Below are 57,671 nucleotides of genomic sequence, written 5' to 3'. Positions count from 1 at the left end.
CACAAGTCTGCGCCACACAACGCCAGGCCCGACAGGTTACCACCGCGCATACCGTCCACCGGGTGCTCGGACACCAGTTGCAGCTGCGCTATGCCGGCTGCAACCACGTGGGGACTTGCCAGTGCGCTCAACATCAGCATCGCCAGGGCGAAGCCTGTGCGCATCAGCCCAGAACCTCGGCCAGGTTGCCTTTGGATTCCAGCCAGGCCTTGCGATCCGGGGCACGCTTCTTCGCCAGCAGCATGTCCATCATTTCCGAAGTGCCGGCGAAGTCTTCCAGGGTCAGTTGCACCAGACGCCGAGTGTTGGGGTCCATGGTGGTTTCGCGCAGTTGCGGCGGGTTCATTTCACCCAGGCCCTTGAATCGCGTGACCTGCGGCTTGCCGCGTTTTTTCTCGGCCACCAGGCGATCGAGGATGCCATCGCGCTCGGCTTCGTCCAGGGCGTAGAAAATCTCCTTGCCCAGGTCGATGCGGTACAGCGGCGGCATGGCGACGTAAACGTGACCGGCATCCACCAATGGGCGGAAATGCTGGACGAACAAGGCGCACAACAACGTGGCGATGTGCAGGCCGTCGGAGTCGGCGTCGGCGAGGATGCAGATCTTGCCGTAGCGCAGCTGGCTCATGTCCTCAGCGCCCGGGTCGACACCGATTGCAACAGCGATATTGTGCACTTCCTGGCTGGCAAGCACTTCGCTGCCGTCCACTTCCCAGGTATTGAGGATCTTGCCGCGCAACGGCAGGATCGCCTGGAACTCTTTGTCCCGCGCTTGCTTGGCGGAACCGCCGGCAGAGTCACCCTCCACCAGGAACAGCTCGGAGCGCATCGGGTCTTGCCCGGCGCAGTCGGCCAGTTTGCCGGGCAATGCCGGGCCCTGGGTGATGCGCTTGCGCTCGACTTTTTTGCTGGCCTTCAGGCGCCGACCGGCGTTGTTGATCGCCAGCTCCGCCAGGGCCAGGCCCAGTTCCGGGTGCTCGTTGAGCCACAGGCTGAAGGCGTCCTTGACCACACCGGAGACAAATGCCGCAGCTTCACGGGACGACAGGCGTTCTTTGGTCTGACCGGAGAATTGCGGCTCCTGCATCTTCATCGACAGCACGAACGCGATGCGCTCCCACACGTCTTCCGGCGCCAGTTTCACGCCGCGCGGCAGCAGGCTGCGGTATTCGCAGAACTCGCGCATGGCATCCAGCAAGCCTTGGCGCAAACCGTTGACGTGGGTGCCGCCCTGGGCGGTGGGGATCAGGTTGACGTAGCTTTCCTGCACGCTGTCGCCACCTTCGGGCAACCACAGCAACGCCCAGTCGACGGCTTCCTTGTTACCAGCCAGGCTGCCGCAGAAGGGCTCGTTGGGCAGGCGTTCGAAGTCGCTGACCGAGTCTTCCAGGTAGGAGCGCAGGCCGTCTTCGTAATGCCATTCGACCTTCTCGCCGGTGCCTTTGTCTTCAAAGCTGACCAGCAGGCCCGGGCACAATACGGCCTTGGCCTTGAGCACATGCTTGAGGCGGCTGATGGAGAATTTCGGTGAATCGAAATATTTCGGGTCCGGGGCGAAGTACACGCTGGTGCCGGTGTTGCGCTTGCCAACGGTGCCCACCACTTCCAGGTCGGTGGCTTTATAGCCATCGGCGAAGGTCATCTGGTACTCGTTGCCGTCGCGCTTGACCTTGACCCGCACTTGCGTCGACAGGGCGTTGACCACCGAAATACCTACACCGTGCAAACCGCCGGAGAACTGGTAGTTCTTGTTGGAGAACTTGCCGCCGGCGTGCAGTTTGGTGAGGATCAGCTCGACGCCCGATACGCCTTCTTCCGGGTGAATGTCCACCGGCATGCCGCGACCATCGTCGGACACTTCAAGGGAGTGGTCGGCATGGAGGATGACTTGTACCGACTTGGCGTGCCCGGCCAAGGCTTCGTCGACGCTGTTGTCGATGACTTCCTGGGCAAGGTGGTTCGGCCGACTGGTGTCGGTGTACATGCCGGGGCGTTTGCGCACCGGGTCGAGGCCCGAGAGGACTTCGATGGCGTCGGCGTTATAAGAGCTAGCGCTGGGAGTGGCCATGGGGTCTCGTCGTGAGTCGTTCGATTAAAAAGTGACCTGCGATTTTTTACAGTGACGAAAAATCGAAGGATTGATACTGATCTGCGCCAATGCCGGCAAAACTCAACAAGGCCGGCAACTGCTCGGCGAACCCTTGGTAACCATGGTCGCCCCCTGCCTGGATGCGTAAGGCACAGGCCCGGTAATACGCTTGGGCCAGGCGATAATCCAGGGTTTCATCTCCGGTCTGCAACCACACCTGATAACGCCCGGGATCCTGGGGCGCGGGGACCTCCAGCTCGGCCAGCGCCGCGACGTGATCGTGGGTCAACTCCCAAGTCTCATCGGTGTAGAGGTTCTTCTGGGTGCCCAGGTAACCATCGAACATCCGGTGCGGGCTGACCGCCGGATTGACCAGCAGCGCCTTCAGGCCATAGCGTTCGGCAAGATGGGTTGCATAGTAGCCGCCGAGTGAGCTGCCGACCAGCAGCGGCCGCCCCAGTTGGTCAATGGCCTGCTCCAATTGCAGAATCGCCTGACGCGGGTGGTGGTGCAGCGCCGGAACACGCAGCCGGTCGGACAGGCCAAGCTTGCCCATTACGGTGATCAACTGGCTGGCCTTGTTGGAGGCCGGCGCACTGTTGAAGCCGTGGATATACAGGATCGAAGCGGACATGCCGGGCTCTCCGTGCGTGGGCCAAAAAGGCGCAGTTTACAGGGATCGAGGCTGTGTGTGAGTACACACTCTCTCTGACACCCTCTCCCACATTTGATCAGTGTTTGCAGGTCTTAATAGCCGTTGCTGCCGTAATCGACCGTAAAAGCGAAGCCTTTGACTCGCTCCACCCCCGTTTCCAACCGTCCGTCGGCATGGAGGCGCAGCCAGCGATACCCCGGCGCTTGCTCGCTGACCTTGAATTCTTCACTGCCCGGCGCGAACTGGATGCAGGTGGACGGCGAGGCCAGCAACCGCACGCCGTTGCGCTCGCGATCGATTTCCTGATGCACATGCCCCCACAGTAGCGCCTTGACCTGCGGGAAGCGGTCAAGCACGGCGAACAGCGCCTCGGGATTGCGCAGGCCGATCGGTTCCATCCACGCACACCCGATGGACACCGGATGATGATGCAGGCACACAAGGTGATGGCGGCTCGGCGCTTCGCTCAGGGCCTGGGCGAGCAATTGCAGCTGCGAATCCTGCAGGTAACCGGGCACCGAACCCGGTACGGCGGAATCCAGCAGGGTGATGCGCCAATTGCCCACGTCCACCACAGGTTCGAGCAGGTCGCTCTGCACAGCAGCATGGGCCATAACCTGCGGCTCGTCATGATTGCCTGGGATCCAGCGCGTCGGCGCGCCGATGGGCGCGGTCATGTCACGAAATAGCTGATACGACGCCAACGTGCCGTCCTGGGACAAGTCGCCCGTCGCCAGCACCAGGTCAATACCCGGCTGTTGCTCGTGCACCAGGTCGATCACTCGTTGCAGGCTTTCACGGGTGTTCATGCCCAGCAGCGTGCCGTCCGCTTCGGCAAACAGATGGCTGTCGGACAATTGCACCAACAATGCAGCATCAGGGTTTATGGTGGGTACGCGAGGCAAGGCGCTCTCCCTGGCAATCACAGGCTTGGATAATTTGACGATTATGCTGGGGCAGGACTCAAAGAGGAAACCTGAGAAAACAGGCTCAGTTCACATCTAGCGCACAACTTCAAATTCGTGGCCCAGGGCCAGGCAGTGGCTCAGCCATTCGCCGAGGAACACATTGAGCTGTGCTTTTTCATCCGGCTGATGCATGAACACATTCGGGTAAGGATAGATGCTGCGAAAGCGTCGCGCATGTTCGGCACTGATCACTTCGGCCATACGCGCGTCGTGGTACACCTGCACTTCAAGTTGCGGCACCGGCAGCCAGGGCAGGCTGTGTTCCTGGCGCACGCGCAGGGTGGTGGTGTACGGGCAATTGACGATGACTTCCAGGGTCAGCACGCCGAGCATCTGGTCGCCATGGGTCACGGCGATACGCCGCGCCTCGGGGGCGTGACGCATATCGGGAAGCAGGCGCATCAGCCGCGCATAGTTGGCCTCGCAGGCGGCTTGCAGCCCGATCAGGTCTACTCGATAACGTTCCCGTGCCTTTACTGCCATAACCCCCTCACTTCCGCGCGATTAAGCGCAAGCCATTGCAGGGCGATGATGCTGGCTGCATTGGAAATTTTGCCGTCGCGCACCGCCTGAAAGGCATCTTCGAATGCCCAGACGGTGACGCGGATATCTTCTGCCTCTTCTTCCAATCCATGGATGCCACCAGCGCCCGCGCTGTCGCAACGGCCCAGGTACAGGTGGACAAATTCGGTACTGCCGCCGGGCGACGGGAAGTACTTGGTGATCGGCCACAGCGCGGAGAACGCCAACCCAGCTTCCTCCTCGGCCTCGCGGTGTGCAACCTCCTCCGGTTGCTCGTCCTTGTCAATCAGGCCAGCGACCATTTCTACCAACCAGGGGTTGTCGGCACGCCCCATGGCGCCGACGCGGAACTGTTCGATCAGCACCACCTCGTCACGTTGCGGGTCGTAGGGCAGCACGCATACGGCGTCATGGCGAACGAACACTTCGCGGCTGATCACGCGGCTCATGCCACCGTCGAATTTCTCGTGGCGCAGCTGCACGCGATCGAGCTTGTAGAAGCCCTTGTAGGCATTGTCACGCTGAACAATCTCAATCTTGTTCGGCGTCGACTTCGCGATGTCCGTCATAGTGTCCCTCGTTAAGCTCGTGCAATGGGCGCCATCCTAACGCGCCGATGCCCGTTGATGCAGCCCCTTTCCGGTTGCCGGGACCGGCGGCGGACGTCAAACTCCCCACCATCAGTCTAGTGGCGAACTGACTGCCTTGTTGGCAGTCCAAGCGCTACTCTTTTCGCTTTCCATCGATTTACGAAGGACACACATGTCGCTTTTAAAAATCGCCTCCATGGCCTGTATTGCCTTGACCCTGGGTGCTTGCCAGAGCCTGTTCCAACCCGGCCAGCTCAAGCCGCTGGACGTGACGACCGACAAGTCGGAACAGATCAAACCTGGCTGCAATAGCCCGGACTGCCCCCTGGTGAACATCGATACCGTGCACTTCCCCGCCGACCCGCAACTCGACAGCCTGGTCGAACAGCGCCTGCTGCAGATGACCCGCACCACGCCCGGCGCCAGTGTGCCTGCGACGCTCAATGCTTATCGAGACAAGTTCCTGCGCGAATCGGCAGACCGCCACAGCATGTATTTGCAAGCCAAGGTACGTGAGCAACATGACGCACTGGTGATCGTTGAAGTGTCCAGCTACCTCGACACTGGCGTGGCCCATGGTGAGCCTGGCCGTGGCTTCATCAACTACTCGCGTCTGCTGCACAAGGAACTGAGCCTGGCCGATATGCTGCTGCCGGGCCAGGAGCAGGCATTCTGGAACACCGCGAAAGTTGCGCATAACAGTTGGTTGATCAACACCAAAATGGACCGCGACCCGGAGTTCCTGAAGAACTGGCCTTTCCAGAAAACCCCGAACGTGGCCTTGACCAGTGGTGGTGTCGTGCTCAAGTACAACGTCGCCACCATCGCCCCTTACGCACAGGGGCTGATCGAAATCACCCTCCCCTATACGCGCCTCACCGGCGTGATCAAGCCTGAGCTGATGCCGGCACGCCGTTGATCGGTTGACGCTTCAAGGGTGTTATTGCAGAGGGCGATTGGGTGTTTGTCGGATCGCTATCGCGGGCAAGCCCGACTCCCACAGGGGACCGGCGGTGAACACAAAATCTGTGTACCACTCGGCCAACTGTGGGAGCCGGGCTTGCCCGCGATGACGGCGGTGCAGACACCGCCGCCTAGGGATCAGACCTTCTTGTAGAGCTGACTGCCTTCGCGCTTGAACCGCTCCGCCTGCTCGGCCAAGCCCTTGGCCACGTCCACATCCACCGCTTCAATACGCTGGTTGGCCGCATACTCACGCACTTCGTGAGTCACCTTCATCGAACAGAATTTCGGCCCGCACATGGAGCAGAAATGCGCGACCTTGGCCGACTCCTTCGGCAGCGTCTCGTCGTGGAATGCCCGTGCGGTATCCGGGTCCAGTCCGAGGTTGAACTGGTCTTCCCAGCGGAATTCGAAGCGCGCCTTGCTCAGGGCGTTATCGCGAATCTGCGCGCCAGGGTGGCCTTTGGCAAGGTCGGCCGCGTGGGCCGCAATCTTGTAGGTGATGATCCCGGTCTTCACGTCATCCTTGTTCGGCAGCCCCAAGTGCTCCTTGGGCGTGACGTAGCAGAGCATGGCGCAACCGAACCAGCCGATCATCGCCGCACCGATACCCGAGGTGATGTGGTCGTAGCCCGGCGCAATATCAGTGGTCAGCGGGCCGAGGGTGTAGAACGGCGCCTCGTCGCAGCACTCCAACTGCTTCTCCATGTTCTCTTTGATCAGTTGCATCGGCACATGGCCGGGGCCTTCGATCATGGTTTGCACGTCGTGCTTCCAGGCGATCTTGGTCAACTCGCCCAGAGTCTCCAGCTCACCGAATTGCGCAGCGTCGTTGGCATCGGCCACCGACCCCGGGCGCAGGCCATCCCCCAGGGAGAAGCTGACGTCATAAGCCTTCATGATTTCGCAGATTTCTTCGAAATGCGTGTAGGCGAAGTTTTCCTTGTGGTGGGCCAGGCACCACTTGGCCATGATCGCGCCGCCACGGCTGACAATGCCGGTCACGCGGTTGGCAGTCAGCGGTACGTAACGCAGCAACACGCCGGCGTGGATGGTGAAATAGTCCACACCCTGCTCGGCTTGCTCGATCAGGGTGTCGCGGAACAACTCCCAGGTCAGGTCCTCGGCCACGCCGTCGACTTTTTCCAGGGCCTGGTAGATCGGCACGGTACCAATTGGTACGGGCGAGTTACGGATGATCCATTCGCGGGTTTCGTGAATATGTTTGCCGGTGGACAAGTCCATGATGTTGTCCGAACCCCAGCGGATACCCCAGGTCATTTTCGCCACTTCTTCTTCAATGGACGAACCCAAGGCGCTGTTGCCGATATTGCCGTTGATCTTCACCAGGAAGTTACGGCCGATGATCATCGGTTCCAGCTCGGTGTGGTTGATGTTGGCCGGGATAATTGCGCGGCCGCGGGCGATTTCTTCGCGCACGAATTCAGGCGTGATGATTTTCGGAATGCTGGCACCAAAGCTGTGCCCGGCATGTTGTTGCTTGAGCAGGCCAGCTGCACGTGCTTCTTCGAGCTTCATGTTTTCGCGGATGGCCACGTATTCCATCTCGGGCGTAATGATGCCTTTTCGTGCGTAGTGCATCTGGCTGACGTTGGCGCCGGCCTTGGCCCGACGCGGGTTTTGCAGGTGGGCAAAGCGCAGGTTGGCCAGGTCCGGGTTATCCAGGCGTTCCTGGCCGTATTTGGAACTCAGGCAGGACAACCGCTCGGTATCGCCCCGCTCTTCGATCCACGGCGAGCGCACATCAGCCAGGCCTTTGCGCACATCGATGATGACGTTGGGGTCGGTATAGGGGCCGGAGGTGTCGTAGACCACCACAGGGGCGTTGATTTCGCCGCCAAACTCGGTGGGGGTCACGTCCAGGCTGATTTCCCGCATCGGCACGCGAATATCCGGGCGGGAGCCCTGCACGTAGATTTTCTGCGAGCGGGTAAACGGCTGCACGGAGCCGGAGTCGACCTTGGCCGATTCACTCAGGTGCACGGTATTTTTGGGTTTTGTATTTTTTATCTCAGTGCTCATCACGGGCTCTCCAACTGATCCAGGCGGTGGATGTTTGTCGGAGCGAACCTGTGACGGACGGACGCACTGGAACCAGTGCTGTGCTTGGCGCACGAGGGCTGTTCGATTGTCGAACAACATCCCGGACGAAGCACAAGAGGACTCGCCGGGTGACGAGAAATCTTGTTCCCTACGCAGGCGCTAACCTGATCAGGTTCAACGGGATCCGGTATTTACCGATCTCAGCCTTCCAACAAGGCACCCCGACAAGAACGCGGCCAGTCTAGACCATGGCGTGGGCAAATTGCCAATAGCGGTGCATTCAGCATGATGAATGGCGTGATCGTGGGATTGTTGTGCGCAGGCCCGGCCACTACACTCGGGCACTGCTTCAAGGCTTGACGCCAGGAATGGCCAGCCTTAGCCTTGAGCGCTAAATTATAGTCGTAATATTAAAATTAGGGATCGCCTCATGCTGCGCAAACTCTCACTGGCTGTTGCCGTGTCTTGTGCGACCAACGGACTGGTCTGGGCAGCTGAAGCGCCCTTGTCCACCAACACCGATCTGGTCAGCGTCTATCAGGAAGCGGCGAGCAACAACGCCGACCTGGCCGCTGCCCGTGCGCAGTACGGCGCGCAAAAAGAAGTGGTGCCCCAGGCCCGCGCAGGTTTGCTGCCGAATCTGTCGGCCGGTGCCGACAGCAATAACGTGCGTACCCAGATCGATCAACCGGCCGCCACGGCCAACCGTGACGCCCACTCCTGGCGCGCGACCCTGAGCCAGCCGCTGTTCCGTGCCGACCGCTGGTTCCAGCTGCAAGCCGCGCAAGCGGTCAATGAGCAAGCCTCGCTGCAACTGTCGGCCTCCGAGCAGAACCTGATTTTGCAAAGTGCCGAAAGCTACTTCGCCGTACTGCGCGCCCAGGACAACCTGGCGTCGACCAAAGCCGAAGAAAATGCCTTCAAGCGCCAGCTCGACCAGTCCAACGAACGCTTCGATGTGGGCCTGTCGGACAAGACCGATGTACTGCAATCCCAGGCCAGCTACGATACCGCCCGGGCCAACCGCATCCTGGCCCAGCGTCAGGTGGACGACGCTTTCGAAGCGCTGATTACCCTGACCAACCGCCAATACAACTCGATCCAGGGCATTGTCCATACGCTGCCCGTGCTACCGCCGGCGCCGAACGACGCCAAGGCCTGGGTCGAAACCGCCGGGCGTCAGAACCTCAACCTGCTGGCCAGCAATTACGCAGTAACCGCCGCCGAAGAAACCCTCAGGCAGCGCAAGGCCGGCCACTTGCCGACCCTCGATGCGGTTGCGCAATACGAAAAAGGCGACAACGACGCCCTGGGCTTCAGCAACCCGAATCAGCTGCCTATCCCGTACGGTGGCGATGTGTCGCAACGCACCATCGGCTTGCGGTTGAACATCCCGATCTACAGCGGCGGCCTCACCAGTTCGCAAGTGCGCGAATCCTATTCACGCCTGGACCAGTCCGAGCAACAACGTGAAGGCCTGCGCCGCCAGGTGGTGGAAAACACGCGCAACCTGCACCGCGCAGTGAACACCGACGTGGAACAGGTACAGGCACGCCGCCAGTCGATCATCTCCAACCAGAGCGCGGTGGAAGCCACGGAAATCGGCTATCAGGTGGGCACGCGCAACATCGTCGATGTGCTGGACTCACAGCGCCAGTTGTACGCGTCGGTGCGTAACTACAACAACAGCCGCTACGACTACATCCTCGACAACCTGCGTCTGAAACAGGCCGCCGGCACGCTGAACCCTGGAGACCTGCAAGACCTGGCGCGCTACCTCAAGGCCGACTACAACCCGGACAAGGACTTCCTGCCGCCGGACCTGGCCAAAGCCGCTGCCGAACAGCTCAAGGCCCGCCCCGGCTATTAAGCGCACCCCCGAACCCATGTGGGAGCTGGCTTGCCTGCGATGCAGACACCTCGGTACATCTGGTACACCGAGGTGATGCTATCGCAGGCAAGCCAGCTCCTGCATTGGGTTGGTGTTGTCAGTGTTTGATCAGTCTGTCCAAGCCATCCAGTAAACGCTTTAACGCGCCCTGGTTGGCCTGCATCACCTTGAGCCCCGCCTGCGCCATCTTGCGTGCGTCCTGGGGCAATTCGAACAACTGTCGCACCGCCTCGGCCAGCCCATCGGCATCGTCCACCTCTCGCAACGCCCCGGCATCACGCATCATCGTGCTGATTTCGAGGAAGTTGAACAGGTGCGGCCCCATGATCACCGGCTTACCCAGTGCCGCCGGCTCCAGCGGGTTGTGCCCGCCGGTCGGCACCAGGCTGCCACCCACAAAGGCACTGTCGGCCAGGGCGTAGAGAAACAGCAACTCGCCCATGGTATCGCCGAGCAACACCGAGGTTTGCTCGGTGACCGGTTCGCCGCTGGAGCGACGCACCGTGGCAAACCCTTGCTGCACGCTCAGCTCGAACATCGGGCCAAAGCGCTCCTGGTGGCGCGGCACCAGAATCAGCAACGCATTGGGATAGCTCGCCAGCAATTGGCGATGGGCCGCAAGTACGACTTCATCTTCACCTTCGTGGGTACTGGCCGCGATCCACACTGGCCGGTCGCTGGCGCCCCACTGTTCACGCAGGTCAGCAGCGTGGGCCGTCAACTGGGGGTCGACGGTCAGGTCGAACTTGATCGAGCCAGTCACTTCCACGGTTTCAGGGCGTGCGCCCAGACTGCGAAAGCGTTCGGCCTCGGTTTGCGTCTGCACGGCAAACAGGCTCATTTGCGCCAGCATCGGTGCCGTCAGCTTGGCGAAGCGGGCGTAGCCCTTGGCCGAGCGCGCCGACAACCGTGCATTGGCCAGCGCCACCGGAATACCGCGTTGGGCGCAAGCATGAATATGGTTGGGCCATAGCTCGGTCTCCATGATCACCGCCAGCTTGGGCTGCACACGGTCGAGGAAACGCTTGGCGGCGCACGGCAAGTCGTACGGCAAGTAGCAATGCTGGATGCGCGGCTCATTGGCGAACAACGCCTGGATACGCTCGGAACCGGTGGGCGTCATGCAGGTGACGGTGATCGGCAGTTGTGGATAACGCGCCAACAGCGCGCGAATCATCGGCGCGGCGGCAATGCTTTCGCCCACCGAAACGGCGTGCACCCAGATGCCGCCGGGGCGCATCACCGGCAAGCCACAGGAAAACCGTTCGCCCACGCGCTTGGCATAGGCCGGTGCCTTGCGCGCGCGCAGCCATAAACGTAAGGCCACCAACGGCAGCGCCAGGTAAAACAGACAGCTGTAGAGAGTTCTATTCATGGCGGCGGAGTTTATCGGCTTTTTCAGTCGATCGCCTGCAAGCACTCGGCAAATCGTTTGGCCAGGAAGCGGGCGGCGGGACCCAGGTGTTCATCGCGCCGCCATACCAGCTCCACTACCAGCGCCGGCGGTGTCCATTCGCTGGCTAACTCAACCATCTGTTGCTGGTAGGTCGGGTATTGCACGATGTGCCGAGGCAGCCAGGCCCAGCCCAGACCGCTCATCAGCCATTCGGCCAACACGTAGAAACTGTCGGCGCGCCACACCAGAGGGCTGGCCGCTTCGCTGCCGGGATAGACACTGGTCTGGGTCGACATCAACAACTGTCGATGCTGGGCCAGATGCTGACACGTCACATAGGTTTCGTTGGCCAGCGGATGATTCACCCCGCACACCGTGACCATTTCCACACTGCCCACTACCCGCCGCTCAAGGGCCTCGGGGATTTGGTCGTGGTAGAACAACAATCCCAGATCCGCCTGACGCTCCACCAGCTTGCGCGCCACATCGCCCTGGGCGGCGCTGGACAGTTGCACCTCCAGCAGCGGGTATTGCACCGCCAGCGCCTCCAGGCTATCGAGCACCGGCTGAAACAACATCGCCTCATCCTGGGCCAGGCGCAGGCAGGCTTCCTCGCCGCGGGTCAGGGACAGTGCCCTGCCGTTGAGTCGCTCGCATTGGCGCAGTACTTCACGTGCTTCCTCCAGCAACACGCTGCCGGCTTCGGTCAGGCGTGGCTGGCGGCCGCTGCTGCGCTCGAACAGGCTGACGCCCAGGTCCGCTTCCAGCAGGGCGATGCCATTGCTGACCGCCGATTGCGCCTTGCGCTGCCCGCGCGCCACGGCAGAGAACGAGCGCTGCTCGGCAACGCTGACAAACAGGCGCATCTGTTCCAGATTCCACTGCACGCTCATGGCTTAACCCATCTCCATTCCAGATAGGTAATGACTTTACCCCATCTGGCAAACGACTAGAATACCGACAGATTTTGAAACCACACCGAGGATTACCCCAATGAATGCCGCCTATGCTTACCTGGCCATTGCCATTTGCTCGGAAGTGATCGCCACTGTCTCCATGAAGGCGGTCAAAGGCTTGAGCACACCGATCCCGCTGCTGCTGATGATCGTGGGGTATGGCGTCGCGTTCTGGATGCTCACCCTGGTGGTGCGCACCGTGCCCGTGGGCGTGGCTTACGCGGTCTGGGCCGGGCTGGGGATTGTGATGGTCAGCGTCGCGGCGCTGTTCATCTACGGGCAGAAGCTGGATGTACCGGCGATGCTGGGCATGGGCCTGATTGTGCTGGGCGTGGTGGTGATTCAGCTGTTCTCGAAAACCGTCGGGCACTGACCGTCACTCAACAGCCTGTATACTGCGCCTCTTGTCTTGAACACTGAGGTCGCCGATGCCATCCGTTATTTCCACCGACGTTCTGATTGTCGGCGCCGGGGTTGCCGGCCTCTGGCTCAATGCGCGCCTGCGCCGCCAGGGGTTTTCCACGGTGCTGGTGGAAAGCGCCAGCCTGGGCGGCGGGCAAAGCGTGAAGTCCCAGGGGATCATTCACGGCGGTGCGAAATACGCCCTGCACGGCGCCCTCACCGGCGCCTCCGAAGCCATTGCCGACATGCCGCGCCGCTGGCGTGAAGCCCTGGCGGGTGACGGCGAGCTGGACCTGTCCGGCGTGCGCGTGTTGTCCCAGGCTCATTATCTGTGGTCCCCGGGCACGCTCGCCGGCAACCTCACCAGTTTTTTTGCCAGCAAGGCCGTGCGCGGCCGCGTCGATCAGGTCAAGGGTGAGGAGCTGCCTGCGGCCCTGCAAGACCGCCGCTTCAAGGGCAAGGTCTATCGCCTGGCGGAATTGGTGGTGGACGTGCCGAGCTTGATCGAGCGTCTGGCGCAACTGGCAGGTGACGGCTTGCTTGCGGGCCAGCACATCGAACCGTTGCTGGACGGTAATACGCTGGTGGGCCTGAAGGTCGATGGCCGCGAGATCCGTGCCCAGCGTATCGTGCTGAGCGCCGGCGCCGGCACCGCGGATCTGCTCGCCGCCCTGGGCCAGAGCCAGCCGGCCATGCAAAAACGCCCGCTGCATATGATCATCGCCAAAGGCCCGGGCCTCAAGCCGCTATACGCCCACTGCCTGGGCGGCGGTACCAAGCCACGCATCACCGTCACCACCCACCCGGCCGCCGATGGCAACTGGGTATGGTACCTGGGCGGGGATATCGCCGAGGCCGACGGCGTGGCGCGTACACCTGAAGAACAAATTGCTACCGCACAGAAAGAACTGGCGCAACTGCTGCCCTGGATCGACATGAGCCAGACCCAATGGGCGACCCTGCGGGTAGAGCGCGCCGAGCCGCTGCAATCGGGCCTGAGCCGCCCCGACAACGCGTTTGTGGCCGAGAACGGCCGCCTGCTGGTCGGTTGGCCGACCAAGCTGGCCCTGGCGCCGGACTTCGCCGATCGCGTCCTCCACGCCCTGGAGCGCGACGGCATCCGCCCCGGCGCCAGTACCCCACTGCCCGAGCTGCCAAAACCGTCAATCGGCCAACCCGCCTGGGAGCAACTGTTGCCATGAGCCTGCCAACCCTGCACGACCTGCATCGCCCACTGGGCAACACCGGCCTGCTGGTGTCGCCATTGGGCCTGGGCACCGTCAAGCTGGGCCGCGATCAAGGTGTTAAATACCCCAGCGGCTTTCAGATTCCTGGCGACGACGAGGCGCGAATGCTGCTGCGCCAGGCTCGCGAGCTGGGCATCAACCTGATCGACACCGCGCCCGCCTATGGCATGAGTGAAGAACGCCTGGGCCCGCTGCTGCGTGGCCAGCGCAACGACTGGGTGATTGTCAGCAAGGTCGGCGAAGAGTTTGCCGATGGGGTGTCTCATCACGATTTCAGCGCGGCCCATACGCGGATGTCGATCGAACGCAGCCTGAAACGCCTTGAAACGGATTTTATCGACCTGGTGCTGGTGCACTCCGACGGGAACGACTTGCATATCCTCAACGACTGCGAGGTTTACCAGACCCTGGGCCAACTGAAGCAGGACGGCAAGATTGGCGGTTTCGGCTTCTCCGGCAAAACCGTCGAAGGCGGCATCAAGGCGCTGGAACAGGGCGATTGCGCGATGGTCACCTATAACCTCAATGAACAGTCCGAGAAAGCCGTGATCGATTACGCGACCACCCATGGCAAAGGCATCCTGGTAAAAAAAGCCCTGGCCAGCGGTCATGTGTGCCTGGAGCCAGGAATGGATCCAATTCATGCCAGTTTCCAGCTGTTGTTTGCGCAAACGGGCGTCGCCAGTGCTATTGTCGGGACCATTAATCCGCTGCACCTGGCCCATAACGTGGCAACCGCTGCCCGAGTCATCCGTCAACTCTGATGCCGCCCACGCGGCCGACCCCGTCGCACAAAGGAGCCGACATGCCGCGTACGCTCATAAGAAAGAACCCCAGCAACTTCAAGACACTGCCGCTGCACGTCGAAGCCACCCCCGAAGGCCTGAGCTACCAGAGCGTCGGTATGCCGCTCAACTTCGCCCAAACCCTGCAACGGCGCAAGCCGGTCGAGGTGCCGGACGCCGAACGCTTCGCCCTGGAACTGGCGAACCTCGGCGTTTCTGTGCGCTTGACGTTGCACTGGCAAAACAAGGATTACTGGGTGTTGGTGCGCCAGCGTCGCCAGGACCGCGGCGATGTGGTGCTCAAGCTGATCTCCGGCTACGTCCCGGCCCATGAATTGAACCTGCCGCTGCATACCGCCATACAGGAAATTGCCGAAGAGTGCCTGCTGGAGACGCCTGAAGGCTGGCTCGGCGGGCGCTTCAACGACACCTGGCTACCGGCGCCCTACTCCGCCGCCCTGCATTACCGCGAAGCCCTGCCGTTTCGTCTGAGCCCCTTGTCCGGCGCCGCACGCCCGGTACGCTGCGCCACCACGCAACTGATCGAGCGCCCACGGGCCTACGTGCACCTGCCGACGGCGTCGCTGCAATTGATCTATGACTTGCGCCTGGAAGTGCCAAAGGAAGCCAAGTCCCTCAGCTTGTTCCATGTGGATGAGCGCCTGGAAGGCGACCAACTGGTGGCGCGCCTGGATCGCCAGCGTCCGGACCTGTACCTGATGCCATTGAAAGACGGCGAGCCGTTGGCCGAACTGTATACCGTCAAGAAAGATCAGCTCTACCCGGCCAGCACACGCGGTTTGTACCTGGCGGAAAGCTTTGCCCGGCAAGAGGGCTGGCTGGTGCGCGATGAGCGGATTCGCTGGAAGGATTGGCTGCGCCAGCAAGGCCTCGCAGAACCGGAAAAGGACTCGAAGCTCAAGCGCTTGACCGGCAAGGCGCGGCAGATGCTGCGCAAGATCGTGCCGAAGAAAAACAAACTGTAGGCGCGAGCAAGCGCTGATCAGCTATTGAGCAAGCGCTCCAGCCCAATCTTCAAAGGGGTAGGCTCAGGCAGTGTAAAACTCGCCAGCAATCGCTGATTGTTGGCGCGCGAATGGCGAATATCGCCCGAGCGCGCCGGCCCGTAAGTGACGGTTGGCAACGTGCCCACCACCTCCTCCAGAGCTTGCAATACCTGCTTAAGCGTAGTGGTACGGTTCCAACCTACGTTGATCGCCCCCAACGGAGTATTCGGGGACTCGATAGCCTGCACCAGCACATCGACCAGGTCTTGCACGTACATGAAGTCACGGGTTTGCTCGCCATCGCCAAACACGGTAATCGGCAGGCCCTGCTGAACGCGCTCACTAAAGATGCTGATCACGCCGGAGTACGGCGATGACGGGTCCTGCCGAGGCCCAAATATATTGAAGAAACGGAAGATCACCGGCTCCAGGCCATGCTGGCGGCGGTAGAAGTCAAAGTAATGCTCACCGGCCAGCTTGTCGGACGCGTAGGGCGTCAACGGTGCCTTGACGGTGGCTTCGTCGATCGACGCACCTTCGCCGTTGTTGCCATACACCGCAGCACTCGATGCATACACCACGCGCTTTACACCAGCTTTGCGCATGGCTTCGCAGACATTCAGGGTGCCGACAAAATTGCTCTGGTGCGTGCTGACCGGATCGTCCACTGACGCCTGTACCGAAGCCACCGCAGCCAAGTGCACCACCGCCATCGCACCGACAGCGGCATGCGCCAGCAACGTCGCATTTGCGACATCCCCCTCCAGCAGCTCCACCTGCGGATTGTCCAACGGCAGGTTACCGCGCTTGCCAGTGGACAAATTATCCAGCACACGCACGCGATAGCCCTTGGCTACCAGCGCCTCCACCAGGTGCGAGCCAATGAAGCCCGCGCCGCCAGTGATCAATATCAATGGATCGACTTTAATCATTGTTACGAATTTTCTCGACAATCGCCGTAGTAGAGCTGTTTTCAACCAGCCCCAGCACTTTTACTGTGCCACCGTAGGCACTGACGATATCAGCACCGACCACCTGCTCAACCGTGTAGTCACCGCCCTTGACCAGCACGTCCGGCTTGACCTGGGCCAGCAGGTTTTCCGGGGTGCCCTCGGAGAAGCTGATCACCCAGTCCACTGCGCCCAGACCCGCCAATACCGCCATGCGCCGATCCACACTGTTGATCGGGCGGCCCGGGCCTTTCAAGCGACTGACCGATGCATCATCGTTGACCGCGACGATCAAGCGATCGCCTTGGGCACTCGCCTGCTCCAGGTACGTCACATGCCCGGCGTGCAGAATGTCAAAGCAACCGTTGGTGAACACAATGCTTTCGTTATGGGCCCGGGCATCATCAATCGCCAGCAGCAATTGCTCCAGGCCCAGCACGCCGCGCTCCGAACCTTCGGAGCGCTGGATCGCACGGCGCAATTCCGGTGCGCTGATGGCAGCAGTACCCAGCTTGCCCACCACAATGCCTGCGGCCAGGTTGGCCAGGGCCACGGCGTGGGGCAGCTCCTCACCGGCCGCGATAGACGCCGCCAGGGTGGAAATCACGGTGTCACCGGCACCGGTAACGTCGAACACTTCACGGGCACGCGCCGGCAGGTGCATCGCCGGATGGCCCGGACGCAGCAGGGTCATGCCGTGCTCGCCACGGGTCACCAGCAGGGCGCCCAGATCGAGGTCGGCCATCAGCACCGCGCCCTTGCTCACCAGTTCGTGCTCATCGGCGCAACCGCCGACGATGGTTTCGAACTCACTGAGGTTGGGCGTGAGCAGGCTGGCGCCTCGATAAACCGAGAAGTCCTTGCCCTTGGGATCGGCAAGTACCGGAATGTTGCGAGCCTTGGCGGCCTGGATCAACACCTGGTGATTCTGCAAGGCGCCTTTGCCGTAGTCGGACAACACCAGCACCTTGATACCTTCGAGCAGTGCCTCGACCTGATCGCCAAGGGCCAGGGCGTCGGTGGCGAAGGGTTCTTCGAAATCGATACGCAGCAACTGCTGATGACGGCTCATGACCCGCAGCTTGACGATCGTCGGCTGATGGGCGATGCGCTGGAACAGTGCACGCACGCCAGCCCCCTGCAGGCTGTTGGCCAGGCTTTCGGCAGCTTCGTCGTCGCCGGTCACCCCCACCAGGGAGGCCGGAGCGCCGAGGGCAGCAATATTGAGCGCGACGTTGGCAGCGCCACCTGGGCGGTCTTCGATTTGCTCGACCTTGACGACCGGTACCGGCGCCTCAGGGGAAATCCGTGAGGTACCACCATGCCAGTAACGGTCGAGCATGACATCGCCGACCACCAAGACAGCGGCTTGATTGAATCGCGGCATGGACAACTTCATGGAGCAACCCACATACAAAATGAACAGGGCAGCGATATTAACACAGGGTGAGCGCCGTCTAGTTCGAGAGCTTTAACCGCTGTACATCACGTAGCAAAACTGATCATTTTTTGAGCACGCCCGCCAGAATACGATCCACCGCCTCGGTTATGCCCACCGTATCGGTGTTGATCTCGCAGTCGGCTGCCAGCGGCGCCTCGTAAGGGCTGTCCAGGCCGGTGAACCGCTTGATACGCCCGTCCAGCGCCGCACGGTACAAGCCCTTGGGGTCACGCCGGGCACAAACGGCAAACGGCGTACTGATGTAAATCTCAAAAAACTGCCCAACCCCGAACAACGCCCTGGCCGACGCCCGATCAATGCTGAATGGCGATATGGCCGAGACAATCACTATCAATCCGGCATCCACCATGAGCCGCGCCACTTCGCCAATGCGTCGGATATTTTCTTTGCGCGCCGTATCGCTCATACCAAGGTCACTGCACAAACCGGTACGCAAGTTATCGCCATCGAGCACGAAGGTATGCCGCCCCTGCTCGCTGAGCCGCACTTCAAGGGCATTAGCCAGGGTCGACTTGCCGGACCCGGACAGGCCCGTCAGCCACAGGCAGCACGGTTGTTGATGCTTGAGTGCCGCCCGCGCCTGCACCGATAACGACAAGGCAAAGGGCCGGATGACGGCAGATTCATTGGATAGAGAGTGGTTACTCATAACCCAGGACCTCGTAGTCGCGTATATAGGCACGCCGAACCAGGCGGCGGGTACGCGTGGAGCAAAACGTCTTGACCGGTTCGCTGCGGCGAGCCAGGGACGTATTCAGATGCGGCAAGGATGCGTTCACGCCGAGGCGTTCACACAGGTACTGGAAGTCTAGATCCAATGACTCGTGGCGCCCGAGAAAATCCATGGCCATCAGGCCCATGTGATCGACTAGAAAGTCGGTCTGTGGGGCGAAGTGCAGTTGGCGGCGCAGGTTGTCCGGGTGCAGCCACCCCGCCACGAAATGGTCAAAGTCTCGGTAGCTGGACAACAGCGTCCGAGCTTGCTGATCGCGGCCATCGGTCTGACTGCTGCGCAGATAGGTATAGGCCGAGTAGGCACGCTCCAGCGGATCGCGTACGAAAGCGAACTTGAAACTGCGTTCGCAGTGTTCCGGGAATTGCTGCTGGTACCAGTAATAGGGCAGATGCCCCGGCCAGCGTCCATCCAGAAGCGCGGAGCAGACGCTGCTGCCCGCACATTTGGGCACGTGGATAAATACGCACCTGCGTCGCTCAAAAGCAGGATTGAGCGCGATCGCCCCAGACAGGGATTTGTTCACCGCCTGACGATCTACTACCGACAACCGCCCCATCAGAAACATCCGTTGTTGCTTGGGAAGCAGTTTCCAGAATAGACGTTGCAACATTTCATCACCCACGCAAGAAGGTTGGCCTTCTCGTTCTCATTCGAATCGAGAAGGCCAACATAACAAACGATAGGCAGCGAATTATTTGGCTTTGGTCAAGCCTGTAAGCGGCTGGATACAAACATCGGGGCGTATTGCACGCCCCACAGCATCAGGTAATGTCGTTCTTCACCGGTTCGTCCAGACCCATGGCGTGCAGGCGCGAGTAATAGCCGCCCATGGCCAGCAATTGGACGTGTGTACCACGCTCGACAATCTCGCCGTGGTCCATTACCAGAATCAGGTCAGCTTTCTCGATAGTCGACAAGCGATGCGCGATTACCAGAGTGGTACGGCCCTTCATGACCTTGTCCAGCGCTGCTTGAATATGCCGTTCCGATTCGGTATCCAGTGCAGAAGTCGCCTCATCCAGAATCAATAGTGGCGCATTTTTCAGCAAGGCCCGGGCAATTGCCAGGCGCTGACGCTGCCCACCGGAGAGCAGCACACCGTTTTCACCGACTTCAGTGTCAAGACCATTTGGCAGCTCGGAGATGAAGTCCATGGCGTAGGCATCGGCAGCGGCTTTCTCGATGTCGGCACGCGGAGCGTCGGCAAGGTCCCCGTAGGCAATATTGTTGGCAACGGTGTCATTGAACAGGGTGACATGCTGGGTCACCTGGGCCACATGCCGGCGCAGGTTGCGTAGACGGTAGTCTTCGATTTCTACCTCGTCCAACAGGATTTCTCCGGTTTCGTGGTGATAGAAACGCGGTATCAGACTGGCAAGGGTCGACTTGCCACTGCCCGAGCGTCCAACCAGGGCGACCATCTGACCAGGCGCTGCGCTGAAGGAGATATTCTTGAGCACTTCACGCTCCGCCCCCGGGTAGGTGAAGCTAAGGTTGCGCACGTCCAGGCGGCCGCTGACGCGTTCACGCTCAACCGTCCCAGTGTCCACCTCAGGTTCTTCATCCAGCTGCTCGAAGATACTCTCGGCGCCAGCCACACCCTTCTGGATCGTCGAGCTGACTTCCGACAACTGACGGATCGGCTTGGGCAACAGGCCTGCGGCGGTGATGTAGGCTACCAGGTCACCGGCCGTGGCATCGCCACGCAGCAACAGCACCAGGAACATCAGCACGGCCATGGCGGTGTAGATCACCAGTTGCAGCATCGGCGTATAGACCGCGCCGGTCTTGTTCATGCGCAGCTGCTTGTCGGTATTGCCTTGGCTGGCAGCGGCAAAGCGGCGCTGCTCATAACCTTCGCCACCGAAGCTGCGTACCACGCGGTAGCCCTGGATGGTTTCCGAGGCCACATGGGTAACGTCGCCCATGGCCACCTGGATCTTCTTGCTCTGCTTGCGGAATTTCTTACTGGTGCTACCCACCATGATCGCGATCAACGGAAGGATCGCCAGCATCACCAAGGTGAGTTTCCAGTTCATCCACAACAGGTAGCCGAACAGGAATACCACCGTCAGACCCTCACGGATCACAACCTTGATTGCATCCGTGGCCGCGCCGGTGACCATGGTCACGTTGAAGGTAATACGGGAAATCAAATGCCCCGAGTTATGGGAGTCGAAGTAGCGGTTAGGCAGGACCAGCAGTTTATTGAACAGCTGGACGCGCAGGTCATGCACCAGCCCCAGGGAAACCTTGGCCAGGTAGTAGTTGCCCAGGAAGGACCCCAGCCCTTGCCACGCAGCGATCAGAATGATCAGCAACGGCACGGCCATCAACAGCTTCAAATCCTTGAAGAACGGGACCTGGGGCAGGAACACCACGTCCGGGTTACTCAAGCCGTCCACGAAGTATTTGAGAATTCCGGCGAGCATCGGCTGGGTGGACGCGAAGATCACGAAGCCCACAATACTCAGCAGAAACATGCCAACGTAGGGTTTCACATAGCCCAGCAGCCTGAGATAAATTTTCAGGCTGGACTCTTGGTCCGCTTTGGGCGGTGCGTCACTCATGGTCAAGCTCACTGATCGGGTAGGACGCGAACTTTATCACAAGCATCGGGCTTGGCCCGAGCCCAGACCAAAACACTGGCCAGTGCGACCGGCAACCAGGAGATGAACCACTCGGCCCGCGGCGTGCCTGTCAGGCTGGCAGCGTCGAACTGCATGGCCAGGAACGAAAACACCCACATCCCGATGATTCCCTTGCCGTAGAGGGTGTCGCGCGCCTTCCAGGCTTGCCACAGCACACCGAACCACAAGCCGCACCACAGCAACAGGCCGGGCAGGCCCAACTCGATTGCCACGTGACTGAACAAGTTGTGGGTGTGATCGAAATAGAGGTTATCGGCAAATACCTTGTAACCGCCCCCCAACCCCAGGCCGGTCCACGGATGCTCGGAAATCATCTGCAGCGCCGCCATGAAGATTTGTGGCCGGTAAGAAACACCACGGGCCAGCATCAGCGATTGCATGGCAAAAAATACCGCCACCGCCACTATGACCGCGCCGATCGCAACGACCACAGTGCGCCGATCACGGTACCAGGCCGGCATTGCCACAACAGTGAGCAATAATGCCAGCGCGGCACCGCGACTCTGGCTCAACACCACGAACAGCCCCAGGAGCGCGATGGACAGTACCCACATCATCTGCATCCAGCGGCCACGAGGGAGCCAGTGCAGCAGCCATATGGCAGCCAGACCAATGACATAGGCACCCAGGATCGGGTGGGACAATTGGCCCAGACCTTCGAGGCGCGAGGACCAGGCATTGTGCTCAAAGCCATAAAACTTGACGATTGCCACCAGCGACGACAATGCCAGACCAAAACCGCCCCACTGCATCACACGAATAACGCGCTCGGCCTGGCCGCACGCGAACACCGGGAAAAACAACAGGAACACACCGATATACAGCAAGCGCTTGGCCTCGCGCGAAGGGTCTTCGGCGCTGGTCCACAACAGGCTGATCAAGCCCCAGACGGCCAGCAGGCCCACCATCAGGCACAACCAGCGTTGGGCATGCCATACGGCCTTAAGCTGCTCACGCGCGGACCAGGCAAACACCATCGCCGGCAGCCAGAGAAAAAGCGTCAGCCCTTGTTGATAAATCTTGTTGGTCGGCGCGAAGGCAATTGCCAGCAAAAACCACAGCAAACCCAGAATCATCCACCCCTGCGCCCAACGACTTGCTTGCATCACCCGCTCCTGAATCCGTTTAACCTGCCAGGCCGGCATGGTTAAAATCCAAAACTTTCGGCATTATTGCCGATCACTGTGCCCCGCTATTCCCACAAGGCTTTCCAACGATGCAATGTTCAAGGCTTCCCCAAGCCGATTTAAATTCGATGGTTGAAGGCGCCAAAATCCTGGAACAGGACAGCTACGGCCCCAAAGTCTACCTGCTGGCCGACGGAAACATCCTTAAACTGTTTCGCCGCAAACGTCTGCTTTCTTCCGCACTGTTTCGCCCCTACTCCAAACGATTCATCGATAACGTCGCGCAACTGCAACAGCGCGGGATTCCAACCTTGACCGTACTGGCGTTCTTCCAACTGTCCACGCCCGGAATGACGGCAGTGCTGTACCGCCCGTTGCCGGGGGAAACACTGCGCCAGATTTCCAGCCAGGAAGGCTTTGACTGGCACGCGAACCTCGACCCACTGGTAGCACTTATTCGTCGCCTGCATGGCGCGGGGATCTACTTCCGCTCCCTGCACCTAGGCAATATCGTCGTCACACCGGACAACGAGATGGGGCTGATCGACGTGGCGGATATGCGTTTTTTGCGCGCACCACTGAACCCGGAGCTCGCACGGCGCAACCTGCAACATTTCGCACGCTATATTGCGCGCGAGAAGCTGAACGAACGCTTTCCAATGCAAGCATTGGAGCAAGCGCTGCTAGCGGCATGAGAACAACCGCTCTGTGGTCTGCTTGAAGTCATCCCAGGCTTGTTCAGGTGCCAGCACCCGCGACTGAGTCTCGACCACCGCGTCGCAGGACGTCGCGAACGCGCGCTCCATCAGCTCGCCCCAGGCAACTGGATCATCGACGGGTGCGTACCAGCCTGCGTCACCCAGTTGCTCGCGGAAGACTGCAAGGTCACTGGTCAGCACGGGAACGCCAGCCATTACCGCCTCTTGCAGGATCAGCCCCAGCCCCTCTTCCGAGGACGGAATCGCCACCCAGTCAAACGCACGGTAGAGGGTCGCCGCCTCAGGCAAATGCCCCGGAAGAGATACCCGGCCCTGTAAACCGAGCTGCTCGATACGCGCCTCTAGCGCTTCCCGTGCGCGCCCTTCGCCGATGATCACCAAGCGGGCGTCCGGTTTATCGGCCGAGACGCTAGCGAAACTCTCCAGCAAACAAGCAAACCCCTTGCCGTCCACCAACCGACCTACCGCACCCAGCACCGGCGAGTCACTCACAGACAACCCCAGACGGGTGCGAGCCTGTTCACGGGGCAGCGCCGCAGCACGGAAAACGGCAGGGTCGAAGGCGCTGCGCAGCACCGCCACCGGCCGTTGCAAATAACACTCGAGAGTGCCGGCAAGGGTTTGCGATACCGCGGTCAACGTGAGTTGCGACGCGGGGAACTGCGCAATCAGCTTTTTATCAACGCTGCGCAAACGTGTGGTGCCATGAAAAATCACGACTGCGCGCACATGTGGCAAGCGCTTGAGCACGGGTAGAAGCACTCGTGCGACACCAATCCCATCAAGGAGCACAACTTGCAAATCCTCTGGCAAGGCTTTTTGAAAGCGCGCGCGCATCCAAGGCATCAGCAGCTTCCATAAATGCCGCCCCTTTAGCCGTGCAGAGGACAGATCCCACTCTACGGGCTGCTCAGTCAGGCAATCATTCCTGATCGCACGCCCCTGCAGCAGCCAGGTATGCACAGATACAGATTTGTCGGCGTGGGACAGTATTTGCTGATGTACTTTCTGCACCGAGGCAAATGCAGTACCACCGGCCCACATGATGTTGAGAATACTCATCGAGAAAACCTTGTGCGGCGTGCGTACGGCGATTCGTAATTACTGATGGATCAACCAACCGATGCCGAGCCCAAGGACCAGCATCGCCGCGAGTTTGATTCGCTCCCTTCGCTTGCGTCGCGCTTTCGTTACGCGCTCTTCTGACGTCGACACGTGCAAGCCGAAACCGGTATGAAGGACCGCATCACCTTCCAAAGTCACGGCACCCAGGTTCAACTGCGCGTAACGCTTGGAGAGCCCCTTCTCGCCCTGGAACCCTGCAAACGGCGCGCACAAACGGTATTCCTTTATCCGCCGCAGGCCAGGGTTAAGCGAAAAACCCTGCCACTCCGGCTTGTCGGACAGCAACGGATAACACGGTACACCGCCGATCACCTCACGCGGCCCCAGATGGATATAGGGACTGTGCACTTGCAAGTCGTACACGTAGTTACGCAACCAAACCTGAAGGATATCCGGGCGCTGCTGCAACACTGTCTTGGAATCCTCGATAAACCCCGGTCGATAAAAGGCCCAATCGTCCTCGCAGTGGAATATGTAAGGAGTCTTGACCGACTGGTAGGCCAGATCTATGGATGCCAGCTGTCCAAGCTTTGGTCGGTTGACGAAAAAAACACAGTGGTCATGCCAGTGCTCCGGGATCGCCAGGCGAACAGCGTCATCGCCGGAGTCCTCGGTAATAATGACCTCACGGATATCCGCCGTATTGAACTGGTCGAAGCTCTCGAGCGTGTGCTTCAACAGATCGAAGCGGCCGCAGCTAGTCACGACAAGCGTTATGTCACTTTGATCAGAGAATTGCATCAAAACCTCAAAAGTATCGTGTAACCATCATTTACAGCCACCTGGCATCGGTCAAATACCCAGCTTCAGGCGCAGTCTTTCCAGCAAACTCATGGGAGCCTGCGGCCGCAGGGGTGGTTCAAGCGCTTCCACAATCCGCTGGCCTATACGTGCAAAACTGAACTCGCTGACAGCCAGCGCTTGGCCGCTGCGGGCAATGTCTGCGGCCAATTGAGGATCGGCCCGCAAGGTCGCCAGCTTTTCCTGCAACTGTGGAATATTTTTGTAGAACACGACATTGACCATATCCTCGAAGCCCAGCGCAGCGTTTTCCCCTGCGCCCTGATCAAAAGCCAACAGCACGCACCCGCAGGCCATAGCCTCGAAGTTCTTGATCATATACTCGCCCATGCCCACATCGGCACTGACGAAAAACCGGATGCGGTTGAGCGTCGCGCAATATTCCTCACCGGACTTCGTGCGCGTCACCACCAAAGGCTCAACCTTTGCCAGTTCATCGAGCAGCGCCTTGCGGCCACTATAAGCCACACTGTTGGTACTACCGACAAACGCAAGTTCGATATCACGCTCGCGATCCTGTGGCTGCAGCAGTGCCTGGTCGTAGCCCTTGGGCACGAATACTGCGTCAAAGCCTTCGGCGCGCAGGCGCTCGGTAACCATATAACCGGAGCTGATGACTCGCGCCCACGGCAAACGGCGGTAGTGTGTGCTGAACTTGCCGGTGTATTTGCAGGGAATATAGTTCTGGTAAGCGTCGTGTTCGAGAATCACCAGGTTCGGGATCGTGCGAATAAAGCCGGCCTGACGGATTTCCTGCTTGAAGCGCAGGAAGAACACAATACGGTCATAGCGGCTCACATCGACTTCACGCCGAAAGTAACCACGCAGATTGCGCTGCTCATCACTGCTCAACCAGCGGGTATCACACTCGCAGTGCTGGGCGATGCCTTCATACAAGCGATCCAGAATCGCACGCTGCTCTTTCTGCACCAGAAACAAAACTTTCATGACTTTCCCTTTCACAAACGCCAGAACAACTCATGCCGTCGTACGGCCTTGCGGAAAAATTCGTTATCACCATAGGGGGACGGCGCCCGACCGGCCAATGCACGCTGCAGCCAACGCCGCAAACGACGCTTGAACGGCGCTGGGGGTTGCAGGTCATGCATCATGCCGAGCGCCATAGCCTTGTCGCGCTGTTGCGCCAATGACAACGGCAAGCTGAACGGGCTCAGCTCAAGCGTGTCATCGAACTGCGGCGGCAAGGCGATGCCAGTGCTGGTGTCGCCCATCGGCCAACGATCATTGTCATGCAGATGGTTGGCGTAACCCAATATCGTCGCGGGCTGCCATTCCAGTCCCGCCAGGGCCTCAATCACTGCCTGCTGAGCGCAGATGTGATCAGGGTGGGGGTCGAGAACGGGATGAGGCAGCACAATCACCTCGGGCCGTGCCGTCAGCAGTAGCTGACGCAGATCGGCCAACAGGTTATTCCAGCTTGGCAAACCATCCCGATCGGCCGGCAACGGAAAAGGGTTGAACTGGCGAAACAGACGAATATCCTTGAGATCGGCTTCTCGGGAGGCGACCGCCTGATCGGGTGTGGCACGCATCGCCGACAGCTGCAGGCAGAAATACCCCAACTGCACGCACTGCGCCTGCGGCACCCCGGCCCAACGCGGTACAGCAATGCTGTCCCAGGCACGCAGGCGACCTTTGAGCCTTGAGGCTTCGACCGGGTCCATGCCCATGTCGCGATAGTGCTCGGCTTCGATTTCTCCGGCGGTGATGGTTACGATCCACGGCGCTCGCGCCTGACTGTAAAGACCGAACGCGGCCAGCTCGGCATCGTCGGCATGGGGTGCGATAACCATCACGCGCTGCGCCAAGTAATCCGGCTGGTTCCAGGCCCACAGCCTGGGTGGCCCCTGCACGTCGCAGAACCGTCCGCGCAGTCTCAGTTCACCCGCCATCAAGGCAGGTGCCAAGCCACTGAGGTTGAGGTAACGCATGCCGTTCACACCACGCTCGAAGGCTTGGCGATCCGGGCTTTCGCCGCCGGATATTGCTACGACAGGATCAAAAAAACGCCCCAACCAGCTACTCTTGATCTTAACGGCCAATACCAGGGTCGCATCGGCCGCCAAGCGCTGATCCGTCAGCAGCCGCCCACCTTCCAAGCGAATCCCCGCTACTTCGGCATCCGTCGCAAATCTGTAGCGATAATCTTCATCGGGCGCATAAAACAGATGGTCGGCAAACCACGCCTCATGCGCGACCCAAGCCAGCACGCCGAGTACAAAGGGCAGCCACCACGCAACCCAGACGCCGATCACAATAAGCAACAGCAGGCCAATCAACAGACCAACGCGTTTGTTGCGACGATGGCGCTTGAGCAATTGTTGTTTGCGGCTCATACGCTCAGCACCGGTACAGGATTGCACCAACGGTCCTTGTATTCACGGTCGGCGCGCCCGAAGGAAAACCGTAGCGGCTTACCGACCTCGCGCGCTTGCTCCCAGGCGCTCTGGGTATTGAGGAAGCTCAACACGCTGCCCGGGCTGAATGAGCGGGTTTGGGGATCCACTCCACCGTTGACGTACTCCACGCTGATCCATTCCGGCGACTCGACCCGGTACACCAGTTGCACGGCGATAGGTGCATCGTTGAGGAAAATCACCGAGCCGATCAGCCACTCACGCAGCAGCCCGATCACCTCAGCCATGTGCTCGGCCCCCGTGGCGACGAAGCCCCAGCGGCGCAAGAACAGATCGCAATAGATCGCCGCCAGTTCAGCGGCGGTAAACTCGCTCACCGGCCGTACCACACCACCGGCGTCCTCCAGCAAGCGCAGTTCGCGGCGTTGGTTGTAGCGAAATTTCTTCGACAGTTCTTCCGGAGTACGTGCCATAGCCAATTGCTCGGCCTGAGGCTTGAGACCGCTGAAACGGCCTTCGTTCAAGATCGACAGGTAGCGTGCACGGTGACGCAACGGCGCCTCGGCATTGGCGGCAGCTGGCAGGATCAGCTCGGCATTCCCCAAGTCAAACAGGCCTTTCTTGCCAGCTTGCTTGAGTACGTTCTTGGACAACGCCAGGTCGCGCCCCCAGGTAGCGATGCATGCCTGCCGCTCACCGCCCTGCTCCCAGGCCAGATAGCGCACCGGAATATCAGCCAGCCCGGCCAGGCGCTCGATCACCTGTGGATGGGTGGCGACGCTGCCGCCAAAACGCTGCCAGGCTTCGTCATAGGCAGGTGCGTCGACGACTGACCAGCCCCGCTCGCGCCAGCCTTGGAATCGATTGAGCATCAAACCCCCGCGGTCAGTTCAATAACGTGCGGCAGTTGCCAGAAGGTATCGCGTACCGCCTGATCCGAGAAACATGTACGCAGGCGCTCCAACATCATCTCGGCACACTGGCGTTGTTGATGCTGATCCATCGCCGCCAGGTGTCGCAACCCTTGGGCGAGGTGTTCAGCGTCACTGAAGGGGAACAGGATACCCACTCCTTCGACCACTTCCCGCGCGCCACCACAGGACGTGGCAAGCAACGGCACGCCGGCTGCCATGGCTTCAAGCAGCACCATGCCAAACGGTTCATGGTCGGAGCTCAGGGCAAACACATCAAATGCCCGAAAATAGCGGCGCGCATCCGGCACCTGGCCTAGAAACAGCACCTGATCGGCAATCCCCAATTCCCGCGCCTGGGCTTTCAGATCTTGTTCCAGGCGCCCGGTACCGAGGATCGCCAGGCGACTCTCGACCGGCAAGTGCGGCAGCGCCAGAGCGAAACCCTTAAGCAGAGTGGCCTGGTCTTTGTCCGGGTGCAGTCGGCCAACATTGCCAACCACCCAGTCATCCGGCGACAAGCCCAAGGCATCGCGCGCCTCTAACGCAGGCACCTGAATAGCCTGCAACGCGTCGACTTCAATGCGGTTATACAAGGTCTGAATACGCGCTGCGGGCCAGGCCGGCAGGCAGCGGCGCATGTCATCACGCACAGCGTCAGAAACCCCCAGCAGGCTCAGGCGCTTGCGGAAAATCCCGGCAAACAGCCTGCGGCTGCCGCGCTGGTAATCACCAAAGGCGTGATGTACCCCGATCACCGGCAGCCGTGTGCCAAGCAAAGCGATATAGATCGGCTTGAACCGGTGAGCGATACAGAAACTGAAGTTGCGCGATGCGGCGATTTTGCGCAGTTCGCGGATAGCGCCCAGCTTCAGCCCACGAATGGCCTTGGAGCTGAACTCCATGAACAACACTTCATCAGACGCACAACCAGCGGCCACTTGCGGGTTGGCGACCCCAGTGAGAAACACCGTGGTCACCTTATAACCTGTGCCTGCAAACAAACTGGCGTACTGCCTGGCACAGTCCAGGAAAGGCCCGTCATAGCCGTGGCAGAACTGCAGGATGTGGCGTTCAGCCGAGCGCGTCATAAGGGTCCACGCCGTCCTTGACGACCAAAATGTCTTCCATGATCAGGTATTGCAGGTCCGAGCCGAAGAACATGTTCAGCGCATCGGTGGGCGAGCAGATCATCGCTTCGCCGCGACGGTTGAGCGAGGTGTTCAGGGACACGCCGTTGCCGGTCAGCACTTCCAGCTCTTTCATCATGTCGTAGTAGCGTGGGTTGTATTCGCGCTTGAGTACCTGGGCGCGGGAAGTCCCATCTTCATGCACCACTTCCGGCACGCGGGTCTTCCACTCTTGCGACACTTCAAAGGTGAAGGTCATGAACGGCGCCGGGTGATCGACCTTGATCATCTGCGGGGCCACGGTGTCGAGCATCGACGGGCAGAAAGGCCTCCAGCGCTCGCGGAACTTGATCTGGTGGTTGATGCGGTCAGCCACGCCGGTGGCGCTTGGGCAACCGATGATCGAACGACCGCCCAAGGCACGCGGGCCAAACTCCATGCGGCCCTGGAACCAGGCCACCGGGTTGCCGTCGACCATGATCCTGGCGATGCGCTTGGGCATGTTCTCGATCTTGCGCCAGTTCGGCTTGCTCTCGTGCTTGGCGCACGCGGCAATCACGTCTTCGTTGCTGTAGGACGGGCCGAGATAGACGTGTTCCATCTTCTCGACCGGTACGCCACGGGCATGGGACACGTAGGCCGCCGCACCGACGGCGGTGCCGGCATCGCCGGAAGCCGGTTGCACGAACAGTTCCTTGACGTCGTCACGGGCGATGATTTTCTGGTTCAGCTTGACGTTCAGCGCACAGCCGCCGGCGAAGGCCAGCTTGCCGGTGTCCTTGAGGATGTCGCCCAGATAATGGTCGATCATCTGCAGGGCCAGCTTCTCGAACAGCGCCTGCATACTGGCGGCGTAATGGATGTACGGCTCGTCGGCAATGTCGCCTTCGCGCTTGGGGCCCAACCACTCGATCAGTTTTGGCGAGAAGTAGAAACCCTTGCCCTTCTCTTTGTAGCGGCGCAGGCCAATGACGTTGGCGTAGTCGGTGTTGATCACCAGCTCGCCGTTTTCAAAGGAGGCCAGGCGCGAGAAGTCGTATTTGCTGGCATCGCCGTACGGCGCCATGCCCATGACCTTGAACTCACCGTCGAGCATCTCGAAACCGAGGAACTCGGTGATCGCACCGTACAGGCCCCCTAGAGAGTCCGGATCGTAGAATTCCTTGATCTTGTGGATCTTGCCGTTTTCGCCGTAGCCAAAGAAGGTAGTGGCGTACTCGCCCTTGCCGTCAATGCCCAGGATCGCGGTTTTTTCCTGGAAGCCCGAGCAGTGGTAGGCGCTGGAAGCGTGAGCCAAGTGGTGTTCAACCGGTTCGATCTTGATTTTCTTCGGATCGAAGCCCAGTTGCTCCAGGCACCAGACGATCTTGTTGCGATAGCGCTTGTAACGACGGTTGCCCATCAGGATCGCGTCGAGGGCGCGGTCCGGGGCGTACCAGTAGCGCTTGGCGTAGTGCCAGCGTGCCTCGCCGAACAAGCTGATCGGGGCGAATGGGATCGCCACCACGTCAACGTCCGAAGGCTTGATGCCAGCCTGCTCCAGGCAGAACTTCGCCGACTCGTAGGGCATGCGGTTCTTTGCATGTTTGTCGCGTACGAAGCGCTCTTCTTCGGCGGCCGCGATCAGCTTGCCGTCGATATACAGGGCTGCGGAAGGATCATGGCTAAGGGCGCCGGACAGGCCAAGAATCGTCAATGCCACTGGGGTCTAGCCTCTTTTAGTCTGCATACAGGCGCATCGCGCCTGAAAAAAGTGTGCCTCTCGCCTGGGCGAGAAACAGCTAAAGGGCGGGATTATAGCTTAAAAGCAGTAGGAAGCTGTTAGCGCAGCTCGATGCTGCCATCGGCGCTTTGGCGGTAGATCGTATAGGGCAAGACGAGCGTGTCCAGGACGGCGGAAACCGGCGCATCCAGAATGACCCAGGGAATGCCGTTCAAGGAGAGCCCACTCGCAGAGTTTGGCGGCCCATGCAAGACACACAGGTCATAAACCAGGCCGCTATAAACTCGCGGAACAGACTTGCAGTAGGTTTTCGTCCTGTTGAGTTCCAGAACAGTGACATCATCGCCACGCAGCACCGTGGTCCCAGTGCCGCAGCTGCCCATGGCCAACGATACTCCCAGCAATACCAGCAACCGCAGAACAGGCATCCACATAGTTAATTCTTCTTGTTGTTAAAGACCGAAAACCTAGCACCACAGAAACCGGGATTCAGCTTGCACAGTCGACGCTAACCGTAGGAAGCGTCCTAATGCGCCCAGCGGTAAGGAGTTCGGCAAAACAGAGGGCGAGTCGTTAAACTTGTAGCATTTGCGTGCCCTCACTTGCGTGCGCTACCCACTCGGCCTTTTCATGACTCCTTCTGCCCCTACCTGCCTGGCCTTACTGCTGGGCCTGTGCAACAACGCCCAGGCCGACAATGCGCCCCTGATGCTGGACCCCAGCGTGGTCACCGGTTCGCGCAGCGCCAGCCCGACGTTCGACCTGCCCTATTCAGTGGACGGCATCAACCGCGAACAGATCAGCGACGGCCAACTGGGCATCAACGCCTCCGAAGCGCTGTCCCGCGTGCCCGGCCTGGTGGTGCAAAACCGCCAGAACTATGCACAGGACTTGCAGATCTCGTCCCGCGGCTTCGGCGCCCGTTCGGCGTTTGGCGTACGGGGTATCAAGCTGATCGCCGATGGCATCCCCGCCAGCACCCCGGATGGTCAGGGCCAGGCTGCAACCTTCAACCTCGACACCGCCGAGCGCATCGAAGTGCTGCGCGGCCCGGCAGCAACGCTGTATGGCAGTAACGCCGGCGGCGTTATCCAAATGTTCTCCCGCGACGGCGAAGGCCCGCCGCGTGTCGGCGCCGAAACTCTGGTGGGCAGCGACGGCCTGAACAAGAACCACCTCACTGCTGAAGGCGCGGCCAACGGTGCCGGGTTCGTGCTCGATGCCTCGCGCATGGACACCAATGGCTACCGCGACCACAGCAGCGCCCGGCGCGACCAGACTTTCGCCAAGCTCAACGTCGAGCCGGATGACGACAGCAAGCTGGCGTTGATCTACAGCAGCCTGGAGCAGAACGGTACGCAGGATCCGCTGGGGCAAAAATGGGAAGCATACAAGGCAGACCCGCGCTCGGTAGACACGGCGGCTTTGCAATACAACACGCGTAAAAGTATCGATCATCAACAATTGGGGATGAATTACGAGCGGTATTTCGGTGGTGCAACCTTGCAGGTCAACGCCTATACAGGGCGACGTAGCGTGATTCAGTATCTATCAATTAGACAAGGAACACCGCCTAACGAGCGCGGCGGTGGCGTAGTGCAATTCGACCGCAAGTTCTACGGCGGCAGCGTGCGCTGGATGCAGCCGATCGACAGTGCGCCCGGCGACTTGATGATCATCACCGGCCTGGACTTCGACCAAAGCGAAGACAGCCGTCACGGCTATCAGAACTACAACGGCAACACCCTCGGCGTGAAAGGCCAGCTACGCCGCGACGAAATCGACACGGCTCGTAGCCTCGATCCGTATATCCAGGCCAACTGGGCCCTCGACCGCTGGACTCTGCAAGCCGGTATCCGGCACAGCACCATGCAAATGGACGTCGATGATCAATTCCTGAGCAATGGCGACGCCAGCGGCAACAAGACCTACCAGAAAAATACGCCTTCGATGAGCGTGATGTATGCGTTCACGCCCGATCTGCGCGGCTACATCAGCGCAGGCAAGGGCTTTGAAACCCCGACCCAGGCCGAGCTGGCCTATGCACCGGGCAACGTCGAGGGCTTTAACTTCGGTTTGAAGCCGTCTGAAAGTACTCAGTATGAAATAGGTGTGAAGGCGCAACTGAACAACACGCGGATAAATGCCGCAGTGTTTCAGATCACCACCGAAAATGAACTTGTGATCAACAAATCAGATGAAGGCCGCACCAGCTACCAGAACGCCGGTCGCACCTTGCGTCGCGGCTTCGAACTGGGTATGGAAAGCCAGCTGAGCGAGCACTGGAGTACCAGCCTCGCCTATACCCGACTGCAAGCAACCTACGACAGTGATTTCACCAGCGGCACCAACACCATCGACAAGGGTAACTACCTGCCCGGCGTGCCACAAACCACTCTGTTCGCCGAACTGAACTGGAAACCACGGGACTGGGTCAGTACCGCCATCGAAGGCCTGTACCGCAGCAAAGTCTATGTCGAAGACACCAACAGCCAACACGCCGCACCGGGCTACAGCGTATTCAACTGGCGGGCACGGTTTGAGCAGAAGGTCGAACACTGGACCTTTCACCAGACCTTGCGCCTGGATAACCTGCTGGATCGCCAATATGTGGGGTCAGTGATCGTGGGTGACAGCAACAGGCGTTACTACGAAGCAGCCCCGGGGCGCTCGTGGTATGCAGGCGCCGGGGCTGAATATCAATTCTAATGTAGGAGCGAGCTTGCTCGCGAAAAACGTCAACGATAACGCGTGCATCCTGAATAAACGCAGCATCTATGGTTTTTTCGCGAGCAAGCTCGCTCCTACAGGGCATTGGGGCAAGCCCCCCACATTGGACCTCAAGCGCCCGCTGAAACCACGATGGTTTTAGGCAACCGCTGATCGATCACCTGATACAACGCACTGTCTTGCGGCCAATTGCGCATAAACCGCGCGCGATCCTTGGCATAGGCCGGTGCGAAGCTGGCAACGGAACTGTGCTGACACATGGCATCCAGATCGATCATCGCCCAGCGCCCGTCATTCCAGAACAGGTTATGGCCCTTGAAATCCCCATGGCTGATGCGCTCGCGGATCAGCTCGGCAAACAACTGCTCCAGCGCTTGCAACTCGCTCTGGGGCGCATCGCCGCTTTCAACATACGGCGCAAAACGCTCGATGATGTCCGGCCCTGGCAAAAACTCGGTGACCAGATATGCACGGCTACGCAACCAGAAAAAGCGCTTCTCCAATACCGCCAGCGGCTTGGGCGTAGCAAAACCGAGAAACGCCAGGCGGTTACCCTCGCGCCAGGAATGCCAGGCCCGGCTCGGGCGCCAGAAGCGCTTGAGCCAGTGGGCGAAGCCCTTGATGTTGTAGCGCTTGATCACCAATGGCCGACCGGCCACTTCGACCTTGGCCACGCTGGCCGCGCCGCCGGTTTTGTACAGGTGGCCCTGGTCGAGCAATGCGTCTGCCTGCGCCAGCACCGGCAACATAGCCGCTTCTTCTTCGCGACGAATCGCACGCAAGCCAAAGGCGCCACGCACCACGCTGAACAACGTGCATTCGCGGCCAGTCTTGTCCAGGAAGTCTTTCAGGCGCCAGGCGCTGACTTTGCGCACCTGCTTTTCCAGGGCTTGCAGCGGCAAGGCGTGCTCGCCATTACCCAGCAGGTAGTACACCAATAATTCTTCGGTAAACGGCTCAAGATTTTTCGGCAGTTGGGCGAAAAACACGCCGAGGTTTTCCAACACTCGATTGCGCGACAACGGTTTACCCGCCTCTTCGACACGGATGCCCGCGCCATCGATCAAATACAACTTGCCGTCCTGGCGCAGCAGGTTGTCCAGGTGCAGATCTTCCTGCCACAGGCCTTTGGCGTGCATCTGGGCAATTGCGCCCAATGCTTCGGCGAGCACGGCGGCTTGCTCGTCCGCCAACGGCGGCAAATGCTCGACGGTGTGCCAGGCATCGGCCAGGCTTTGGGCGCCTTCGATAAACTCAAACAGCAACCAGCCGCCCTCGCCGTCTTGCAAGCCATCGGCCAGCAGCAATGGCGTGGTCAGGCCTTGCTCGGCCAACAGGCGAACCCCCTTGAGCTCACGCTGAAAGTGCTGCGCGGCCTTGCTGCCGACCAACAATTTTGCCAGCACCGGGCGACCACGCCACACCGCCGCTCCCACGTAGCGCTGCCCGGGCAATACCCGCAACAGGCTCAGCAGTTGCAACTGCCCCGGGCCCGCCGCATCCGCCAGATCGACGGTCAACGGCAGGCTGGGGCTACGACCGGCATTTTTCAGCTCGGATAAACGCATCAGCGGTTCTCCTTGTGGCTGCGGCGTGCGGTCAGGCGCTGGTGCCAAGTGGACACCAGGTCACTGTCCTCGGCCTGCTCAAGATACGCCGCCAGCAGTTGGCGCACCTGCGCGTCCGACCATTGCGGCGCGCGACGCAGCAGCGGTTCCAGATCCTTCACCCGGTCACGCCAGCCAAACAGCAACGGGCGGGTTTTTTCCAGATCGATCAGCTGCGCGGCATAACCCTCAGCAGTGGCCTGCAGGAAAATATGCTTGGGGTAAAAACAGCCATGCACCTGCCCGACGCTGTGCAGATGACGCGCCAGCTTGCCGCACGCCAACAGGATCGCACTGTGCTGGGCGGCGCTCAATTGCGGCCACTGCTCCAGCAACGAATCCAGGTCATTCCAACCATCCAGCGCACGGGTAAGCAGCATGGCCCGGCGCTCGCCCTCGACCTTGCGTTCACCGAAGAACGCCGCCTGCAATGCAGGGATTCCGAGCTTTCGATACAGGCTGATATTACGGAATTCGCGAGCAAAACTCGGCTCGCCAAACGGCCGGTGCAAGGTGCGCGTCAGGTAGTTGCTCTGGCGCTTGAGGTAGTAGCCCTGGCCTTCAATCTCCAGGCGATACACACTGCTCCAGCCACCGTGACTGGTATTGGGCTCATCCACTGCATCCAGTTGCTTGGCCCACAGGGCATCGAACGTCGTCAGACCGTTGCGCTCAAGCAAGGCGCGGTCTTCGGCCGCCAGGAAGTCACTCATTCGCGTCCCTCAAAAAACTTCACCACGTGACGAATTCGCCGCTTGTCCGACGCCGATAAGTGCGCACTCTGGCGGTATTGCAGGTAGAACCGCAGGCGCTGGGTGGCCGACAGGTGATATTTGGCGACCTTGTCCAGACAGGCCAGGTCCTTGGTGATGCGGTATTTGAGCCAGAAACCGCGCCAGAAATCGCCGTTGGGGCAATCGATCAGGTACAGGGTGCGCTGGTCGTCCACCAGCAGGTTGCGCCACTTCAAGTCGTTATGGGTGAAGCGGTGCTCATGCATGGTGCGCGTGTATTCGGCGAGCTGGCGACTGATGCTATCGACCCACTGGGGGTCTTTCAGGCGCTCGTCATTGCGCTCGGCCAGCACCGACAAGTCTTCAGTCCTGGGCAGCTCACGGGTAATCATCGCCCCACGGTTATAGGCCAAACCCTTGCGATCCAGGCCCCAGGCGACGACATCAGCCGTAGGGATGCCCCATTTGGCAAAGCGCTTGAGGTTCTGCCATTCGGATTTCACCCGCGGCCTGCCCAGGTAACGGCGCAAGCCTTTGCCGGCACCCACGTAGCGCTTGACGTAATAGTTCACGCCTGCGCGCTCGACCCGGATCACTTCCGACAGCGGATCGCGGGTCAGTTGCTCGCCCTGGAGGGCAAATACCGCGTCCAGGCTTCCAAAGTCATCCGCCAGGGCGGCATAGGCAGGTTCCAGGTTCCAACCCGCCATCAGAGCGCATCCCCGTATCGTTGTTTGCGTGCGTAGAGTTTGTCGGCCTTGGCCTGAAGCCACAGCAACAAAGCACTTTCTTCGGCGAGGATCTGACGCAACGGCTGCTGGAAATAACCTTTGAGAAAGCGCAGTTTGTCGCGGCGGGTCAGGCCAATGTCCAACGCCGAGAAATACAGCGCTGCCAGGTCCTTGTCGCGCCAGCGATTGCTGATCTTGTCGCGGGTCTGGGCGCGATGCAGGTCGATCACCGATAGCTTGAAGTTGTCGGCAGTGACCGGTGTATCGGTGTGCAACAGGAAGTGGCAGATATAACAGTCCCGATGATTGACCCCGCCGCGATGCATCATGCCGGTCATGCGCGCCACTTCGGCAATCAGCGCATGTTTGAGGCGCGGCTCGGGCGGCTGCTTGAGCCAGTCGATACTGAAATCTTCCAGGCTGACAGTGGGCGCCAACTCTTCGGTGATGATGAACGAGTGCTGGTCGGCGGGGTTGCTACCGCTTTCACCATAGGCAACAGCGGTCATGGTCGGCACGCCCAGTTCCTGCAAGCGCTGGATTGCCAGCCACTCCTGACCCGCCCCCAGCACCGGCAGCTTGGCGGTGACCAGGTTTTTGACGATCTCGCCCCAGCCAATCCCGCGATGAATCTTCACAAAATAGCCACGCCCCTCCACCTCGGTACGCAACGTGCGACGCGCTTCGAGTTCCCGGTACACCTCGCCTTGCAACCCCTCGACAGCGGCGAACGCATCGCGCCCGGCCCAGAGGGTCTTGAATGGTTCGGCAAGCATCAACTTCATGGTTTTGGCTCCGCCAGAATCACATCCGCAGCGTGCTGCGGCATGCTGTAGAGGTCAGCCGTCTCAGCGAAGGCCAACCCATTGCGGCTCCAGGCCGCGCGCTGTGCAGAATCGGTCAACATCCGCGTCAGGTACTCATTGAGCTGCGATTGTTCATACGGCTCACTCAGGACCAGGCCGCTGTCGGCTTCGGCGATGTAATGGGCATAACCACACACAGCCGAGACCAGTACCGGCAACCCAGCAACCAGGGCTTCGAGCAACACCGTGCCGGTATTTTCGTTATACGCCGGGTGGATCAACAGGTCGGCACCCAGCAGGAAGCGCGGAATATCGCTACGCCCCTTAAGGAACTGCACATTATCGCCCAAGCCCAATGTTGCGCTCTGCAGTTGGAATACCTTGGGGTCGTCCTGGCCGATTACAAACAGACGGGTACGTTTCTTCAGCTCGGACGGCAACGCGGCCAGCGCCTTGAGGCTGCGGTCGACGCCCTTGGTCTTGAAGCCCGAGCCTATTTGCACCACCAGCAAGTCGTCATCAGCCAGGCTGAACTCCTTGCGAAATCCCTCGCGAACCTCGGCCGCATCGGGCGGAGCACGCCGGTCCAGGGCAATACCCGGAGGCAGCAAGTGGAAACGCGTGAGCGGGGTATCGTAGTGCTTGATGAACAGCGGCTGCTGCACCTCGGAGATCATCAGGATTTCGGTCTTGGCGTCCCTGGCGAACACGGCGCGCTCATAGTCGGCAAAGTGTTTGTAGCGACCAAAATAACGGTACAGCGAATGACGCAAGTTTTGCGCCTTGTCTTCAAAACAGCCATCGGCGGCGTAATACACGTCCAGACCCGGCATTTTGTTAAAGCCGATCAGACGGTCCACCGGGCGCTTGGAGAGGTCGGCTTCCATCCAGGCGCTGAGCTTCTCGTTGCGTCGATGGTTGAAGAATGCCTTGACCGGCGCCACCAGCACTTCAAAGCCTTCGGGGATGTCGCCTTCCCAGATCAGCGTATAGACACGAATCTTGTGGCCGCGCTGCTGGCACTCCAGGGCAATACGCATAAAGTCGCGCTGCAAGCCACCAAAGGGAAAGTACTTGTACAGAACAAAAGCCAATTGCATCAGTGCTGCTCCTCAGCCAGTAACAACGTGCTCAGCCGGCTTGCTACACGCTCAGGATTCAAGCGCGTGAAGCACAGGGGCGACTCACGCTTGATGTCGAACCGCCGCAAGTCGTCGGCGGTAGGTTGATAAGTACACTGCTTTTGCAGGCACGGCGCACACGGCCAGTCGCTGGCCAAATGGATCTGACCCTTGCCGTAAGCGCCCGTAAGGCCCGGATTGGTGGGGCCGAACAGGGAAATGGTGGGTACATCCAGCGCTGCCGCCAGGTGACCGAGGCCGGTGTCTACCGCCACACAGGCACGTGCGCCCGCCAACACGCCGGCTACACCCGCCAGGTTGAGTTTGGGCAGCACTTCGGCGTTGGGCAGGCCCTGGGCCAGGCGCTCGGCCCGCGCCTTTTCGGCGGCGTTGCCCCACGGCAGTTTCACGTCCACGCCCAGGCGGCCCATGCGCTCTGCCAGCTCACGCCAATAGGCTTCGGGCCAGTGCTTGGTGTCCCAGGTGGTGCCGTGCAACAGCAACACAAAGGGTTTTTTCGGTGGCAGGCCAAGCAGCTTTTCGACGCTCAAGCCATAGTCGCCCAAGCCTTTGGGCAGGTCGTAGCCCAGGGCCACGGCGAACAGCTGGCGCAAGCGCTCCACCGCATGTTGCCCACGGGCCACGGCCAAACGCCGTGAATAAAAACGCGCAGCGAGCGGCTCACGGGCCGAGTGTTTATCAAACCCGGCCACCGGGGCACGCACATAGCGGGTCAGCCAGGCGCTTTTCAGCAGACCCTGGGCGTCGATCACCAGGTCATACTTGGTCGACTGCACGGCCTGTTTGAAACGCCGCCATTCGCCACTTTTGATGGTCTGCCAAAGGTTTTTGCGCCAGCGGCGGATCGCCACCGGGATCACCTTGTCCACCGCCGGGTGCCAGGTCGGAATTTCGGCAAAGCCTTCTTCCACCACCCAATCAAAGCGGATGCCGGGGATCGCCCGTGCCGCATCGGTCAACGCCGGCAAGGCATGGATTACATCGCCCAGGGATGAGGTCTTGACTACCAGTACCCGCAACTCAGCGAACCTCGACCACGTCGCCCTGCAACCGCTGCAAGGCATCGGTTACCGGCTGCGGCAGCAATTGGCGCAGGCAGTTGTAGTGGCCGAAGCGGCAGGTGCGGTCAAAACACGGGCTGCAATCCAGGCCCAGGCGCACCACTTCGACCTTGTCGGCCAACGGCGGGGTGAAGCCTGGGGAGGTGGAGCCGTACACCGCCACCAGCGGGCGGTTCAGCGCCGCCGCCACATGCATCAGGCCGGAGTCGTTGGACACCACCGAGTCGGCGCAGGACAACAAGTCGATGGCCTCAGCCAGGGACGTGTCGCCACTGAGGTTCACCGCCTCTTCGCGCAGGCCGGGAATCAGGCGCTGGCGAATGTCCTCACCCACCGAGTGATCATTCTTGGAGCCGAACAGCCACACCTGCCAACCTTCGCGGATCTTGGTCTCGGCGACTTTGGCGTAATGCTCCGACGGCCAGCGCTTGGACTCGCCAAACTCGGCGCCCGGGCACAAGGCCAATACCGGCCGATCAAGGCTGAGGCCGAACTTGGCCAGCGCCGCGTCGCGGGTCACCGGGTCGATCTGCAAGCTGGGGCGCGGGTACGGCGTGGGCAATTGAGCACCAGGCTCGTAGGCCAGGGCCATGAAACGCTCGATCATCAGCGGGTAGCGGGTTTTATCCAGGGTGCGTACGTCGTTGAGCAGCACGTAGCGAAACTCACCGCGCCAGCCGGTGCGCTTGGGGATGCCGGCAAAAAAAGGCACCAGCGCCGACTTGAGCGAGTTGGGCAACAGGATCGCCTGATCGTACTGGCCGGCCATGGATTTGCCGATGCGTCGACGGGTCGCCAGTTCCAGGGCGCCGTGGCCGAGCGGGAAGCTCAAGGCCTTGCGCACCTCTGGCATACGTTCAAGGATCGGTCGGCTCCACTCAGGGGCGAGCACGTCGATCTGGCAATCTGGATAGCGCTGGCGCAGGCACTGGAACAGTGTCTGTGCCATCACCATGTCACCGACCCAACTGGGCCCAACGATCAGAATATTCATGTAGTTTCCACAAACGATGCGGGGAGGCTTATGCCTCCCCGCCTCGATAATGACTGTAGATCGCGGCGCGCCAGGGAGCATCTTTATGTGGGAGCTGGCTTGCCTGCGATTGCATCACCTCGGTATCACTGATAAACCGAGGCGCCTGCATCGCGGGCAAGCCCGGCTCCCACATTAATCCGCATCCCATATAAAAAATTGGCGTCGCCCAATCAGTCGAGTTTCAATTTAAGCCCAGCGCTTGCCAGATTCGCATCACCTGTCGCCGCTCGTCGGCAAATTGGTCCCCGGCGACCGTGCCGGCCTCGTTCTGCAAGGCCTGGCGATGGGCGGCGGAGCGGTAGGCCTTATACACCTCACGCAGCAAATGGGCATCGGCGGCGGGCATCAGCCCGACCTGCTCAAGGCCTTCCAGAATGCGAATATTGTCGGTGTAGCGCAGCAACGATGGATGTTGCGCAGACCACGCCAAAGCCGCGTATTGCACCATAAATTCAATATCTACGATACCTCCGGCGTCCTGCTTGAGGTCGAACACCGCCGTGGCCTCGAAGGCATTGGCGCCCCTGCCGGCCGCCGTAGCCCTGGTACCCAGGTTATCGCGCATCTTGGTGCGCATCTCGCTGACCTCCTGGCGCAGCTTCGCCAAGTCCCGTTCACGCCCCAATACCTTGGCCCGTACCTGCTCGAACGCATGGCCCACATCCTGACTGCCCACCAGCACACGTGCACGGATGAGCGCCTGATGTTCCCAGGTCCAGGCTTCATTTTGTTGATAGCGATCGAATGCGCCCAGGGAACTCACCAGCAAACCGGATGCGCCGGAAGGTCGCAGGCGCATATCCACTTCATACAGCTGGCCGGAGTTGGTCTGGGTGGTCAGCAGGTGAATGATGCGCTGGCCCAGGCGCGTGAAGAACTGCGCACCGTCAATCGGCTTGGCTCCATCGGTCTCGGCCTGAGGATCGCCGTCGTGGACAAACACCAGATCCAGGTCCGAACCATGCCCCAATTCAATGCCGCCGACTTTCCCATAACCGACAATGATGAACCCAGGATCGCACAAGGTACCGTCCAGCCTTTGGGGTGAACCGTGCCGGGCGACGGTTTGGCGCCAGGCCAGGGCCAGTACTTGCTCAAGAATGGCTTCAGCCAGCCAGGTGAGGTAGTCGCTGACTTTCATTAACGGCAGGCTGCCGGCGATTTCCGAGGCCGCTACCCGCAGGCGGTGCGCCAACTTGAAATGACGCAGGGCTTCCATTTGTTGTTCAAGGTCGTCCTCGGGGATGCGGGTGAGCCGCTCGCGCAGCTCGGCCGCCAGCTCCGGCGCCAGCGGCGGCTTGAACAGGCGGCCCTCGTTGAGCAGTTCATCGAGCAACAGCGGGAAACGGGTGATCTGTTCGGCGATCCACGGGCTGGCGGCACACAGGGTCAACAGGCGACGCAGCGCATCGGGGTTTTCGGTGAGCAACACCAAATAGGCCGAGCGGCGGGCGACGGCCTCCACCAACGGCAACACGCGTTCGAGCACCAGATCCGGGTTGGCGTGTTCGACCGCCTGAGCCAGCAGGCGCGGAATAAACGCATCCAGGCGCTCACGACCCAGCCGCTGCATGGCGCGCAACTGCGGGCTGCCGCGCAGGCCGGCCAGAGCCTTGAGGGCTTTGGGTGCATCGGTGAACCCGCCTTCGGCCAGTTGGCGGCACGCGGCGTCGTCATCCTGGGATTCCTCCCACAGCGGCAACCATTCACCACCGACGACCAACTCACTTTCTTCGCCTTCTTCTTCGTCAGGGTCGGCAATCACTTGACGGAAGTGCCAGTCCACGCGGCCACGCCAGTACATCAGACGCTCGTGGAACGCAGCCCAGTCGCTGAAGCCCAGCATGAAGGCGATACGCGCCTGGTCTTCAGGGCTGTGCGGCAGCATTTGGGTCTGACGGTCGGCAATCGCCTGGATAGCGTGCTCGGTGTAGCGCAGGAATTCATAGCCATTGCGCAGCTCGGTGATCACCGCGCCCGGCAGGTAACCCTGGCCCTCAAGCGTACCCAGCACGTTCAATAGCGGGCGTTGTTGCAGGCTCAGGTCGCGGCCGCCGTGAATCAGCTGGAACGCCTGGGCAATAAACTCCACCTCACGAATGCCGCCCGAGCCCAGCTTGATGTTCTCGGCCATACCCTTGCGCCGCACTTCCTGCTGGATCAACTGCTTCATGGTGCGCAGCGCTTCGATAGCGGAAAAGTCCAGATAGCGCCGGTAGACGAAGGGCCGCAGCATGTCGAGCAACTGCGCGCCTGCCACTTGATCACCGGCCACCACCCGCGCCTTGATCATGGCGTAGCGTTCCCAATCCCGGCCCTGATCCTGGTAGTACTGCTCCAACGCGTTGAAGCTGAGCACCAGCGCACCGGCCGAGCCGTAGGGACGCAGGCGCATATCCACGCGAAAGACAAAACCGTCGACCGTCATGGGGTCGAGGGCCTTGATCAATTTTTGACCAAGACGAATAAAGAATTCCTGATTGTCCAGGGAACGCTTTACACCCACCGTCTCGCCGCCTTCGGGGTAGGCGAAAATCAGGTCGATATCCGACGAGAGGTTCAGTTCCACCGCGCCGAGCTTGCCCATGCCGAGGATAACCATGTGCTGCGCCTCACCGCTGCGCCGCCCGGTTGGCGTGCCGAACTGGGCGCAATGGCGCTGGTACAGCCATTGGTAGGCCTGATCGATGCTGGCGTCGGCCATGTCGGAAAGGTCGCGACAGGTTTGCACCAGGTCGGCCTGGCGCGTCAGGTCGCGCCAGATGATGCGCACCTGCTGGCGCGTACGTTGGCGACGCAGCACGCGGCCCAACTCATCTTCTGTTTCGGCCTGTTGCACGGCACCGGCTATCTGGCTGCACAGCTCGCCGGGCGCAAAGCCGCGGTCCAGCTCGCCCCAGGCCACCAGTTCGAGCAACATCAAAGGGTCACGAACACTCTGTTCAATGACAAAATCACTGGCGGCGCACACGCGGGCGAAGTCGGCCCACCGTTGCGGCGTCCACGCAGAAAGGCCATGATCGTCGTCCAGCGCGGCCACCGCGTCACGAAATGACTGCTCGGCCCGCTGGGCATAAGGCAAGAGAATGGCCGGCAGTTCGGCCAGCGTTGGAAGGCTCATGGTCTATCCTTGATCGGCGTGTAATTGGCGTGTAGTTGTGAACGCAAGAGCCATGCTCGATGAAGGACTGTCGAACAAAAGTTAGAAATAGCTGAAATTAAATTAATCTTGGCAGGCAACATCAAAGTTTCACCTTTTCTTGTTCGCAATAGACCAACAATAACGATTATGCTCACCAGCAAGACCGAGCCATACGCTCAGTCTTGTGTAGTTTTACTACTCGTATATACATTCGAAAGGCTGAAATGGCCGACGATTTGTAGTAAAACTACAGGACGCCGAAGCAACCTTCGGCCATCCAAGAATTTATGTCGTCTGCCCACAAGGCCAGTCGCAAACTTCAGGCAACCGATTCTGGTAGCCTTTCCGCCCTGGAGCAAGCCATGCAAGACCTCGATCCCGTCGAAACCCAGGAATGGCTGGACGCCCTGGAATCGGTTCTCGACAAAGAAGGCGAAGACCGTGCTCACTACCTGATGACCCGTATGGGCGAACTCGCGACCCGCAGCGGCTCGCAACTGCCTTACGCCATCACTACGCCATACCGCAACACCATCCCCGTTACCCACGAAGCACGCATGCCTGGCGACCTGTTCATGGAACGCCGCATTCGCTCGCTGGTACGCTGGAACGCCATGGCGATGGTAATGCGCACGAACTTGAAAGATTCGGACCTGGGCGGTCACATCTCCAGCTTCGCTTCCAGCGCAACCCTGTATGACATCGGCTTCAACTACTTCTTCCAGGCCCCCACCGACGAACACGGCGGCGACCTGATCTACTTCCAGGGCCACACCTCGCCAGGCGTCTACGCCCGTGCGTTCATGGAAGGTCGCATCAGCGAAGAACAAATGAACAACTTCCGCCAGGAAGTCGACGGTCAGGGCCTGTCGTCCTACCCGCACCCTTGGCTGATGCCTGATTTCTGGCAGTTCCCGACCGTATCCATGGGTCTGGGCCCGATCCAGGCGATCTACCAGGCACGCTTCATGAAGTACCTGGAAGCCCGTGGCTTCATCCCGGAAGGCAAGCAGAAGGTCTGGTGCTTCCTGGGCGACGGCGAGTGCGACGAGCCGGAATCCCTGGGTGCCATTTCCCTGGCCGGCCGCGAGAAGCTCGACAACCTGATCTTCGTCATCAACTGCAACCTGCAGCGCCTCGACGGCCCGGTTCGCGGCAACGGCAAGATCATCCAGGAACTCGAAGGCGTGTTCCGCGGTGCTCAGTGGAACGTGACCAAAGTCATCTGGGGCCGTTTCTGGGACCCACTGCTGGCCAAGGACGTCGACGGTATCCTGCAACGTCGCATGGACGAAGTCATCGACGGCGAGTACCAGAACTACAAGGCCAAAGACGGCGCGTTCGTTCGCGAGCACTTCTTCAACACGCCTGAACTCAAGGCGATGGTTGCCGACCTGTCCGACGACGAGATCTGGAAGCTCAACCGTGGCGGCCACGACCCGTACAAGGTCTACGCGGCGTACCACGAAGCGGTCAACCACAAAGAACAACCGACCGTCATCCTGGCCAAGACCATCAAGGGTTATGGCACCGGTGCCGGCGAAGCGAAGAACACCGCGCACAACACCAAGAAAGTCGATGTCGACAGCCTGAAGTTGTTCCGCGACCGCTTCGACATCCCGGTCAAGGACGAAGAGCTGGAGAACCTGCCGTTCTTCAAGCCGGAGCCAAACAGCGCCGAAGCCCGCTATCTGAGCGAGCGTCGCAGCGCACTGGGCGGTTTCGTGCCACAGCGCCGCGCCAACAGCTTCAGCGTACCGACGCCAGACCTGAGCACCCTCAAGGCTATCCTTGACGGCTCGGGCGACCGTGAAATCTCCACCACCATGGCCTTCGTGCGTATTCTGGCGCAGTTGGTCAAGGACAAGGACATCGGCCCACGCATCGTTCCGATCATCCCGGACGAAGCCCGTACCTTCGGTATGGAAGGCATGTTCCGTCAGTTGGGCATCTACTCCTCCGTCGGCCAGCTCTACGAGCCAGTCGATAAAGACCAGGTGATGTTCTACAAGGAAGACAAGAAGGGCCAGATCCTCGAAGAAGGCATCAACGAAGCGGGCGCCATGAGCTCCTTCATCGCTGCCGGTACTTCGTACTCCAGCCACAACCAGCCAATGCTGCCGTTCTACATCTTCTACTCGATGTTCGGCTTCCAGCGTATCGGCGACCTGGCCTGGGCCGCTGGCGACAGCCGCACCCGTGGCTTCCTGATCGGCGGCACCGCCGGCCGTACCACGCTGAACGGCGAAGGCCTGCAACACGAAGACGGTCACAGCCACATCCTGGCTGCCACCATCCCGAACTGCCGCACCTTTGATCCAACCTACGGCTATGAGCTGGCGGTGATCATCCAGGACGGCATGAAGAAGATGACCGAAGAGCAGCAGGACGTTTTCTACTACATCACCGTGATGAACGAGTCCTATCAGCAGCCAGCCATGCCGGCCGGTGTGGAAGAAGGCATCATCAAGGGCATGTACCTGCTCGAAGAAGACACCAAGGAAGCGGCGCACCACGTACAGCTGATGGGCTCCGGCACCATCCTGCGCGAAGTGCGTGAAGCGGCGAAGATCCTGCGTGACGAATTCAACGTCGGTGCCGACGTGTGGAGCGTTACCAGCTTCAACGAACTGCGTCGCGACGGCCTGGCCGTAGAGCGCAGCAACCGTCTGCACCCTGGCCAGAAGCCAGCCAAGAGCTACGTTGAAGAGTGCCTGGCCGGCCGTAAGGGTCCAGTCATTGCCTCTACCGACTACATGAAACTGTTTGCTGAACAAATTCGCCAGTGGGTCCCGTCCAAGGAATTCAAAGTCCTGGGCACCGATGGTTTCGGCCGCAGTGACAGCCGCAAGAAGCTGCGTCACTTCTTCGAGGTCGACCGTCACTTCGTGGTGTTGGCAGCCCTGGAAGCCTTGGCTGACCGTGGTGAGATCGAACCCAAGGTGGTGGCTGACGCCATCGTCAAGTTCGGGATCAACCCGGAAAAACGCAACCCACTGGACTGCTGAGGAGATTTTTTGTGAGCGAACTCATTCGCGTACCTGACATCGGCAGCGGTGAAGGTGAAGTAATCGAGCTGTTTGTGAAGGTCGGCGACACCGTCGAAGCCGACCAGAGCATCCTGACCCTGGAGTCGGACAAGGCGAGCATGGAAATTCCTGCTCCCAAGGCCGGCGTGGTCAAGAGCCTGAAGGTCAAGCTGGGCGATCGCCTGAAAGAAGGCGACGAACTGCTGGAGCTGGAAATCGAAGGCGCTGCTGATGCAGCCCCTGCGGCGGCTCCTGCTGCCGCTGCTGCACCTGCGCCTGCCGCTGAAAAGCCTGCCGCTTCCGAGGCTGCTCCAGCCCCGGCCGCTGCACCTGCCGCCGCGACCGTCCAGGACATTCACGTTCCGGACATCGGCTCGTCGGGCAAGGCCAAGATCATCGAGTTGCTGGTCAAGGTCGGCGACACCGTCGAAGCCGACCAGTCGCTGATCACCCTGGAGTCCGACAAGGCTTCCATGGAAATCCCTTCGCCGGCTGCCGGCGTGGTGGAAAGCATCGCGGTCAAGCTGGAAGACGAAGTCGGCACCGGTGACTTCATCCTCAAGCTTAAAGTACAAGGTGCTGCGCCAGCCGCCGCACCAGCACCGGCTGCTGCTCCGGCTGCCAAGGCTGAAGCGGCACCTGCCGCTGCTGCCCCTGCACCTGCCGCAAAAGCCGAGGCTGCACCGGCCCCTGCGGCTGCCGCACCTGCGCCAAGCGGTGCCAAGGTTCACGCCGGCCCAGCCGTGCGTCAGCTGGCCCGTGAATTCGGCGTCGAGCTGAGCGCTGTTGCAGCCAGCGGCCCTCACGGCCGTGTGCTGAAGGAAGACGTGCAGGCTTACGTCAAAGCCATGATGCAAAAAGCCAAGGAAGCTCCGGCTGCCGGCGGCGCTACCGGTGGTTCGGGCATACCGCCGATCCGTACCGTGGATTTCAGCCGTTTCGGCGAAATCGAAGAAGTGCCGATGACCCGCCTGATGCAAATCGGCGCGGCAGGTCTGCACGCCAGCTGGCTGAATATCCCGCACGTGACTCAATTCGACCAGGCCGATATCACCGACCTGGAAGCGTTCCGCGTTGCGCAGAAAGCCGTGGCCGAGAAGGCCGGCGTGAAGCTGACCGTGCTGCCACTGCTGCTCAAGGCCTGCGCCCACCTGCTCAAGGAACTGCCGGACTTCAACAGCTCGCTGGCACCAAGCGGCAAGGCAATCATTCGCAAGAAGTACGTGCACATCGGCTTCGCGGTCGACACCCCGGATGGCCTGCTGGTACCGGTCATCAAGAACGTCGATCAGAAGAGCCTCCTGCAACTGGCCGGCGAAGCGGCTGCGCTGGCGGCCAAGGCCCGCGACAAGAAGCTCACCCCGGACGACATGCAGGGCGCCTGCTTCACCATCTCCAGCCTCGGCCACATTGGCGGCACTGGCTTCACGCCAATCGTCAACGCGCCGGAAGTGGCGATCCTGGGTGTGTCCAAGGCCACCATCCAGCCTGTGTGGGACGGTAAAGCGTTCCAACCGAAGCTGATGCTGCCACTGTCGCTGTCCTACGATCACCGTGTGATCAACGGCGCCGCGGCTGCGCGCTTCACCCAGCGCCTGAGCCAGTTGCTGAACGACATTCGCACCATCCTGCTGTAAGTCGCAGGGCCTTCCTGTGACCGGGAAGGCCCTTGCCACACCGATTTCCGAGCGCCACGCTCGTACCTCAACCCCGCCACTTGGCGGGGCTTTTTTTGCCTGTTTTTTTGTAGGAGCGAGCTTGCTCGCGAAGATCATCAACGATGACGCGGGTCTTCTGGATAAACGCGGTGCCCTGGCGTTTTTCGCGAGCAAGAACTAGGCGTCCCCCTCGCTCCTACAGAGGACAGGCGTGAACCACCGATCACCCCAATTACAGAAATCCGTCGCGCGGCCGATAACAGGCTTATAGCACTTAGCCTTCATCCTCTCTTGTCACTGCGTGCTGCATGATGCAACCTTGCCGCAGTCGACAGTCAAGAGGGCGTGAGCCCAGCGCAGTGCGCATTTTTCCAAGCGAGTCTCCCCATGAAAAGCCAACCCGATGTCGCCCGTATGGCGGCCGAGGTAGTGACGCAATTACCGGTGCCTTCGCGCCTCGGTATGCTGCGTTTCGAGCGGCTTAATGAGGCAAGCTGGGCCCTGCTTTACCTCGACCCCAATTGCGAACGTCAATTCGGCCTGCCGGCGGTAGAGCTCTGCGCCCTGATCGGTACACCCTACGCCAGCCTGATGGAACCCCAGGCGCGCTATCAGTTGCATGATGCAATTCAGCAGCAACTGACCCAAAGCCCCCATTACCTGGTGCGCTACACCCTGCACACCCATGATGGCCCGCTGAGCCTGCTGGAAATGGGCGAGGCTTACAAACAACACAACCGCCATCTGCTGCGCGGTTACCTGATGGTGGTTGACGGGCTGTTTGGTGAAACCGCCGCGCCCGCCCCGACCGCCGACCTGGAAAACCAGAACAGTCGCCTGCAAATCGCCCTGGAGCTCAACCAGCGTGCGCAGCAAGAACAGTTGCAACACCTGGAACGGGTGCGCGCCCAGCAGGAACTGATCCTGCTGCTGGCCCGACAGCGCTACACCACACCCAATTCGCTGCAAGAAGCCGCCGAGCTGATCACCCGCAGCGCGTGCGACATCTACCAGATCGACTGCGCCAGCATCTGGCACCTGGAAGGCCAACATCTGGTGCCTATCTCGGCGTACCACCGCGCCGACCAACAGCACCGCCTGCCCAAGGCCATCGATGCCAGCGGTTTCCCGGATTACCTGGAAGCCCTGCACTCCAGCCGCGCCATCGACGCCACCCATGCCCAACGTGACCCGCGTACCCGGGAAATGGCCGAGAGCCTGCGCGCCAACAATATTCACGCGATGCTCGACGCCAGCATTCGTGTCGACGGCCAGGTCGTCGGCGTGCTGTGCCTGGAACAAAGCAGCAGCTCACGTGCCTGGCAGTCCGATGAAATCGCGTTTGCCGGCGAGCTGGCAGACCAGTTCGCCCAAGTCATCAACAACCACAACCGCCGCACCGCCACCAGCGCCCTGCACCTGTTCCAGCGTGCGGTGGAACAAAGCGCCAACGCGTTTCTGCTGGTCAATTGCGACGGCGTGGTGGAGTACGTCAACCCAAGCTTCACTGCAATAACCCAGTACAGCGCCGAAGAAGTCCACGGCCACCGCCTGGCGCAACTGCCGGCCCTGGAAAACCTCAGTGAATTACTGTTCGACGCGCCTTCGGCCCTGGCCAAGAGCAACAGCTGGCAAGGTGAGTTCAAAAGTCGGCGCAAGAATCTGGAGCCCTACTGGGGCCAATTGTCGATTTCCAAGGTGTATGGCGATAACCGTGAGTTGACGCACTACATCGGCATCTACGAAGACATCACCCAGACCAAGCTGGCGCAACAGCGCATCGAGCGCCTGGCCTACACCGACAACCTGACCAACCTGGGCAACCGGCCTGCGTTCATCCGCAACCTCGACGAACGCTTTGCCCGCGACAGCGACAGCCCCATCAGCCTGCTGCTGGTAGACATCGACAACTTCAAGCGGATCAATGACAGCCTCGGGCACCAGACCGGCGACAAGCTGCTGATCAGCCTGGCCCGCCGCTTGCGCAACAGTTTGAGCAGCAGCGGCAGCCTGGCGCGCTTTGCCAGTAACGAGTTCGCAGTGCTGCTGGACGACGCAGACCTTGAGACCGGCCAGCAGGTCGCCAGCCAGTTGCTGGCCACGCTCGACAAGCCGATGTTCGTCGACAACCAGTTGATCAGCGTCACCGGCTCCGTGGGCCTGGCCTGTGCGCCGCTGCATGGCCGCGACCCGCAGACCTTGATGCGTAACGCAGGGTTGGCGCTGCACAAGGCCAAGGCCAATGGCAAACACCAGGTGCAGGTGTTTACCGAAGCCTTGAATGCCGAAGCCAGCTACAAGCTGTTCGTGGAAAACAACCTGCGTCGCGCCCTGACCCAGAACGAGCTGGACGTGTTCTATCAGCCCAAACTGTGCCTGCGCAGCGGCCGTCTGCTGGGCATGGAAGCCCTGTTGCGCTGGAACCACCCGGAAAAAGGCATGATCCGCCCCGACCAGTTCATCAGCGTGGCAGAAGAAACCGGGCTGATCATTCCCATCGGCAAATGGATCGCCCGCCAGGCGTGCCGCATGAGCAAGCAGTTGAGCGCCGCCGGCATGGGTAATCTGCAGGTGGCGATCAACCTGTCGCCCAAGCAGTTTTCCGACCCGGACCTGGTGGCCTCGATTGCCACCATCCTCAAGGAAGAACAGCTACCGGCCAACCTGCTGGAGCTGGAGCTGACCGAAGGTTTGCTGCTGGAAGCCACCGAAGACACGCGCCTGCAGCTGGACCAGCTGAAAAGTTTTGGCCTGACCCTGGCCATGGACGACTTCGGTACCGGTTACTCGTCGCTGAGCTACTTGAAAAAATTCCCCATCGACATCATTAAGATTGATCGCAGCTTTATCCATGAAATCCCGGATAACCAGGACGACATGGAAATCACCTCGGCGGTGATCGCCATGGCCCACAACCTCAAGCTCAAGGTGGTGGCCGAAGGTATCGAGACAGCCGAGCAGTTGGCGTTTCTGCGCAGGCATCGCTGTGATGTGGGCCAGGGCTACCTGTTCGACCGCCCGATTCCCGGCGCAGAGCTGCTGACAATGCTTAAACGCTACCCGCGCGGGCCAATCGCCTGACAGCGCTGTAACACTCGGGCACACTGACTGTCTGACAATTTACTGTTACTCAACCTGACGAGAGGACTGATCATGGTCTTGCGCTCGGAAATTCTGGTGAACAAAAACGTGCTGCCTACTCAAGAACAAGCTTTGCCTGGCCGTGAAACCCCAATGAAGCTACCGGAAACCCACTTCGTCAACGGCAACCCACTGCTGGGCCCTTTTCTGGATGACGTCGGTTTTGCGATCTTCGGCCTGGGTTGTTTCTGGGGCGCGGAACGCAAGTTCTGGCAACGCGACGGCGTGGTCAGCACCGTGGTCGGCTACGCCGGCGGCTTCACGCCTAACCCGACTTACGAAGAAGTCTGCTCGGGCCTGACCGGCCACAGCGAAGTGGTGCTGGTGGTGTATGACCAGGCCAAGGTCAAGTACGAAGACCTGTTGAAGATGTTCTGGGAACTGCACAACCCGACCCAGGGCATGCGCCAGGGCAACGACATCGGCAGCCAGTACCGTTCGGTGATCTACGCCACTACGCCTGAGCAACTGGCGGCAGCCAAGGCCAGTGCCGCGGCGTATCAGCAAGAGCTGAGCAAGGCCGGCCTGGGTGAGATCACCACAGAAATCGAAGAAGCCCCGACGGTGTACTTCGCCGAGGCGTATCACCAGCAGTACCTGGCGAAGAATCCCCAGGGTTACTGCGGAATCGGCGGCACGGGCGTGACCTGCCCGATCTGACGCCGACCTCTGTAGGAGCGAGCTTGCTCGCGAAAAACCTGAGAGCGCCGCAGGGCGCCAGGTTTCCCGCGTTATCGTTAACGATTTTCGCGAGCAAGCTCTCTCCTACAGCTGATTATTCGGCGATGAGCCAATCCATCTGCCAGCCACCTTGGGTCTGGCCCAGTTGCTTGGACAACCATGGCAGCAACTCACGCAGTTCTTCTTCCAGGCCCCACGGCGGGTTGGCAATCGCCAGGCCCGAGCCGGTAAGGGTATTGGGCGTGTCCAGCGGATGCACCAGCAACTCCACACGCAGCAGCTTCGGCGCACCGGTGCCGGCCAAGTCCTGGTAGAAACGGCGCAACATGCGCTGGTCTTTCACCGGGTACCAAATCGCCGCCACCGTCTGGCGCATACGGCTGACGGCTTCCTTGAGGGACGCGGCGCAACGCTGCATTTCGTCGAGCTTCTCGAACGGCGGATCGATCAGCATCAACGCGCGTTTTTCCGGCACCGGCAACAGCGCACGCGGCACATGCCAGCCTTCGCCCAGGTGCACCTTGACCCGGCGATCACCCTTCATATTGTCCTTGAGCAGCACGCCATCTTCGGGGTGCTTCTCGTTGAGCAGCACACGGTCCTGTGGCCGCGTGAGGCGTCGCGCCAGCTCCGGCGAGCCCGGGTAGTAGCGCAACTGGCCATCCGGGTTCATCTCGTGCAGCACGCGCATGTAGTCGGCGGTAAGCGGCGGCAGGTCGCTTGCGCCCCACAGGCGGGCGATGCCTTCCAGGTATTCACCGGTGCGGTTGGCCTGGTCGCCCTGCAAGTCGTACAAGCCAATGCCTGCGTGAGTGTCGAGGTAGGCGAACGGCTGTTCCTTGCGCGACATCAGGGCGATGAGGCGGGTCAAGGTCAGGTGTTTGAAGACATCGGCATGGTTGCCGGCGTGAAAGGCGTGACGATAATTCATGGTTGCTCCTGCGCAGGGGGCGAAGTTTACCTTCTACCGGCGCAAAGGTGCAGGGCCGCAGGGCGGGCGGTACGGATATCACGCAAGCCTCATGGGTTTAACTCAGTTGCGCGGCAAGGTAGTCCGCCAACTCGGCATGGCCGATACCCGGCCTGCGCACGAAGTAGGCGACCTTGTGCTGCAAGATCGCTGGCGAAAACGCGGTGTACAGGTCCGGGCGCTGCTCCTGGAGCCATTGGAGCAGGTTGTCGATCAGCACCTGTGGCGACTGTTGCGCGAGGTGTGCCAGCAATGGCGCCGGCACTCGCCACCAAGGGCTGGGTTTGGTCGCAGCCAACGGGCACGGCGAGACTGCCAACGACTGGCCATTGATTAAATAACGCTGGAACACCGGCAGCATCGTTGCGGCATCGTCACCCAAGTGCTGCAGCATCGGCAAAAACTGCGTGCCATCCCAGAAGCGCAAAAATACCGGCTGATCTTCAGGCAGGTACACCTGGGTCAAGCCTTTCAAGTGATTGAGCACAACCTCCTGCGGGCACGAAGACACCGCCAGCCAGCCCCAGTCCACGGCCCGGGTGTTGGCCACCCAATCGAGAAAGGCACTCCCAGGCTCGACGACGCCAACATAAGGTATCACCTCATTCCAACCGGCATAGGGCGTGCCCGCCCACACCGGTTGCGGCGGTTTCGCGCCCGCCACGGTTTGCCAGGCTGCAAACGGCTTGGCCTCGCTGGCGCTGCCCATGACGACATAGAGCTGCTCGTCCGGCTGCATTGGGCTATCGGCCAGCCAGGCGCTGGGCGTCAGGGGTGTGGCCATCAGGGAAAACTCCGTGCGTGGGCACTGATATCACACTGCCCGTTTTTGCAGCGCTCACATTCTTCGCAAAACGGCGCACTGCGCTTGAGGCTGGCCACTTGCGCAGGGCTTAGCGGCGCGGGAATAACGGCCAGTAATGTTTCCGTCACCCCAGGCATTAACGGTGCCGCCGCCGCAACAGGCGCACCGCCGAGCTGGATCGGCACACTGCTGAATATCCCGCCCGCCGACAGCGTGATCGATTGCCCGCCCGCTTGAATCGTCACACTGGCCCCGGCATCAACGACAATATTTTGCCCAGCGCCCAAATGGATGGTTTGCCCGGCACGCATATGCTGCGAACCGCCGACCGCCAGGTGATCATCCTGCTTGAGCTCGGTCAGGCGATTGCCGTGGGTGACGCGCTGTTCTTCGCCCTGCAATTCATGATGCGACTCGCCGCCCACCCGCACACGGCGCTGGTTATCGACCTGCACCTGCTGGTCGTGCAGCACATGCTGGGTCCAGTCCCGCTGGGCGCGCAGGTAGATTTCCTCCGCGCCTTTGCGGTCTTCAATGCGCAGTTCGTTGTAGCCTCCACCGCCCGGGCTGCTCTGGCTACGCAGGATGCTGCGGGTTTTGTCCGCCGGCAGGTCGAGGGGCATTGGCGTGGCGGCATTAGGCAGACAGCCCACTACCAGCGGCATGTCCAGGTCACCATTGACGAAACCTACCAGCACCTCCATGCCGACCCTGGGGATCAGCACCACACCATAGCGGTCATGGGCCCAGCCACTGGCCACCCGCAACCAGCAACTGGCGTGGTCGTTGTGCTCGCCGATACGGTCCCAGGCCAGTTGCACCTTGACCCGGCCGTATTCATCGCAATGAATTTCACTGTCGACCGGGCCGGTGACCACCGCGCTTTGGTAACCCGCTATGGTCGGGCGCGGCGACTCAGGCAAGGGCGGGCGAAAGATTGCATCCCATGGCGCGGCAACAAAGGTGTTGCTATAGCCCTGACGAAACGCCCCGCCTGCCACCTCGGTGACCGCCTCCTCCAGCACCTGGGGCTGCTTGCCTTCGTGGGTGACATGGGTGACCAGCCATAAGTCATTCCAGTCCTCGCGCGGGTGCTCGCTCAACTGCAGGAACCGGCCACTGGCAAGGGCCGACTCGTCGCTTTGCCCCTGGGCGATGCGGTAGTCACTGCGGTGCAGCTCCAGGCTGCGCTGAGCGAGATACTTGCCGTGGGCCCGGTCGGAAAACCGGCCAGGGAATTGCTGGGCCTCCAACCTGGGCAACTGCCCGTCGACCGCCGTGCTCTCCAGCTCAAGGTGCGGTTTGCAAAAATCGTAATCGCGCAGATTGACCGCCGTGGTGCGGGTTGCCAGTTGCAGCGTGAAACGCTTGATCGCCGGCGCCTGGGCAACCATGCCCGACCCAGGCCGGTACGGCGTGGGCCGATCGACCTGGGCAAAAACCGTCTGGTCATCACCAAACACCAGCAAATGAGCGTCGGGGCAATGCTGAAAGTGATAGTGAATGCCGACTTCGGCACACAGGCGCTGGATAAACGCCAGATCCGTCTCACCGAACTGCACACAGTACTCACGCTCAGGGTAATGACCGCTCAGCCGGAACTCAAACCGGTCACTGTGAATGCCCTGCCCCGCCAACACCTGTGCAACGATCTGCGGCACCGTCTGATGCTGGAAAACCCGTTGGTGGCTGCTGTGCGCCAGATACGCCAGGTGCGGCGCCAGGCTGAGCTGGTAGCGCGTCAGGCGGCGGCCGGAATCGCCCTGGGCAACCCGATACACCAGGCCATGCACCCCATGGCCGCGATCATCGAAACCCAGGTACACCTGGCGATGCAGCAGGCTCTCCAGGTCGATATCCGGCTGCTCGCTGACCAGCTCAAGTTCAAAACGGTATGGCTGGCTGATAGCCTCGGTGCCGCTGAATTCATACACCTTGAGGTCACTGGGCGCCCCATCCAGGGCCAGGGTAAATGCAGGTTGGTTGGCAGGAGCGAACATCCGGTGTTTCTCTGCGAAGGGTGGCCGCCGATTCTGCACCAGCTTTTTGCCGGGCCGGGCGCATCGCCGGCAAATCAGTAAGGTCCTACCGCCGCCTTCACCCAGTCCTCCTCGAAGGCAATGAGCTTGACCTGCGGAAACAAAAACGGCCCGCCATCCAAAGGACGCGGGCCGCTTTTTTTCAACTGGAGGGGCGTTCAGCGCCCATCGCAATTACTTGTTGAGGTTGTAGTCTTTTTCCGCCGCATCAAAGCGCTCGACCATACCGGCAGTCGGTGCGCCCATCTTGCTCACGAAGTAGATCGCCAGGCTGGCGAAGATGAAGCCAGGGATGATTTCGTACAAGCCCAGCAGTTCGAAGTGTTTCCACACGATCACGGTGATCGCACCAACCAGGATGCCGGCCAGTGCGCCGTTGCGGGTCATGTGTTTCCAGATCACCGAGATCAGTACCACAGGGCCGAACGCAGCACCGAAACCGGCCCAGGCGTAGCTGACCAGGCCCAGTACGCGGTTTTCCGGGTTGGCAGCCATGGCGATGGCGATCAAGGCCACGACCAGCACCATGATGCGACCGACCCACACCAGCTCAAGCTGGGACGCGCCTTTGCGCAGGAACGCCTTGTAGAAGTCTTCGGTCAGGGCGCTGGAGCACACCAGCAACTGGCAGCTCAGGGTGCTCATCACCGCCGCGAGGATCGCCGACAGCAATACACCGGCAACCCATGGGTTGAACAGGATCTTGGCCAGTTCGATAAACACACGCTCAGGGTTTTCGGTCACCGGACCTGCCACTTCAGGGTGCGCCGAGAAGTAGGCGATGCCGAAGAAGCCCACTGCCACGGTACCGCCCAGGCACAGGATCATCCAGGTCATGGAGATGCGACGTGCCTTGGCGATCGACTTCACCGAATCGGCCGCCATGAAACGCGCGAGGATGTGCGGCTGGCCGAAGTAGCCCAGGCCCCAGCCCATCAGCGAGATGATGCCGATGAAGGTGGTGTTTTTCAGCATGTCGAAGTTGGTCGGGTCCTTGGCTTCGATGGCCAGGAAAGTGGTGTCTACACCGCCGGTCGCCAGCAGCACGATGATCGGCGTAAGGATCAGCGCGAAGATCATCAGCGTGGCTTGTACGGTGTCGGTCCAGCTC

General features: G+C 60.6%; 47 protein-coding genes and 1 riboswitch (2 of these 48 cut by a window edge). Of the genes, 12 read left to right on the top strand and 35 right to left on the bottom strand.

Annotation, left to right across the window (positions count from 1 at the left end; genetic code table 11):
* From JFT63_RS19885 to JFT63_RS19860, 6 genes are all read right to left on the bottom strand, one after another.
* Positions 1-164: the 5' portion of an esterase-like activity of phytase family protein gene (locus JFT63_RS19885; protein WP_198844586.1), read on the bottom strand. The gene continues 832 nt to the left of window position 1, outside the view; the window shows 164 of its 996 coding nt (coding positions 1-164); the start codon lies at positions 162-164; the stop codon falls past the left edge of the window.
* The gene (gene parE, locus JFT63_RS19880) at positions 164-2,068 is read right to left on the bottom strand and encodes a DNA topoisomerase IV subunit B (RefSeq protein WP_057702572.1); all 1,905 of its coding nucleotides are present in this window, start codon (positions 2,066-2,068) and stop codon (positions 164-166) included. Before parE ends, JFT63_RS19885 begins: the two co-directional genes overlap by 1 nt.
* Before the next feature lie 46 nt (positions 2,069-2,114).
* On the bottom strand, positions 2,115-2,723 hold the full coding sequence (locus JFT63_RS19875; protein WP_057702571.1) for a YqiA/YcfP family alpha/beta fold hydrolase: 609 nt from the start codon (positions 2,721-2,723) through the stop codon (positions 2,115-2,117).
* Between the two features lie 113 nt (positions 2,724-2,836).
* Positions 2,837-3,649: a 3',5'-cyclic-AMP phosphodiesterase gene (gene cpdA, locus JFT63_RS19870; protein ID WP_057702570.1), complete on the bottom strand. Its 813-nt coding sequence runs from the start codon at positions 3,647-3,649 to the stop codon at positions 2,837-2,839.
* A 96-nt stretch (positions 3,650-3,745) separates the two neighbouring features.
* A complete protein-coding gene (locus tag JFT63_RS19865) occupies positions 3,746-4,195 on the bottom strand; it encodes a DUF1249 domain-containing protein (RefSeq protein ID WP_017138485.1) in 450 nt (149 codons plus the stop codon).
* Positions 4,186-4,803 carry an NUDIX domain-containing protein gene (locus JFT63_RS19860; RefSeq protein WP_198844585.1) on the bottom strand — a complete coding sequence of 206 codons (618 nt, stop codon included), beginning with the start codon at positions 4,801-4,803 and terminating at the stop codon, positions 4,186-4,188. Before JFT63_RS19860 ends, JFT63_RS19865 begins: the two co-directional genes overlap by 10 nt.
* A 193-nt stretch (positions 4,804-4,996) precedes the next feature.
* Between JFT63_RS19860 and JFT63_RS19855 the strand changes: the two genes are divergently transcribed.
* Positions 4,997-5,743: an RsiV family protein gene (locus JFT63_RS19855; RefSeq protein WP_057702568.1), complete on the top strand. Its 747-nt coding sequence runs from the start codon at positions 4,997-4,999 to the stop codon at positions 5,741-5,743.
* 182 nt (positions 5,744-5,925) lie between these two features.
* On the opposite strand, the gene thiC is transcribed toward JFT63_RS19855, so the two are convergent.
* On the bottom strand, positions 5,926-7,830 hold the full coding sequence (gene thiC, locus JFT63_RS19850; protein ID WP_233102353.1) for a phosphomethylpyrimidine synthase ThiC: 1,905 nt from the start codon (positions 7,828-7,830) through the stop codon (positions 5,926-5,928).
* A 149-nt stretch (positions 7,831-7,979) separates the two neighbouring features.
* Positions 7,980-8,085, bottom strand: a riboswitch (TPP riboswitch).
* Between the two features lie 196 nt (positions 8,086-8,281).
* Here thiC and JFT63_RS19845 point away from each other — a divergent pair.
* Complete coding sequence (locus tag JFT63_RS19845) at positions 8,282-9,721, top strand: TolC family outer membrane protein (RefSeq protein ID WP_057702566.1); 1,440 nt, start codon at positions 8,282-8,284, stop codon at positions 9,719-9,721.
* Positions 9,722-9,839: 118 nt separating this feature from the next.
* Here JFT63_RS19845 and waaA read toward each other — a convergent pair whose 3' ends face one another.
* Positions 9,840-11,117 carry a lipid IV(A) 3-deoxy-D-manno-octulosonic acid transferase gene (gene waaA, locus JFT63_RS19840; RefSeq protein ID WP_198844584.1) on the bottom strand — a complete coding sequence of 426 codons (1,278 nt, stop codon included), beginning with the start codon at positions 11,115-11,117 and terminating at the stop codon, positions 9,840-9,842.
* 23 nt (positions 11,118-11,140) lie between these two features.
* Positions 11,141-12,031 carry a LysR family transcriptional regulator gene (locus JFT63_RS19835; protein ID WP_057702712.1) on the bottom strand — a complete coding sequence of 297 codons (891 nt, stop codon included), beginning with the start codon at positions 12,029-12,031 and terminating at the stop codon, positions 11,141-11,143.
* Positions 12,032-12,131: 100 nt separating this feature from the next.
* Between JFT63_RS19835 and JFT63_RS19830 the strand changes: the two genes are divergently transcribed.
* From JFT63_RS19830 to JFT63_RS19815, 4 genes are read left to right on the top strand one after another with little or no spacing between them, the layout of a single operon-like run.
* Entirely contained in the window at positions 12,132-12,467 is a 336-nt protein-coding gene (locus JFT63_RS19830) for a DMT family transporter (protein WP_057702564.1), read from the top strand.
* A gap of 55 nt (positions 12,468-12,522) precedes the next feature.
* Complete coding sequence (locus tag JFT63_RS19825) at positions 12,523-13,698, top strand: NAD(P)/FAD-dependent oxidoreductase (protein ID WP_186559544.1); 1,176 nt, start codon at positions 12,523-12,525, stop codon at positions 13,696-13,698.
* Complete coding sequence (locus JFT63_RS19820) at positions 13,695-14,507, top strand: aldo/keto reductase (RefSeq protein ID WP_198844583.1); 813 nt, start codon at positions 13,695-13,697, stop codon at positions 14,505-14,507. The genes JFT63_RS19825 and JFT63_RS19820 overlap by 4 nt, the downstream gene beginning before the upstream one ends.
* A gap of 41 nt (positions 14,508-14,548) precedes the next feature.
* Complete coding sequence (locus JFT63_RS19815) at positions 14,549-15,514, top strand: hypothetical protein (RefSeq protein ID WP_057702561.1); 966 nt, start codon at positions 14,549-14,551, stop codon at positions 15,512-15,514.
* 17 nt (positions 15,515-15,531) lie between these two features.
* Here JFT63_RS19815 and JFT63_RS19810 read toward each other — a convergent pair whose 3' ends face one another.
* From JFT63_RS19810 to JFT63_RS19785, 6 genes are all read right to left on the bottom strand, one after another.
* Positions 15,532-16,467 (bottom strand): NAD-dependent epimerase/dehydratase family protein, encoded by a 936-nt coding sequence (locus JFT63_RS19810; protein WP_198844582.1) that lies wholly within the window; start codon positions 16,465-16,467, stop codon positions 15,532-15,534.
* The gene (gene hldE, locus JFT63_RS19805; RefSeq protein WP_057702559.1) at positions 16,460-17,884 is read right to left on the bottom strand and encodes a bifunctional D-glycero-beta-D-manno-heptose-7-phosphate kinase/D-glycero-beta-D-manno-heptose 1-phosphate adenylyltransferase HldE; all 1,425 of its coding nucleotides are present in this window, start codon (positions 17,882-17,884) and stop codon (positions 16,460-16,462) included. Before hldE ends, JFT63_RS19810 begins: the two co-directional genes overlap by 8 nt.
* 103 nt (positions 17,885-17,987) lie before the next feature.
* Complete coding sequence (gene cysC / locus JFT63_RS19800; protein WP_198844581.1) at positions 17,988-18,596, bottom strand: adenylyl-sulfate kinase; 609 nt, start codon at positions 18,594-18,596, stop codon at positions 17,988-17,990.
* Positions 18,589-19,293, bottom strand: coding sequence for a sulfotransferase family 2 domain-containing protein (locus tag JFT63_RS19795; protein ID WP_057702557.1), 705 nt, complete (start codon positions 19,291-19,293; stop codon positions 18,589-18,591). The genes cysC and JFT63_RS19795 overlap by 8 nt, the downstream gene beginning before the upstream one ends.
* Positions 19,294-19,444: 151 nt before the next feature.
* Entirely contained in the window at positions 19,445-21,253 is a 1,809-nt protein-coding gene (gene msbA, locus JFT63_RS19790) for a lipid A export permease/ATP-binding protein MsbA (RefSeq protein ID WP_186559548.1), read from the bottom strand.
* Between the two features lie 8 nt (positions 21,254-21,261).
* Positions 21,262-22,440 (bottom strand): O-antigen ligase family protein, encoded by a 1,179-nt coding sequence (locus tag JFT63_RS19785; protein WP_057702555.1) that lies wholly within the window; start codon positions 22,438-22,440, stop codon positions 21,262-21,264.
* A gap of 149 nt (positions 22,441-22,589) precedes the next feature.
* Here JFT63_RS19785 and JFT63_RS19780 point away from each other — a divergent pair, with 149 nt between their 5' ends.
* Positions 22,590-23,156 (top strand): toluene tolerance protein, encoded by a 567-nt coding sequence (locus JFT63_RS19780; RefSeq protein ID WP_186559550.1) that lies wholly within the window; start codon positions 22,590-22,592, stop codon positions 23,154-23,156.
* Here JFT63_RS19780 and JFT63_RS19775 read toward each other — a convergent pair.
* The 8 genes from JFT63_RS19775 to JFT63_RS19740 all read right to left on the bottom strand — a co-directional run bounded on the left by JFT63_RS19775 (position 23,145) and on the right by JFT63_RS19740 (position 31,682).
* The gene (locus JFT63_RS19775) at positions 23,145-24,242 is read right to left on the bottom strand and encodes a glycosyltransferase family 4 protein (RefSeq protein ID WP_198844580.1); all 1,098 of its coding nucleotides are present in this window, start codon (positions 24,240-24,242) and stop codon (positions 23,145-23,147) included. The two genes, JFT63_RS19780 and JFT63_RS19775, sit on opposite strands and share 12 nt — an antisense overlap.
* A 39-nt stretch (positions 24,243-24,281) precedes the next feature.
* Positions 24,282-25,046 (bottom strand): glycosyltransferase family 2 protein, encoded by a 765-nt coding sequence (locus JFT63_RS19770; RefSeq protein ID WP_186559553.1) that lies wholly within the window; start codon positions 25,044-25,046, stop codon positions 24,282-24,284.
* 51 nt (positions 25,047-25,097) lie between these two features.
* On the bottom strand, positions 25,098-26,054 hold the full coding sequence (locus JFT63_RS19765) for a glycosyltransferase family protein (protein ID WP_186559554.1): 957 nt from the start codon (positions 26,052-26,054) through the stop codon (positions 25,098-25,100).
* An 11-nt stretch (positions 26,055-26,065) separates the two neighbouring features.
* Entirely contained in the window at positions 26,066-27,463 is a 1,398-nt protein-coding gene (locus tag JFT63_RS19760; protein ID WP_198844579.1) for a PIG-L deacetylase family protein, read from the bottom strand.
* A complete protein-coding gene (locus tag JFT63_RS19755; protein ID WP_198707387.1) occupies positions 27,460-28,356 on the bottom strand; it encodes a GNAT family N-acetyltransferase in 897 nt (298 codons plus the stop codon). The genes JFT63_RS19760 and JFT63_RS19755 overlap by 4 nt, the downstream gene beginning before the upstream one ends.
* Complete coding sequence (locus tag JFT63_RS19750; protein WP_198844578.1) at positions 28,356-29,486, bottom strand: glycosyltransferase; 1,131 nt, start codon at positions 29,484-29,486, stop codon at positions 28,356-28,358. Before JFT63_RS19750 ends, JFT63_RS19755 begins: the two co-directional genes overlap by 1 nt.
* Positions 29,470-31,227: a carbamoyltransferase family protein gene (locus JFT63_RS19745; protein WP_198844577.1), complete on the bottom strand. Its 1,758-nt coding sequence runs from the start codon at positions 31,225-31,227 to the stop codon at positions 29,470-29,472. The genes JFT63_RS19750 and JFT63_RS19745 overlap by 17 nt, the downstream gene beginning before the upstream one ends.
* Positions 31,228-31,346: 119 nt before the next feature.
* Complete coding sequence (locus JFT63_RS19740) at positions 31,347-31,682, bottom strand: YceK/YidQ family lipoprotein (RefSeq protein WP_198844576.1); 336 nt, start codon at positions 31,680-31,682, stop codon at positions 31,347-31,349.
* 196 nt (positions 31,683-31,878) lie between these two features.
* Here JFT63_RS19740 and JFT63_RS19735 point away from each other — a divergent pair, with 196 nt between their 5' ends.
* Positions 31,879-33,957 (top strand): TonB-dependent receptor family protein, encoded by a 2,079-nt coding sequence (locus JFT63_RS19735; protein WP_198844575.1) that lies wholly within the window; start codon positions 31,879-31,881, stop codon positions 33,955-33,957.
* A gap of 131 nt (positions 33,958-34,088) precedes the next feature.
* Here JFT63_RS19735 and JFT63_RS19730 read toward each other — a convergent pair whose 3' ends face one another.
* From JFT63_RS19730 to glnE, 8 genes are all read right to left on the bottom strand, one after another.
* Positions 34,089-35,546, bottom strand: coding sequence for a lipopolysaccharide kinase InaA family protein (locus JFT63_RS19730; protein WP_198844574.1), 1,458 nt, complete (start codon positions 35,544-35,546; stop codon positions 34,089-34,091).
* The gene (locus tag JFT63_RS19725) at positions 35,546-36,298 is read right to left on the bottom strand and encodes a lipopolysaccharide kinase InaA family protein (RefSeq protein WP_198844573.1); all 753 of its coding nucleotides are present in this window, start codon (positions 36,296-36,298) and stop codon (positions 35,546-35,548) included. Before JFT63_RS19725 ends, JFT63_RS19730 begins: the two co-directional genes overlap by 1 nt.
* Positions 36,295-37,029, bottom strand: coding sequence for a lipopolysaccharide kinase InaA family protein (locus tag JFT63_RS19720; RefSeq protein ID WP_198844572.1), 735 nt, complete (start codon positions 37,027-37,029; stop codon positions 36,295-36,297). The genes JFT63_RS19725 and JFT63_RS19720 overlap by 4 nt, the downstream gene beginning before the upstream one ends.
* Entirely contained in the window at positions 37,029-37,835 is an 807-nt protein-coding gene (gene rfaP / locus JFT63_RS19715) for a lipopolysaccharide core heptose(I) kinase RfaP (protein ID WP_198844571.1), read from the bottom strand. Before rfaP ends, JFT63_RS19720 begins: the two co-directional genes overlap by 1 nt.
* Positions 37,832-38,956: a glycosyltransferase family 4 protein gene (locus JFT63_RS19710; protein ID WP_198844570.1), complete on the bottom strand. Its 1,125-nt coding sequence runs from the start codon at positions 38,954-38,956 to the stop codon at positions 37,832-37,834. The genes rfaP and JFT63_RS19710 overlap by 4 nt, the downstream gene beginning before the upstream one ends.
* A complete protein-coding gene (waaC, locus tag JFT63_RS19705) occupies positions 38,956-40,017 on the bottom strand; it encodes a lipopolysaccharide heptosyltransferase I (RefSeq protein ID WP_186559566.1) in 1,062 nt (353 codons plus the stop codon). The genes JFT63_RS19710 and waaC overlap by 1 nt, the downstream gene beginning before the upstream one ends.
* A gap of 1 nt (position 40,018) precedes the next feature.
* Positions 40,019-41,053 carry a lipopolysaccharide heptosyltransferase II gene (gene waaF, locus JFT63_RS19700; RefSeq protein WP_057702539.1) on the bottom strand — a complete coding sequence of 345 codons (1,035 nt, stop codon included), beginning with the start codon at positions 41,051-41,053 and terminating at the stop codon, positions 40,019-40,021.
* Positions 41,054-41,276: 223 nt separating this feature from the next.
* Positions 41,277-44,216 carry a bifunctional [glutamate--ammonia ligase]-adenylyl-L-tyrosine phosphorylase/[glutamate--ammonia-ligase] adenylyltransferase gene (gene glnE, locus JFT63_RS19695; protein ID WP_198844569.1) on the bottom strand — a complete coding sequence of 980 codons (2,940 nt, stop codon included), beginning with the start codon at positions 44,214-44,216 and terminating at the stop codon, positions 41,277-41,279.
* 383 nt (positions 44,217-44,599) lie between these two features.
* On the opposite strand from glnE, the gene aceE reads away from it, so the two are divergent.
* The 4 genes from aceE (at position 44,600) to msrA (ending at position 52,725) form a co-directional block, all read left to right on the top strand.
* Positions 44,600-47,245 carry a pyruvate dehydrogenase (acetyl-transferring), homodimeric type gene (gene aceE / locus JFT63_RS19690; protein ID WP_003187985.1) on the top strand — a complete coding sequence of 882 codons (2,646 nt, stop codon included), beginning with the start codon at positions 44,600-44,602 and terminating at the stop codon, positions 47,243-47,245.
* 11 nt (positions 47,246-47,256) lie between these two features.
* Positions 47,257-48,903 carry a dihydrolipoyllysine-residue acetyltransferase gene (gene aceF / locus JFT63_RS19685; RefSeq protein ID WP_198844568.1) on the top strand — a complete coding sequence of 549 codons (1,647 nt, stop codon included), beginning with the start codon at positions 47,257-47,259 and terminating at the stop codon, positions 48,901-48,903.
* A 408-nt stretch (positions 48,904-49,311) separates the two neighbouring features.
* Entirely contained in the window at positions 49,312-52,005 is a 2,694-nt protein-coding gene (locus tag JFT63_RS19680) for a putative bifunctional diguanylate cyclase/phosphodiesterase (protein WP_198844567.1), read from the top strand.
* A gap of 72 nt (positions 52,006-52,077) precedes the next feature.
* A complete protein-coding gene (msrA, locus tag JFT63_RS19675) occupies positions 52,078-52,725 on the top strand; it encodes a peptide-methionine (S)-S-oxide reductase MsrA (RefSeq protein WP_032893900.1) in 648 nt (215 codons plus the stop codon).
* Between the two features lie 115 nt (positions 52,726-52,840).
* Here the strand turns inward: msrA and JFT63_RS19670 are convergent, their stop codons facing one another.
* The 4 genes from JFT63_RS19670 to putP form a co-directional block, all read right to left on the bottom strand.
* Positions 52,841-53,677, bottom strand: a complete 837-nt coding sequence (locus JFT63_RS19670) for a 23S rRNA (adenine(2030)-N(6))-methyltransferase RlmJ (RefSeq protein ID WP_032893901.1) — start codon at positions 53,675-53,677, stop codon at positions 52,841-52,843.
* A gap of 97 nt (positions 53,678-53,774) precedes the next feature.
* A complete protein-coding gene (locus JFT63_RS19665; protein ID WP_198844566.1) occupies positions 53,775-54,500 on the bottom strand; it encodes a DUF4123 domain-containing protein in 726 nt (241 codons plus the stop codon).
* Positions 54,500-56,521 carry a type VI secretion system Vgr family protein gene (locus tag JFT63_RS19660; protein ID WP_198844565.1) on the bottom strand — a complete coding sequence of 674 codons (2,022 nt, stop codon included), beginning with the start codon at positions 56,519-56,521 and terminating at the stop codon, positions 54,500-54,502. Before JFT63_RS19660 ends, JFT63_RS19665 begins: the two co-directional genes overlap by 1 nt.
* A gap of 213 nt (positions 56,522-56,734) precedes the next feature.
* Positions 56,735-57,671, bottom strand: partial view of a sodium/proline symporter PutP gene (gene putP / locus JFT63_RS19655; protein ID WP_043050728.1) — the 3' portion only. Its footprint extends 548 nt past the window's final position; only the last 937 of its 1,485 coding nucleotides appear in the window; its start codon lies beyond the right edge, outside the window — the gene reads right to left on this strand; the stop codon is at positions 56,735-56,737.

Origin of the sequence: Pseudomonas sp. MF7453 (genome assembly GCF_016405455.1) — a bacterium.
GTDB classification, from domain to species: Bacteria; Pseudomonadota; Gammaproteobacteria; order Pseudomonadales; family Pseudomonadaceae; genus Aquipseudomonas; species Aquipseudomonas paralactis.
This window is presented reverse-complemented; position numbering and strand designations above follow the sequence as displayed.

Coding starts and splice junctions, on each gene's coding strand:
- JFT63_RS19765 (WP_186559554.1), bottom strand. CDS start 26,054: ATGAAAGTTTTGTTTCTGGTGCAGAAAGAGCAGCGTGCGATTCTGGAT.
- msrA (WP_032893900.1), top strand. CDS start 52,078: ATGGTCTTGCGCTCGGAAATTCTGGTGAACAAAAACGTGCTGCCTACT.
- JFT63_RS19720 (WP_198844572.1), bottom strand. CDS start 37,029: ATGGCGGGTTGGAACCTGGAACCTGCCTATGCCGCCCTGGCGGATGAC.
- JFT63_RS19830 (WP_057702564.1), top strand. CDS start 12,132: ATGAATGCCGCCTATGCTTACCTGGCCATTGCCATTTGCTCGGAAGTG.
- hldE (WP_057702559.1), bottom strand. CDS start 17,884: ATGAAGTTGTCCATGCCGCGATTCAATCAAGCCGCTGTCTTGGTGGTC.
- JFT63_RS19865 (WP_017138485.1), bottom strand. CDS start 4,195: ATGGCAGTAAAGGCACGGGAACGTTATCGAGTAGACCTGATCGGGCTG.
- JFT63_RS19665 (WP_198844566.1), bottom strand. CDS start 54,500: ATGGCCACACCCCTGACGCCCAGCGCCTGGCTGGCCGATAGCCCAATG.
- JFT63_RS19670 (WP_032893901.1), bottom strand. CDS start 53,677: ATGAATTATCGTCACGCCTTTCACGCCGGCAACCATGCCGATGTCTTC.
- JFT63_RS19775 (WP_198844580.1), bottom strand. CDS start 24,242: ATGAGTATTCTCAACATCATGTGGGCCGGTGGTACTGCATTTGCCTCG.
- JFT63_RS19725 (WP_198844573.1), bottom strand. CDS start 36,298: ATGAGTGACTTCCTGGCGGCCGAAGACCGCGCCTTGCTTGAGCGCAAC.
- JFT63_RS19795 (WP_057702557.1), bottom strand. CDS start 19,293: ATGTTGCAACGTCTATTCTGGAAACTGCTTCCCAAGCAACAACGGATG.
- JFT63_RS19875 (WP_057702571.1), bottom strand. CDS start 2,723: ATGTCCGCTTCGATCCTGTATATCCACGGCTTCAACAGTGCGCCGGCC.
- parE (WP_057702572.1), bottom strand. CDS start 2,068: ATGGCCACTCCCAGCGCTAGCTCTTATAACGCCGACGCCATCGAAGTC.
- JFT63_RS19780 (WP_186559550.1), top strand. CDS start 22,590: ATGGTTGAAGGCGCCAAAATCCTGGAACAGGACAGCTACGGCCCCAAA.
- JFT63_RS19680 (WP_198844567.1), top strand. CDS start 49,312: ATGAAAAGCCAACCCGATGTCGCCCGTATGGCGGCCGAGGTAGTGACG.
- JFT63_RS19660 (WP_198844565.1), bottom strand. CDS start 56,521: ATGTTCGCTCCTGCCAACCAACCTGCATTTACCCTGGCCCTGGATGGG.
- JFT63_RS19750 (WP_198844578.1), bottom strand. CDS start 29,486: ATGACGCGCTCGGCTGAACGCCACATCCTGCAGTTCTGCCACGGCTAT.
- JFT63_RS19735 (WP_198844575.1), top strand. CDS start 31,879: ATGACTCCTTCTGCCCCTACCTGCCTGGCCTTACTGCTGGGCCTGTGC.
- JFT63_RS19755 (WP_198707387.1), bottom strand. CDS start 28,356: ATGCTCAATCGATTCCAAGGCTGGCGCGAGCGGGGCTGGTCAGTCGTC.
- cysC (WP_198844581.1), bottom strand. CDS start 18,596: ATGAGTAACCACTCTCTATCCAATGAATCTGCCGTCATCCGGCCCTTT.
- thiC (WP_233102353.1), bottom strand. CDS start 7,830: ATGAGCACTGAGATAAAAAATACAAAACCCAAAAATACCGTGCACCTG.
- JFT63_RS19815 (WP_057702561.1), top strand. CDS start 14,549: ATGCCGCGTACGCTCATAAGAAAGAACCCCAGCAACTTCAAGACACTG.
- aceE (WP_003187985.1), top strand. CDS start 44,600: ATGCAAGACCTCGATCCCGTCGAAACCCAGGAATGGCTGGACGCCCTG.
- rfaP (WP_198844571.1), bottom strand. CDS start 37,835: ATGAAGTTGATGCTTGCCGAACCATTCAAGACCCTCTGGGCCGGGCGC.
- waaF (WP_057702539.1), bottom strand. CDS start 41,053: ATGAATATTCTGATCGTTGGGCCCAGTTGGGTCGGTGACATGGTGATG.
- JFT63_RS19770 (WP_186559553.1), bottom strand. CDS start 25,046: ATGCAATTCTCTGATCAAAGTGACATAACGCTTGTCGTGACTAGCTGC.
- JFT63_RS19835 (WP_057702712.1), bottom strand. CDS start 12,031: ATGAGCGTGCAGTGGAATCTGGAACAGATGCGCCTGTTTGTCAGCGTT.
- JFT63_RS19785 (WP_057702555.1), bottom strand. CDS start 22,440: ATGCAAGCAAGTCGTTGGGCGCAGGGGTGGATGATTCTGGGTTTGCTG.
- waaA (WP_198844584.1), bottom strand. CDS start 11,117: ATGAATAGAACTCTCTACAGCTGTCTGTTTTACCTGGCGCTGCCGTTG.
- msbA (WP_186559548.1), bottom strand. CDS start 21,253: ATGAGTGACGCACCGCCCAAAGCGGACCAAGAGTCCAGCCTGAAAATT.
- JFT63_RS19845 (WP_057702566.1), top strand. CDS start 8,282: ATGCTGCGCAAACTCTCACTGGCTGTTGCCGTGTCTTGTGCGACCAAC.
- JFT63_RS19730 (WP_198844574.1), bottom strand. CDS start 35,546: ATGCGTTTATCCGAGCTGAAAAATGCCGGTCGTAGCCCCAGCCTGCCG.
- JFT63_RS19740 (WP_198844576.1), bottom strand. CDS start 31,682: ATGTGGATGCCTGTTCTGCGGTTGCTGGTATTGCTGGGAGTATCGTTG.
- JFT63_RS19760 (WP_198844579.1), bottom strand. CDS start 27,463: ATGAGCCGCAAACAACAATTGCTCAAGCGCCATCGTCGCAACAAACGC.
- JFT63_RS19820 (WP_198844583.1), top strand. CDS start 13,695: ATGAGCCTGCCAACCCTGCACGACCTGCATCGCCCACTGGGCAACACC.
- glnE (WP_198844569.1), bottom strand. CDS start 44,216: ATGAGCCTTCCAACGCTGGCCGAACTGCCGGCCATTCTCTTGCCTTAT.
- JFT63_RS19860 (WP_198844585.1), bottom strand. CDS start 4,803: ATGACGGACATCGCGAAGTCGACGCCGAACAAGATTGAGATTGTTCAG.
- JFT63_RS19810 (WP_198844582.1), bottom strand. CDS start 16,467: ATGATTAAAGTCGATCCATTGATATTGATCACTGGCGGCGCGGGCTTC.
- JFT63_RS19825 (WP_186559544.1), top strand. CDS start 12,523: ATGCCATCCGTTATTTCCACCGACGTTCTGATTGTCGGCGCCGGGGTT.
- JFT63_RS19710 (WP_198844570.1), bottom strand. CDS start 38,956: ATGCAATTGGCTTTTGTTCTGTACAAGTACTTTCCCTTTGGTGGCTTG.
- JFT63_RS19855 (WP_057702568.1), top strand. CDS start 4,997: ATGTCGCTTTTAAAAATCGCCTCCATGGCCTGTATTGCCTTGACCCTG.